Source organism: Paenarthrobacter sp. NEAU-H11 (assembly GCF_050573415.1).
Lineage (GTDB): Bacteria > Actinomycetota > Actinomycetes > Actinomycetales > Micrococcaceae > Arthrobacter.
On sequence record NZ_JBNZGA010000003.1, the window covers coordinates 225,655 to 281,031 of the forward strand.

A 55,377-nucleotide genomic window follows, 5' to 3' on the forward strand; every position below is an offset into this window, starting at 1 on the left:
CCGGCTTCCCCCCCCCGACGCGCCCGGCCCCCCCGGGGACCCGGGGGGGGCCCGTCCGTTTCGGGCGCGAAAGTCCGAAAGGTTAGCGGCTGCGGCGTTCGTTGGACGCCGGAGCCGACGCGCGGCGGGGACCGCTGCGGGCGGGACGGCCGGAGCCGCCGCCGTTGCTTGAGCCGTAGGACCCGCCGGAGGTGCCGCCGGTGTTGGAGGACCAGACGGCTTTGTTGCCGCCGGTGGCCGCACCTGCACCAGCGGAGCGTGAACCGCCACCGCGGGTACCTGCACCGGCACCTGCTGCGGCCCGCTGGCCGGTTGCCGGGCGACCACTGCGCTGGCCACCCGAGGTAGCCGGGCGCCCGGTGCCGCCGCGCGGGGCGTCGCTGCGGGTGACGCGTGATTCTGCACGGCCGTCCGAACCGCGGCCGGCCGATGCACGGCCACCTGCTGCGGGGACGTCGTTGCGGTGCGTGGAAGCGGTGACGCGGCCACGGTTGTTGCGCCGTGCCGCTGCCGCCGCAATGGCGCGGTCCTCGTTCTGCTCAGCCACCCGGTCGAATGCCGCGCGGGCTTCGGTGCGGCCCTCGAAGGCCACGGCCCGGCGCTCGGCGCGGGGAACATCGGTGCGGACGGGCTCGGCCGAAACCTTGCCGCGTCCGCCGCGTCCGCCACGGCCACCCGTGGTGGGTGCGGCCTGCCGGCGGGCGCGCTTGCGCTCGGCGTTGGCACCGGTGGAGGTGCCGCCGCCCTGCTGCGCGGCCTTTTTGGCCAGCAGTGCTGCGCGGGTGCGCGGATCAATCTTGTCGGCCATCTCGCCCACGAGTTCTGCAACCAGCGGTGAGTTGGCGGTGACGCGCTCGAAGTTGACCTCGACGCCGGCGGCCTTCATCAGCTTCTTGACGTCGGACTGCTGCTCCGGCAGGGTCAGCGTGACCACGGTGCCGTCGGAGCCGGCACGGGCGGTGCGGCCGGAACGGTGCAGGTATGCCTTGTGCTCGGTGGGCGGATCAACGTGGATGACCAGTTCGACGTCGTCCACGTGAACACCGCGGGCGGCGACGTCGGTGGCCACCAGGACGCGGACGTCACCGTTGGAGAACTCGGCGAGGTTGCGGTCACGGGCGTTCTGCGACAGGTTGCCGTGCAGGTCGACGGCGGGGATGCCGGCGTCGGTCAAGGTCTTGGCCAGCTTGCGGGCGTGGTGCTTGGTCCGCATGAAGAGGACACGGCGGCCGGCGCCGGAGGCCAGCTCCACGATCAGCTGCTTCTTGACGGTCTGGTCGTTGACCACCAGGACGTGGTGCTCCATGGTGGTGACCGCGGCCTGCGGGTCATCCACGGAATGGGTCAGCGGGTTGGACAGGTAGCGCTGGACGATCTTGTCCACGCCGTTGTCCAGCGTGGCTGAGAACAGCAGGCGCTGGCCCTGGCTGGGGGTCATGTCCATGAGCTTCTTCACCACGGGCAGGAAGCCGAGGTCAGCCATGTGGTCAGCCTCGTCCAGCACGGTGATTTCCACGGCCTCAAGGGTGAGGATGCGCTGGCGGATCAGGTCCTCCAGGCGGCCGGGGCAGGCGATGACAATGTCGACGCCGGCACGCAGGGCCTTTTCCTGCCTGGCCTGGGAGATGCCGCCGTAGATCACGGTGGTGTTCAGGCCGGCGGCCTTGGCCAGCGGCTCGATGGTGGCGTTGATCTGGGTGGCCAGTTCGCGGGTGGGTGCAAGGACCAGGCCCATGGGGCGGCCTGGCTTGCGGAAGTACGGGGCTTCGCGCTCGGCGAGCCGGGCCACCAGCGGAATGGCGAAGGCAATGGTCTTGCCGGAGCCGGTACGGCCGCGGCCCAGGACGTCGCGTCCTGCAAGGGTGTCAGGGAGGGTCTTCACCTGGATGGGGAACGGGGTTTCGATTCCCTGGGCGGTGAGGGTGTCAGCAAGGGCTTTGGGCGTGCCGAGGGCAGCAAATGTAGTCAAAGTCAAAGGTCTTTCAGGCGGTATCCGTACGGATATCGGCCCCCGATGCCGGTTGGCTCAAGGGTTCGCCGAAGAAAATTCAGGTGATCAACCAGCCTGCTGCCGCTTATGCAAAGCGGCGGCCGGGACCAAATGGAACGCGTTCATCGACGCAGGATGTGCCTCTCACATGAAAAAAGCCCAGTCCCTGGATGAAGGAGGACCTTCACACCGGAAAACCTGGGCATCACTGCACATCAAGTTCCACCAGTCTAGCATCCCGGGACCGCTCCCCGTTTCCGCCCCTCCCAACTAGGTAGCGCCAAGTGTCGTTTTGACCCCTGAAAACGACACTTAGCGCTACCTAGTTGGGCGTTGCCTTGGGCCCGGGGCCGGGGCAGGCTTGAGGCATGAGTGAACACGCGCCCCACCGGAATGAAGCGCAGCATCCTGCACCGCAGCAGAAGATGCACGACGCCGGCCCCTCCGGCGGCACGTTCGCCGAGGGCGTGGCAGTACACACCGGAGCCGATGCCGCGGCCATCTGGGACGACCGCTACCGCAGCAAACCCCGGCTGTGGAGCGGCAAGCCCAACCCCCAGCTGGTGCGGGAAGCCGGCGGCCTCCGTCCCGGGAAAGCGCTGGACCTCGGCTGCGGCGAAGGAGCTGATGCCATCTGGCTTGCCCGGCAGGGGTGGACAGTCACCGCCGTCGACGTTTCCGCGGTGGCCCTGGACCGGGCACGTTCCCATGAAAAGGCCGAGCTGGCCCGCGAAAGCGTCCATGCCGCGGAGGGCGCCATCGGAAGCCGGATCACCTGGCAGCAGGCTGACCTTGACCAGTGGGATCCCGGGGACTCCTTCGACCTGGTGACATCGCAGTTCCTGCACTCGCAGGAGCTCACCTGGCAGGGCCCGCTCCGCACCGCCGCGGCGGCAGTCAAGCGCGGCGGCACGCTGCTGGTGGTGGGCCACCACCCGGACAGGCTGCCGCCGTGGGGCGGCGGGCACGACCACAGGGGGATGTTCTACACCGGTGACGAGCTCGTCCGGGAGCTGGGACTGGACAGCCCCGAATGGCAGCTGGAGGTCCAGACCAGCCGGGAGCGGCCGGTAACGGGGCCTGACGGCCAGCACGCAACGATCGCCGACGTCGTCCTGCGGGCCACCCGGTTGCCCTGACCCCGCGCCAGGAATCAGGCCAGCCACAGGAATCAGACCTGCCCGGGAGCTCCGTCGGGCGCTAGGTGCGCGGGCGGCCGGTGACCCGGGGCGCGACGGCGGCCGCGGCTACGGCGAGCACGGCGGCAAGGCCAAAGACCCCGGCGAAGGATTCCGTCGTCGTCGTAAACGCTGCGAAGACGATGCCCGTCGCAGCGAGGGCCAGCGCCCCGCCCAGCGAGTCCGCGATGGACATGGCGGAGCTGTTGAAGCCCTCGTTCTCCTTGCTGGACAGGGCCAGGGTCATGACACTGAGCCGCGGATACAGCAGCCCCATGCCTCCGCCGGCGAAAATCCAGCCGGCAATCGCGACGGCGGCAGGCCAGTGGAGCGCGGTGGTGGCCAGGGCGAGGATCACCGCGCCGAGGACCATCAGCGCGCCGATGACCGCCGCACGGCGATGGGACAGCCTGGTGCCCAGGCGGCCCTGCACTGCCGCCGCTCCTGCCCAGGCCAGCGCCCCGCCGGTAAGCGTAAGGCCGGCGAAGGTGGGCGAAAAGGCGTACTGCTCGATCAGCAGGTACGGCAGGTAAACCTCGGCCCCGAAGAACGCGGCCGAGGCGAGCCCGCGCACCAGGATCACGCTGGGCAAGCCGCGGCGGGCGGTGAGGGTGCCCCGCGGCACCAGCGGGCGGACGGCCAGCAGGGCAATCACGACGGCGGCGGCCGCCAGGAGTGCCGGAGCGGCGGGAACGCCGGGGATCCGGATCTCCCGTGACAGGTTGAGCCCCAGCACGGCGAGCGCCGCCAGGGTTGCCCAGGCCAACCGGCCCAGCGCCCAGGGTGGCGGCGGATGCGGCTCCCCGGCCGGTCCGGGAGGGGGTTCCAGTCCCCGGAGCACAGGCGCGATCATCAGCAGCGCGGGGATGACCAGCCCCACCACGCCCAGGAACACCCAGTGCCAGCTGAAGACCTGCGCAACGATCCCGGCCGCAAAGGGCCCCACCAGGGACGGGACCACCCACGCCGCGGAGAACGCGGCAAAGATCTTGGGGTGCAGGGCGCCGGGATAGATGCGCGCCACCAGCACATACAGCGCCACTGTCAGGGCTCCCCCGCCCAGGCCCTGCACCAGGCGGCCTGCAACCAGCACGGGCATGGACACCGCGGTTCCGGCAATCAGCAGGCCCAGCACAAACAAGGCCGCGGAGGCATAGAGCGGGGCTGTGGGGCCGCGCCGGTCGGACCAGTTTCCGGCGGCAACCATGCCGATCACCCCTGTTGCCAGCGGGCCGGCAAACGCGAGCGCGTAGAGTCCTGCGCCGTCGAGTTCGCGGCTGACCAGGGGCATGATGGTGGTGACGGCCAGGGATTCGAACGCCGCCAGGAACACCAGGGCGCACGTGCCCACGGTCACCCAGAGGTACGGCCCCCGGAGGATGCCCGCGGCGGGACGGGTGGCTGGAACAACGGAATCCTGCACGGCAGCCCGGCCCCTAACTGACGAACCGGTTGCGGCCGGCGCGGTATCCGAAGATCCCCGCCAGCAGGCCCACCACCAGGAACAGGACACCCGCGGCGGTGAAGGACCCTGTGGCCTGATGCAGCTGGCCCACCATCAGCGTGCCGGTGGAGCCCAGCCCGTAGCCCACGCCCTGCATCATTCCGGACAGGTGTGCGGCGGTGTGCCCGTCACGGGTCCGCAGCATGATCATGGTCAGCGCCACGGCGGTCAGGCTCCCCTGGCCCAGCCCCAGCAGGCCCGCCCACACCCAGACCAGGTCCAGGGGGCCGAAGATGCTGAGCGTGAAGCCTGCCCCGGTGATGAGGGCCACGGCGGTGTTGATGGCACGCTGGTCCTTCAACCTGGCGGCAAGTGCGGGCGCGAACAACGAGCCAAGCATCTGCAGCACGATGGACATCGAGACGATCAGCCCCGCCGTTGCCCCGTCCACACCCCGTTCCCGGAGGATCGGCGCCAGCCAGGCGAAGACGCTGAAGGACATCATGGCCTGCAGCACCATAAAGATGGTCACCTGCCAGGCCACCGGGGAGCGCCACACGTTCACGCCGTCCCGGACGGCCTGGTGCCGGATGCGCGGCTGGCGGAGGGCCACCGGGAGGAACAACAGAAGGACGACGGCGGCAGGCACCGCCCATGACCACAGCGCCAGGGTCCAGTCGCCAGTTGCCGTGTAGACCGGGTAGGTGAATCCGGCCCCCAACGCCGCCGAGGCGCAGATGGCCGTGGTGTAGAGCCCGCCCATCAGGCCCAGCCGGTGCGGGAAGTCGCGCTTGACCAGCCCGGGCAGCAGCACGTTGCACAGGGCGATGGCCGCCCCGCAGGCCGCTGTCCCGGCCAGGAGCGCGGGCAGGTGGCCGGCGGCCTGCCCGGTTCCCGGCAGGTCGAGTTCAGCGGGACGCAGCAACAGCCCTGCCGTAAGCACCGCCATGGCGCCGAGGAGCACGCGCTCGGCACCAAACCGCCTGGCCAGTACGGGGGCCAGGGGTGCGAACACGCCCAGCAGCGTGACGGGCACGGTGGTCAGCACCACCACGGCCCAGCCGGGCAGGGCTGCCTGGGCCGTTACCTCGGGGAAGACTGCGGAGAAGCTGGAAAAGACTGTCCGCAGGTTCAGTCCGATCAGGACCAGGCACAGCCCCAGGTATACGAGCTGCCGGCGGCTGCCAACCTGGGTCGGCCCGGGCGCGGGCGTCTCGTCAACCTCTGCGTCCACCAGCGTCCCTGACTGCCCCTTCACCGCAGGGTCAATTGCCCGGCGGTTCCTTGCCTCGGCGTTGGTCGCTTCCCTCATCCGCCCATTCTTGCAGGATGGGTCGGCTGCCTGGTTATCCACATATGGACCGCGGCACCTCCCGGCGGTTCCGCCCCTGCGCCTACGTTGGAACCCGCAGCAGCAGTCCGCGGCAGCCGCAGGTTGCACAGTGATCACGCAAACGACAGGAGAGTGATGGGCATTCAGCCACCGAATGAGCCACGTGGGCACGGGCTGTCGCAGGCTGGGGAAACCCCGGCTGAGAGTAGGGCACCCCAAGTCCACGGCAACGTCCGCAAAGCAAACGCCAGCCTGATATTGGCCGGCCTTGCCCTTGCCAGCATGACGATTACTGCGCCGCTGGCCATGTTTGCCATGCTTGCCACGTATCCGTCCAACGGCCCCTCAGAGACGCCCTGGCTGGTGCCTTTGGTGTTCTTCAGCCTGCCGCTCCTCTTTTCGCTGCCGTCCCTGGCACTGTCCGTCCCCATCGTGTACGGCCAACCGCAGTCATCGCCCGGGCGGCGGCGGGCTGCTGGTGCACTGTGCATCGGCGGCTTAGTGGTTGCCCTGGCCGCGGGGCCTGCGCTGGACCAGTTGGGGAAACTGTGAGCAGCGCATTGGCCGTGCGCCGCTATTCTGGAAGTGATGAGCGAATCCCCAGAAAACCCCCAGCAGCCGCATGTCCCGAGGCCCGTCACGCCGGGGACGCAGGCTTCCTTCGGCACGTACGGCGGCCGGCCGGTCAGCTTCGTCCGCCGCGGCACGCGCCTGCAGGGCCGCCGGCAGGCAGCCTGGGAGGAGCATGCGGAACGGTGGGCAGTGGACGTCCCCCGCCACATTGCAAACACCTCGGTCCACCCCGACTACACCTTCGACGCCGAAGCCGAGTTCGGCCGCAAGGCTCCCCTCATAGTGGAGATCGGCTCGGGCCTGGGCGACGCCGTGTGCCACGCCGCCGAGCAGAACCCGGACACCGACTTCCTGGCAGTCGAGGTCTACACCCCGGGCCTGGCCAACACCATCATCAAGATCAACAGCCGCGGCCTCAGCAATGTCCGGGTGGTGGAGGCCAACGCCCCCGAGGTCCTGGCCACGATGCTCCCGGCGGGCTCCGTCAGCGAACTCTGGGTCTTTTTTCCCGATCCGTGGCACAAGTCCCGGCACCACAAGCGCCGCCTCATCCAGCCGGAGTTTGCGGACCTCGCGGCCCGTGCCCTGAAGCCGGGCGGCCTGTGGCGGATCGCCACCGACTGGTCCAACTACGCCGTCCACGTCCGGGATGTCCTGGCAGGTTCCAAGGACTTTGAAAACCTGCACACCGGCGAGCGCCGCGGGCCCGAAAGCCCCCTCACGCAGGTGTGGCAGTCGGGCGTCGAGTCCGTCGTTGGCGGAGCACCGGTCCGGGAGGGCCGCGCCCCCGTCAGCACCGAGCACACCGGACCCAACGAAGGAATCGACGAAACCGGAGGCTGGGCGCCCCGGTTCGAAGGAAGGATCCGGACCAGCTTCGAGGCCAAGGCCCACGAGGCCGGGCGTCTGATCTTCGATCTCTGCTACCGCCGGCTGTAGGACCTTCCTGCAGCCGCCGCAGCCGGCGTCAGGCCACGCTGCTGCCGCCACTCCCGCCGGCCGCCAGGACCCGGCCACTGTTCCGCACCGCCTTCGCGTGGCACGATTGCCCTGTGTGCAGGGGGCGCACGCCAGCTCAGCGGATGCACAAAGGAACAGCCATCAAAAAGGAAATGAAGCAGGCCGTCGACGCGGCGGAGAACGTGACCAACTCCCGGACGCTGGAACTGCTGGCGAGGGCAGGGTTCGCGGCGAGCGGCATCCTGCACCTGCTGGTCGGCGCAATCGCCATCCGGTTGGCGTTTGGAGGTACGGGGAACGCTGATTTCAGCGGCGCGGTGGCCGAGCTCGCCACCCAGCCCGCGGGGCCATTCCTCCTGTGGGCAAGCTTCGCGGCCTGCGCGGGGCTGGCACTGTGGCAAACCAGCGATGCGATCTTTGACTACAACCGCCTGCCCACCAAGGAAAAAGCCGGAAAGAAGGCCAAGGCGGGCGCCCAGGCGCTCGTCTTCACTGGACTCGCGTTGACGCTCATGTCCTTCGCCCTGGGAACAGGGTCCGGCGCGGACAACCAAAAGTCCGCCACCGACCTCACCCTCACCCTGATGAAGGCTCCCGGCGGTGTGGCCCTGCTGGTCCTGCTGGGCGCCGCCATCGCCGTCACCGGAGTCATCTACGGCATCCGCGGCCTCAGGAAATCCTTCGAAAAGCACCTGGTCATGCCGGCTGCCCCGCCAGCCCGGACTGCCGTTACGGTGCTTGGCGTCGCGGGGTACGTGGCCAAGGGCACGGTGCTGCTGCTGACGGGACTGCTGATCGCAGTCGCCACCATCCAGGCCCATCCGGAGGACTCCACAGGACTCGACGGCGGGCTCCGCGCCCTCCGTGACCAGCCCTTCGGCATCTACCTCCTGGCCGCGGTGGGGGCAGGCCTGATCTGTTACGGCGTGTTCATGATGGTGCGCGCCAAGCTGGGCAAATTGAACCACTAGCCTGTTTTGGCGGTTCCACGGGGCTGGCGCTACCCCAAGGGTGGCGCTTCCCCACGGGGCGGCACCTCAGGGCACGGTGATCACAGCCACGGCGCGTTCGGTGGCATCGCGCAGTTCAACGCTTGAGATGCTCCCCAGCTGAAGCGGCGTGGCCCCGGTGACCTTGACCCTGCCGCTGGGAGTCGCCGTCCAGGCGCACGCCCGGTCCTCACCGCCATCACGGTCCCGTACCCACAGCGACAGCGTCCCCTCGGCCGGGAGGCTGCTGCCGTTCACGGCAAGCTCCGTTCCCCAGGTCTTCCGGGCGAGGTCGACCCTGAACTGGAGGCCGCCGCCGGACTGTACCGAGTAGGTGGCGTCCGGCTGCGGGGGCCGGGCCAGGAGGGGACCGCCCGCCAGGCCCAGGGCAAGGCAGGCGGCGGCTGCGGCGGCTGCCAGCGCCGTCCACCGCCGTCGTAATGTCCGACGGCGGTGCGCCAGTTTGCGCAGCAGCGGCGCCGGATCGGGGGACGGCACCGGATCCGGCAGCCTCCCGGGCACAGCCGTGAGCGCCACTGCGTCCGGCACGGGGAGGGCGTCGAGCAGCACGGGAATCTTCTCCAGGCCGGCAAGTTCGTCGCGGCACTTCCCGCACTCCTGCAGGTGGGCCTCGAACGTTTCGAGGTCCTTGGCGTCGAGGCCGCCCAGGAGGTAAGCGCCCAGCAGCTGGTGCGGTTCCGCGGTGTTCACCGTTCCACGCCCATCTCGTCCAGGATGGTGCGCAGCGCCCGCACGGCGTAATAGGCGCGGGACTTGACCGTTCCGCTGGGGATGTTGAGCTGGACGGCGGCCTCGTTCACGGTGAAGCGCCGGTAGTGCAGGGCCACCAGGACGTCCCGGTGTTCCTTGCTCAGCCGGACCAGGGCCTCCTCGACCAGCACGCGGTTGAGGAGCTCGTCCACTCTTTCCATGACGACGGCGGGCTCGGTAACGTCGCCTTCCAGCATCTCGGCGGGGCGGCGCTGCGCCCTGCGGTAGTTGTCGATAATGATGTTCCGGGCCGTCCGGTACAGGTAGCTGCGGAGGCTCCCGGTGATTTCAGGCGTTTGCTGCCAGACGCGCAACACGGTTTCCTGGACCACGTCCTCCGCGAGCTGCGGGTCGCGGGAAATGCCCAGCACAAAGCGGCGCAGGGCAGCGCCGTGGTCGCGGTAGATGGACTTCACCACGTCCTCGTCAAGCGGCATGCCGTCCCTCCTGCCGGGTTCTTCGCACAGTTCTTTATACGCCCGTAAAGACGCCATGGGACGGCGGAAGGTTCAATGCGCAGGCGGGGTGAACCAAAGCCCGTCCCGGTGCGTCGTAGGGGTTAGCGTCCGGTGATCCGACGCCGGGCCCAGCCAAGGAGCAAACCATGAAACACACCTTAGCCGCAGGCCTCGCCGCGCTGGCCCTTTCCGCGGCGCTGGCTGCCTGCGGCGGCAGCACCGGCACAGCACCGGCCACCACCAGTCCGGCGGCCAGTCCCGCGGCCACTGCGGGATCACCCGCAGCCACTGCAACCGCCAGCACCGCCGCCGACCTCAAGACGGCCTCTTCAACCGCCGGGACCATCGTTGTGGACGCCAAGGGCATGAGCGTCTACTTCTTCACGAAGGATTCAAAGGATTCCGGCACCAGCGCCTGCACGGACGCCTGCCTTGCAGCGTGGCCGCCGGTCACCACTACCTCGGAACGGCCGTCCGCGGACGGCGTCAGCGGGACGCTGGGCACCATCGCGACGCCGGACGGGAAGAAGCAGGTAACCCTGGAGGGACTGCCGCTGTACTACTTCGCCAAGGACGCCAAGCCCGGCGACATCCTGGGCCAGGGCGTCAACAATGTCTGGTATCTGGCCAGCCCGTCAGGCGCCATGATCAAGGCAGGTGGTGCAGCGTATTGAGAGCCGTGCTTTAGGGCACCGGGACGGTGGGCAGTGTCCGGGGCAGCGGGATGTCCGACGGCCCGGGGACGGGGACCGGCGGGCGGCTGAGGCCGTCCGCGAGGTCCTCCGGAACGGCGGTGGGCAGCGTGCCGGCTGCCGGTACGTCGGCGGGCTTGCCCGGCACGGCCTGGCCGGGAGCGGTTGCCGGGGCTGTGGGCTCTTCGGAAGGCACAGCCGGGACTCCGCCGGCCGGCACGGAATCCGGGGCGGGGGCTGGTACGGCCGGGGCTGTTGCCGGGCCGGCTGGAGTCGCCGGGAGGGGCGCAGCGGGTTCCTCGGCCCGGTTGCCGGCAGGTGCTCCCCCGGAACCGGTCACGAATGACGTGATGCTGTGGCCCAAGTGGGTAAAAGACTCGCGGATCCCCTGGTCCGACGCCGCGGCAACAGCGCCGCCGGCACTCAGCGAAACTGCCACGGACAGCGCGGTGAGCGCGAGGCGCCGCTTGGCCCTGCGGCGCGCCGCCAGCTCATCCGCACGAGGGACATCCTCCACGGTTGCGGTCTGGTGAAGGGCCGCTGCCCCGGCCGGCGCCATCAGCGCAGCGACCGCGGCGGAGGGCTCGGGCGCGGCGTCAGCGAGCTCACGGAGCTCCAGCAGCGCGGGGCGGAGCCGGGCGTCGTCGTCCATGCCTGCCTCCAGGAGCAGCTGGTTTACGAACGCGTCGCTGCGGGATGCTGCGGTGTCACTCATGATTCGCCTGGTTTCTTTGAAGCGTCTGTGCCTTGAGGTTGTGCAGGGCCCTGCGCTGGAGCTGTTTGACGGCTCCGGTGCTTTTGCCCATGATGTCCGCTACCTGTTCTATGGACAGGTCGGCCACTACGCGGAGGGCCAGTACTTCCTGGTGTTCCTCGCTGAGTCCGTCCAGCATTGCAGCGGCGCCGCCTTGAAGTTCAACGGCGTGTTCTTCCGCCGACGGCGTGGTCCTGGCGTCCTGCGCGGGATCGTAGGGGCTCAGCTGGGGCCTGCGCTCCAGCCGGCGGTAATAATCAACCATCCGCGCGTGTGCAATGGAAAAGAGCAGAGACTTGGCGCCTTGGAGCCCGCCGGTGAGAGCGCCGATTTTCGGGTAGAAGGCAAGGAACACGTCCTGCGTCACCGCCTCCGGATCATCCACCCCGCGCGCCCGGAGGTACCCCTGGACGGGGCCGGCGAAGGACCGGTAGGCAGCACCGAACAGCACCGCCGGATCTGTTCCGGCCGTACTCTCGAGTATGTCGGTCTCTTCTTGGGCCAAAGTGCTTAGCACCAGCGGCTCCTCCATCCCGGGGCGCGGCTCACGCCTGTCCCGGTCTCCGGTTCGGACTGCCAGTCTCCATGGTGTGTTGCGTGCCGTCATTCGGCATCTGGTCCGGGGCACGTTGCGGCACGTGCGGCTGGCGTTCGTGCAGTCCCGGACTGCCGTACTGCGGGAACGGAGCCACTGCCGTTCCCGCAGTACAGACTACCGACTGGCGGCTAGCGGACCGAAACGGAGGGGGTGTCCACTACGCTGCCGGCCTCGGCGGGGACAGCCGGAACGGCGGGAACGGCAGGTTCGCCGTCGACACCGGGAACGGCGGGAACGGCCGGAACAGCAGGCGCCTCGGGAAGTTCAACATCAACAGCTGCAGACCCTGTGGCGGCGGCGCCGGCTTCGGCGGCGGCGTCAGCCTCGGCAACGACGTCGGCGCAGAAGCTTTCGATGTTTGCCTCGCCTTCAGCGGCGATCACCAGCGAGGAGAAGCCCTCGGAGGAAGCGTTCAGGCCGCCGTTGGTGAAGGCGGTGCACAGGCCGAAGGCTGCGGCACCGGCTGCATCAACGGCCGTGTTGGCACCAGCGGAGGCAGAGGCCTTGGCGGAGACGTTTTCGTCGGTGACGGTGGCGCCGCCTTCGGCCGCAGCGTCGGCGTCTGCATCTGCATCTGCGGAAGCGTCGGCGTCAGCAGCAGCGTCAGCGGCCGCCTCGGCAGTTGCCTGCGCGTCGCCTGCTGCTTCTGCTGCCAGCTTCGGGGCCGGGGCGCCGAAAAGGTCGTGGGCGGTCTGCTGCGCCTCGGCGGGGAGGACACCGGAAACGGCGGCGGCGCCGGTTCCGCCGACGGCAATGGTGCCTGCTGCCAGGACTCCGGCGGCTACTTTGCTGGTGGCAAGAACGGTGAACAACGACATAAGAGACTCCAGAAACTAGACAACACGTTTGGTTCGGGCCCGGCGGGCGGACCCATCACCTCCTACATCGCAGGGGAAGGCGGAAAGGTTACGGAGGGCCAAAAGTTTTTTTCACGCCCTGCTGCAGGAGGCCGCACCGGCTGCCGGACGGCCGGGACCGGCGGCGCTACGATCGACCCATGCCTACGGATCCGGAACCCACAAAGAAGGCCAGCACCTGGCAAACAATGGTGGACAACAATAAGGCGCTGCTTCTGCGGAAGACAGGCAAAGACACCGCGCACTGGGCAGGTCAGGCCCGCGCGGCCGGCATCAAGGACGACGACGGGCTCCGCACCTGGATGCGGGACGGCTTCGGGGTGACGGGTTACGCCCGGTATGCGGTGTCATGGGAAATGTTCGGCTACCCGGAGTTCATGCTCCGGGACGCCGATGAGCTGCTCGACGGCCAGTACGCCGGCCACCCCCGGCTGCGGCCCATCGCGGACGCCATCCTGGGCTGGGCGTCCGCCACCGAAGGCGTGCAGATCCAGATGCGGAAGGGCTACGTTTCACTGCACAGCCCGCGGCGCAAGTTTGCCCAGGTTACCCGCACCACCAATACGGCAGTGGATGTGACCCTCCGGCTCGACGGCCCTGCTGAAGGCAGGATCGAGGCAGCCAGGACCCGGGCGGACGATCCCTTCACCCGGAAGGTGCGCCTGACATCCGTGGACCAGGTGGATGAGGATCTGCTGGACATCCTCGTGACCGCCCTGCAGCAGAACCGCTGACAGGCCAAGGGCACGGGACCCGGGCGCGCCTGGAGTACGGCGGCCCGGGCCGTCAATGCCCGGCCGCTAACGCTCCTAGGCGTTGGCCATCTCGGTGTCGGCCTCTTCGAACTCCACCGCGGCCACGATCTCCCGGGTTTCCGGGTTGATCATGTAGGCCTCGTCCTCTTCCTCGACCATGAGGAAGTCGCCGTGATCGGTGGAGAAGTGCCACGCCAGGACGCGCTCGCCGTCGTGGACGTAGTTGGGGTCGCCCATGGTGATCTTGAGGAGCTCATACCCCGCAACGCTGCAGAGCTCGCGGATGATGAGCTCAAAGTCGGGAGCCTCCTCCAGCGCTTCGGCTTCGGCCTGGGCCTTGCGCTCGGGCAGGTCGGTGATCATTGACGCCAGGCGCTCAATGTACGCGCCGACCTCTTCGTCGTCGAGCACCAGCAGTTCCGCCTGGCCGCGCAGCCAGGCAGCGTTAAGCGCGGTGATGTTTTCGCTCTCCAGCAGCTCCTCGAACTCGCCGTCGAGCTCCTCCATCCGGAGGACGCCCTCGGGAGTGTCCTGCGTGTCATCCAGGCCGCCGTCGAGGTAGTTCTCCTCGTCTTCTTCGGAAAGGTCGTCGAACGCCTCAACTGCCCTGTTGAAGAGGTCAAGGTGGGCGGCGGCGCCCATGCCCGCCATGCCTTCGCGGATCAGCGTGTCAGTTTCGGACCGGTCGACGGCGGTGAACACGTACTGCGCGAAACCGCCCTCCAGCGCCTGGGTGAGGTAAAAGTCCACGTAGTAGCTGCGGACGGCCACGGGTGACATCTCTTCGGTCCGGAGCAGGGCGGTGTGCATGGCATCCACGATGCTCACGTTGGCCTCTACGACGTCCTCGTCGCTTGAGTCGATGCTGCTGCTGGTCAGGACGACGGGCTGCTGGCTGGTGATCATGGAAATCCTCACTGCTGTTGACGGGTGGTGCAGGGTACGTTTTCACGCTACGTCGGGCGGGCCGACGTGTTGCTGAGGAAGAAATGAACGTCGGGCGAAGTTTCCGGGTCCGCGAAGTTTCCGGCGCCGGGGCAGCCGGCGAAGGGCGGGAGCCGCGGGAACGGCGGCACGCCACGCCCGGCCGGCGAACTAAGATGGATCAGATAACCACCCACCGGCCGCGGCCCGCCGCGGCCTGCTGAAAGTAGCGCGCACCATTCCATCCCAACCGGACGAAAGTACGGCACTGGCAATACAAACCCCCGCCATCAACGACCGTTCCCTGGCGGCCGGGCTGGCGTATGCCATGGGCAGCCGCGTCTCGGGCATTTCGTTCGACGCCGCCACCGGGCTCATGCTGGGCAAGGTCCGCGGCGGGGCGGATGTGCCCTACTCCACCACTGCCAAGCTGGTCCGCAAGGCAGGCGGCTGGAGCTGCACCGTGGGCGTGTGCAGCTGCCCGGTCCGCAAGGACTGCAAGCACGTGGCCGCGCTGCTCTTCGCCGCCGAGGACAACCCCGCCATCCGCGTGCAGCTGCTGGCGCCGTCAACGTCCACACAGCTGTCCCGCAGCCCGTCCGCTCCCGCCCTGTCCGACTGGGAGCAGGCGCTCAGCCCGCTGATCTCGCAGGGAACCGCACCTCCCAGCACGGGTGTTCCGCTGGCGCTGCAATTCGAGATCGAAGAACCCGCCCCGCACTTCTCCTACACAGGCCGGCGGGACCCGCTCCGCAGCGTGCGCCAGCTCAAGGCCCGGCCGGTGATCATGGGCGCCAAGGGCAAGTGGATCCGCGGTGACGTCTCCTGGACCACCCTGAACTACCTGAACTTCCGGCGCGAGTGCAACCCGGCGCATGTGGAGTGGATGCAGGAGTTCCTGGCCAGCCATTCCGCCGCGGCCGGCCGGACGTACAACCCCTCCGGCTTCTGGCTCGGCCTGAACTCCTACGCCGGCAAGAACCTGTGGAGCCTGCTGGCAGACGCCCGCAAGATCGGCCTCACCCTGGTGCACTCGCGCGGCACTGAGCCTGTGCGGCTCGCCGAAGCCCCTGCCGCCGTCGGCCTTAACCTCGGCCGCTACGGCTCCCCCGGCACCGGACCCTCCGCCGCCGGGGCGGGTTCCCAAGGCACAACAGCTGCCGACGGCGGGCTGGAACTGGCGCCCGCCATCACCGTGGAGGGGGCCGAGGTTGATCCGGCGTCCGTGGGCACCATCGGCCGGCCCGCCCACGGGATCTTCTTCACCGCCGGAGAAGCGTCGTTGCCCGGCGTGCCCGACCCCGACGGGATCATCACCCTTGCACCGCTGGAAAGCGGCCTGAGCGAGGAGCTGCTCGCGTTCGTGACGGCCGGCAGCACCCTGCACATTCCGGCCAAGGACGAATCGCGCTTCCTGACCGGCTTCTATCCGAAGCTGAAGCAGACTGCCCGGGTCACTGCCAGGGACGAATCCGTCGAGCTGCCGGCGCTCGCAGTCCCCACCCTGTCCCTGCTGGCAAACTACGGCGCGGACCACCGCGTGCGGCTGCACTGGGAGTGGCACTACAAGAGCGGAAACCTCGTCACGGCCCAGCCCCTCTGGCGCCACCCCGGCGACCACGGCTACCGCGACGACACCGCCGAGGCCCGCATCCTGGAAGGCATCGGCCAGCCGTGGGACATGGTGCCGGCGCTGGGCGAGTCCGCCACCGGCGGCTGGGGCACCCCCCGGCTCGCGGCCTCCGCCGAACTGACGGGCCTGGACACCCTGGCCTTCACCGAGGAGGTCCTGCCGCGCCTGCGCGAAGCCCCGGACGTCGAGGTGGACACCGTGGGCGACATCGCCGACTACCGCGAGGCCGAGGAAGCTCCGGTGGTGTCCATCTCCACCAAGGCCACCGAGCAGCGCGACTGGTTCGACCTTGGCATCCAGATCTCGCTGGAAGGCCAGCCGGTGTCCTTCGCCGCGGTGTTCTCCGCCCTGGCCGCCGGGCAGACCAAGATGCTGCTGCCCAGCGGCGCCTACTTCTCCCTGGACCTGCCCGAGCTGCACCAGCTTCGCGCGCTCATTGAGGAAGCCCGCTCGCTGCAGGACAACAAGGATGCGCCGCTGCAGATCAGCCGCTTCCAGGCCGGCCTGTGGGATGAACTGGCCCAGCTGGGTGTCGTGGACGAGCAGGCGGCCGCGTGGCGGTCCGCGGTGGGGGGCCTGCTCGAAGGCGGCATGGACGGCCTCCCGCTCCCCGCCACCCTCAACGCGGAGCTGCGCCCGTACCAGCTGGAAGGCTTCAACTGGCTCACCTTCCTGTACCGGCACAGCCTGGGCGGCATCCTCGCGGATGACATGGGCCTCGGCAAGACCGTGCAGGCGCTGGCCCTGATGTGCGCCGCCAAGGAGCTGGCGCTGGCGGCGGCAGAGAGTCCAGTGTCCGACGCCGGCGCTCGTCCCAGCGGTGACAGCCTCACCGGCGCCATCGCTTCAGCCGGCCAGCCCGACGCCGGCGCTCCCTTTTTGGTGGTTGCCCCCACCAGCGTGGTGGGCAACTGGGCCGCGGAGGCGGCGCGCTTTGCGCCCGGCCTGAAGGTGCACGCCGTCAGCGAGACGTTCGGAAAGAGCGGGCAGGACGCCGCGGAGGTCCTGGCCGGGGCGGACATCGTGATCACGTCCTACGCCCTGTTCCGGATCGATTACGAGTCCTATGCCTCCCGCACGTGGTCCGGCCTGGTGCTGGACGAGGCTCAGTTCGTGAAGAACCACCAGTCCAAGGCGTACCAGTGCGCCCGCAAACTGCCGGCGGCGTTCAAGCTGGCCATCACGGGCACGCCCCTGGAAAACAATCTCATGGAGTTCTGGGCCCTGACATCGATTGTTGCGCCGGGGCTCTTTTCCAGCCCCAAGCGCTTCGCGGAGTACTACCAGAAGCCGGTGGAAAAGAACGGTGACAAGGCGCAGCTGGACAAGCTCCGCCGCCGGGTCCGCCCGCTCATGATGCGCCGCACCAAGGACCAGGTGATCAAGGACCTGCCGCCCAAGCAGGAGCAGATCCTGGAAGTGGTGCTGAACCCGCGCCACCAGAAGGTGTACCAGACCCACCTGCAGCGCGAGCGGCAGAAGATCCTGGGGCTGATCGAGGACGTGAACAAGAACCGGTTCACCATCTTCCAGTCGCTGACCCTGCTGCGCCAGCTCAGCCTGGACGCCTCGCTGATCGACCCGTCGCTCTCGGGCGTGCGCTCCAGCAAGCTGGACGTGCTGTTCGAGCAGCTGGAGGACCTGGTAGCGGAAGGCCACCGCGCCCTCATTTTCAGCCAGTTCACCGGTTTCCTGGGCAAGGTGCGGGAGCGGCTGGACGAGGAAAAGATCGAGTATTGCTACCTCGACGGCAGCACCCGCAACCGCGCGGACGTGGTCAACGAGTTCAAGAACGGCAGCGCTCCGGTGTTCCTGATTTCGCTGAAGGCCGGCGGGTTCGGGCTGAACCTTACCGAGGCCGACTATGTGTTCCTGCTGGACCCCTGGTGGAACCCGGCCTCGGAGGCGCAGGCCGTTGACCGGACCCACCGGATCGGGCAGGCCCGGAACGTGATGGTCTACCGGCTCGTGGCGAAGGACACCATCGAAGAAAAGGTCATGGCCCTGAAGGCCCGCAAGTCGCAGCTGTTTTCCGATGTCATGGAAGGCGACGCCCTTGCCGGCGGAGCCATCACTGCGGAAGACCTGGCCGGGCTGTTCAAGGAGTAGCGGCGAAGGCGGGGCTTTGTGCCCTACGTCCGCTTCGGGGAGGCACCGTAACCTGAAACCGGCAGAGCGGCCGGGGCGCCTGCCGGCTTCCTGGAGGCGAATAGTGAAATCGGCAAACGCAAGCATCATTACCGGCGTCATCCTGATAGCGGTCGGTGTGCTGTTGCTGCTGGACCTCCTCGACGTGATCGAGAGCGCGGCCTATGTGCCGATAGTGATCTTCGCCGCTGTAGGGGCTGTATTCGTATCGCTCTTTGTTCGCGGCCGGGAGTTCTGGTGGGCGGCGATCCCCGGATCGGTGTTCCTGGGCCTGGCCGCGGTTGTCGCCGCCACCCAGCTCACCGGCGGCGGCGCCGGAGCGGTCTTCCTGTTCCTGTCCATGGCAGCCGGATTTGCTGCGGTCTACCTTCGCCAGCCGGACAACTGGTGGGCCGTTATCCCGGGCGGAGTGATGTTCACGCTGGCACTCGTCGTGGCACTCCCGCCTCAGGTGCAGGGTATGCCCACCGCCGCCGTCCTGTTCCTGGGCCTGGCTGCCACCTTTGGCGTGCTGTCCCTCGTTCCGGTCCCGGCGGCCGGTCAGGCCGGGCGGATGAAGTGGCCCTTGATTCCCGCCGCTGTCCTTGCAGTGCTTGGGGTGATCTTCGCGCTGCAGTCCACGGTGCTGCTCCTCGCCGCGGACTTCGTGGTGGTTGCCGTCATGATCCTGGCGGGCACTGCCTTGCTGGTCTACGCCTTCCGGGCACGCCATGGCGGACAGGACAAGGCACACGGTTAACACCGGCCCGGGCATGACAAAGGGCCAGTCCTCGGAACTATAAGCCAGCTGCTGCTGGCACCGGTCCGGAGGTTGGCCCCCTGCCTGACTCGTGATCCGGATGGCATGCACCCGGACTTCCTGGGAATCCCTACACGCGCTGCGGAGAGCCCAGCTCCACCGGATCCTCATCCGTAAGGTATGCGAGCTCGGAGTGTGCTGCGAGGTCGATGCCGCGCATCTCATCCTCGGGATTGATCCGCAGGCCAATCGTCTTGTCCAGGATCTTTGCGAGGATCCAGGTGATGCCGAACGAGTAAACGAGCACCGTGACAGTGGCGAGGGCCTGGACGCCGAGCAGTTCCACGCCGCCGCCGTAGAAGAGTCCGCTGACCCCGTTCGGGGCAGCATCGGTGGCGAAGAGGCCGATCAGGAGCGTGCCCAGGATGCCGCCCACAAGGTGGACGCCCACAACGTCGAGCGAGTCGTCGTAGCCGAGGCGGTACTTCAGTTCAATGGCCAGCGAGCATACGGCCCCGGCGATCGCCCCGATGGCCAGCGCGCCCAGCGGGCTTACCGCGCCACAGGCGGGGGTGATGGCCACGAGCGCCGAGATCAGGCCGGACGCTGCGCCCATGCTGGTGGCTGCCCCGCGGCGGAGCCGTTCCACCAGGGACCAGGCCAGGAGGCCGGCCGAGGCAGCTACGGCGGTGTTGAGGAGAACCACCGACGCCGACTGGCCGGCGGACAGCGCGGAGCCGGCGTTGAAGCCGAACCAGCCCACCCAGAGGAGGCCGGCGCCAACCAGTACCAGCGGGCGGCTGTGCGGCTTGGCGTGCTCCACTTTCGGCCAGCCGGAGCTCTTGCCGAGCACCAGGGCCAGGGCCAGTGCTGCCGCGCCGGCGTTCATGTGCACGGCGGTGCCGCCGGCGAAGTCGATGGCCTTGATCCCGCTGGCGATCCAGCCGCCGGTCACGCTGCCATCCGCCGAAGTGAAGGCGAAGACCCAGTGCGCGATAGGGAAATAGACGATCGTGGCCCAGATGCCGGCAAACAGCATCCAGGCGCCGAACTTCATGCGGCCCGCTGCGGCGCCTGCCACCAGCGCCGTGGTGACGCAGGCGAAGAACAGCTGGAAGGCAGCAAACAGGATGACCGGGATGGACGCCTCCTCATCCGCGGCCAGCAGCTGCCCCATGCCGGGGAATTCGGTGACGTCACCGATCAGCCCCAGCCCCCCAACCGAGTTGCCGAAAGCCATCGAGTACCCGAACAGTGCCCAGAGGACAGCCACCAGGCTGGCGCCGCCGAAACACATCATCATCATGTTGAGAATGCGGCGCGACCCCACCATGCCCCCGTAGAACAGGGCGAGGGCGGGGATCATCATGCAGACCAGCGCCGAGCTGGCCAGTATCCAAGCGACATTTCCCGAATCCATGGGAAACCCCTTTCAAGATGCGAAGAGAGAACGGTAAGTTGCCGTCAGAGCCGCTCCGTGGAGGCACTCCGGGGGAGGGACGCGGATGGAGAGACCACGTTCAGCGGAGGGGCGGCTGTTGCCGTCTGGTTCCAACTGTATGGCGGCTATTTCGGGGTGGGTTTCCGGCGTGTTAAATGATCGTTTCGGTCATCCGCCAGCGAGTTTCAGGCGTCCCTCTGAGCGCAGGGTCCTCCCCCAGGGCCGCCGTGACGGTTTGCTGCGGCACGGGAGACGTGCGGTAGCGCCGCAACCGGGTCGCGATCACTCGTGCGAGTGTTCCGAGGACCTCATCGCGGGCCTGGCCGCCCATGTCGGCCATCATAGGTGGCAGGCCGCGAGGGCTCTGCGGCTAAGCTGGGAAAACCGCCACTGCACTGCATGCACGGGCACGGCAGCGAGGACCCAGGTGCAATGGTCGCGGAAGGAAGAGGGAATGGCGCGAGCGACAGTCCAGGACGTCGCCAAAACGGCAGGAGTGTCGGTCGGGACAGTTTCACGGGTCCTTAACGGCAGCCCGGCAGTCAGCGCTGCGAGCAAGGAAAAGGTCAAGGGTGCCATCCGCGAACTCAACTACCGGCCGCTGGCTTCTGCCCGCGACCTGCGCCGCGACCGCACCATGCGCCTGCTGGCCCTCGCCAAGAGCCTCGACTCCCCTGTCATCAGCGAAGCCTTCCGTGGCTTCGGGGACGCCGCGGCACTGTCCGGCTATGTCAGCCTCATCGCACCCACCTCGGGGGACCTCGAGCGGGAACAGCAGCTGGTGGACATGCTGCGCAACGGCTCGGTGGACGGCCTGATCCTCTTTTCGCCCACCATGCCGGACGCCGATGTTGAGGCACTGGCAGGGCAACTGAGCGTTGTCCAGGTCTGCGAGATCGTCGATTCCGAGGCGGCATTCGGTGTTTCCATCGACGACCGGCGGGCCGCCGTGGACATCACCCGGCACCTCCTGGCAACGGGCAGCCGGCGCCTGGCGATGATCGGCAACAGGGCGGCACGCTCCGGCCGGCTGCGGGAGGAAGGATTCCTTGCTGCCGTCCGGGAGGCGGGTCTGCAGCCGGAGCACCTGTTGTTCGCTGAGGGCGAGTTCGGTTTCCATGCCGGGCGCCGCCTCACCAGGGAACTCCTGCTGCTGGACCCGCTGCCCGATGCCGTCTTCTGCGGCAGCGATACTGTGGCCGCCGGATGCGTCCGCGAGATTACCGACGCCGGCCTGCGGGTTCCGGACGACATCGCCGTGGCAGGTTTCGACGATTCCGTCCAGGCGGAAATGTGCGTCCCTGAACTGACCACCATCAGGCAGCCCGCCTACGAGATGGGCCGGGTGGCCTTTGAAGCGCTGTTCGCACGCATGACTGAGCCAGGCGAACACCGCCGAGGCCGCACCTTCCTCCCCCACGAGCTCGTGGTCCGCGACTCCACGAAGGGCTAGCACCAGGGGTTGACAGTCCTCGACGGCGGCTGCAAGACTTTTGGAATCGATTCCAAACCTGCGGCAGCCTTCAGCGGCGCGACGGGTTGGAATCGATTCCAACCGGCTTCACAGAGCCCCCTCCGCCACCAACCAGTTAAGGAAGCACCCCTTTGATCAACGAGCAGCAGCCGTCAGTGCAGCCCGCCGCCCTTCCCGAAGAAGCACCGGCAGAAGCGTTGCGGGTGGGCGTGGTAGGCATCGGATGGGCCGGCCAGCAGCACCTGAAGGCCTACCACGCCCTTGACGGCGTCAGCATCGTTTCGCTTGCCGGCATGGAGCAGGAACTCCGCGACTCCCTGCAGGCCGAATACGCCATTCCGAACGCCTTCGCGGACTGGAAGGACATGCTGGACCACGGCGGACTGGACGCCGTCAGCGTGGCAGTGCCAACCTTCCTGCACGCCCCCATCACCATCGCCGCCCTGGAACGGGGAATCCACGTCCTGAGCGAGAAGCCCATCGCCCGCAACGCCGTCGAAGGCCAAGCCATGGTTGACGCTGCCCGCAAGGCCGGGCGCGTCCTGGACGTCGCCTTCAACCACCGCCGCCGCGGCGACATCCAGGCGCTGAAGGGCGTCATCGATGCGGGCGGGCTCGGCCGGCCGTACTACGCCAAGGCATCCTGGCTGCGCCGCTCCGGCATCCCCACCCTGGGCAGCTGGTTCACCAACCCGGAGCTTGCCGGCGGCGGACCGCTGGCGGACATCGGCGTCCACGCCCTGGATTACGCCCTGCACCTGCTGGGCGAACCGAAAGTGGTGGCCGTCTCGGCGGCCACCCATTCGGAACTGGGACCACAGGGGCGGGGAGGCGGCAGCGCCTACTCCGCCCTGGCATCCAGCCACGCCTTCGACGTGGAGGACTTCGCCTCGGCGTTCCTCCGGCTCGAGGGCGGCGGAACCCTGGTGATCGAGGCGAGCTGGGCCACGTACCGGGAGACGGACGACCTCCTGGACTTCACGATTTACGGAACGGACGGCGGCGCGGAGCTCAAGGTGCAGGGCGCGCCTTTCCCGCCCGTGGGCCAGCTGCGGGTGTTCACGGACAAGGACGGCGAAAGCGCCGATTACGTCCCGCCGGTACTGCCGGGCCGCGCCCATGATGCAGTGGTGGAGGACTTCGTCACGGCAGTCCGGGGCGGCGAGGCAGTCTGGGGCGGGCATGACGGCTCCCTGGCGCTCTACCGGGCACAGATCATCGACGCGTGCTACCAGTCAGCGCTGGAGCAGAGGGAGGTTCGGCTCTAATGAACGGCAAACTGAAGATCCGGGTATGGAACGAGGGCGTCCACGAGGCCATCAACGAGCCGCCCCACATCGGGGAGATCTACCCTGACGGCATCCACGGTGCCATCGCCGCCGGGCTCCGTTCCTTCTACCCGGAGGCGGAGATTACGACGGCGGTCCTCGCCACGAACGATGAGCACGGCCTCGACGAGGAGGTGCTCGCGGAGACGGACGTCCTGCTGTGGTGGGGACACATGGCCCATCATGAGGTGAGCGACGCCGTCGTCGAACGCGTCCACCGGCACGTCCTCGGCGGCATGGGCCTGATCGTGCTCCACTCGGGGCACTTCGCCAAGGTGTTCACCAGGCTGCTGGGCACCAGCTGCTCGCTCGCCTGGCGGAACGACGGCGAGCGCGAGCTCGTGTGGACCGTGAAGCCCTCGCACCCCATCGCTGAGGGCGTGGACAGCCCCATCGTCATCCCCGAACAGGAGATGTACGGCGAGCTGTTCGATATCCCGGAGCCGGACGACCTCATCTTCATCAGCTCCTTCGCGGGCGGCGAGGTGTTCCGTTCCGGCGTCACCTTCACCCGGGGCAAGGGCCGCATCTTCTACTTCAGCCCCGGCGACCAGGAATACCCGGTGTACCACCACCCGCAGGTCCAGCGGGTCCTGGCCAACGGCGTGAAGTGGGCGGCCCAGCCCGGCCTGCACCGCTCGGCCCCAGGGGTCACCAACCCCGCCCGGGACTGGTTCAGCTAAGGATGGCTGCAGCCGGCCTCCGGCATGGCAACCCTGACGACAGCAGCTGCGGGTTTCCCATAGCCGGGGCCGGTTCCAGCGGGTACAACTGAGGGATGACTACCCCGGCACTGGTGTTAGGCCCCATGATGCGGTACGTGGACCAGACCTCGGCGAGCATCTGGGTGGAAACCCGGGACAACGCCAGCGTGACGGTCAGCGCCGGTGCCGGGGAGTGGAAAGCCCGGACCTTCGCCGTCCACGGCCACCACTACGCGCTGGTGGAAGTGGACGGCCTGGAGCCCGGATCCGTGACACCGTACACGGTGTCCGTCAACGGAGTGCCGGTGTGGCCCGACCCCGGGACGGGGTTCCTGCCGCCGGTGATCGCCACCCTCAAACCCGGCAAGCCGCTGCGCCTGGCCTTCGGTTCCTGCCGCACCAGCGTCCCGCACGACGAGTCCGGCAACCGGAGCCACGGCGTGGACGCTTTGCGGGCCTACGCAGTGGCGATGAGTTCCGGCGGCGGCGGGGAGCCGTGGCCGGACCTGGTGGCATTCCTCGGGGACCAGGTCTACGCGGATTTAACCAGCGAACAGATGCAGGAATTCATCAAGGCCCGGCGTGATATTGAGGCGCCTCCCGGCGAAGAGCTCAAGGACTACGAGGAGTACGCGCACCTCTACCACCTGGCATGGTCCGACCCCGCGAACAGATGGCTGCTGTCCACCCTGCCCAGTGCCATGATTTTCGACGACCATGACATCCGGGACGACTGGAACTCGTCGAGGAGCTGGCGGGAGGCGATGCAGGCCACCGCCTGGTGGCAGGGGCGCATTGTGGCCGGACTGGCCTCGTACTGGGTCTACCAGCATTTGGGAAACCTGTCCCCGCAGGAGCGCGCCGCGGATGTGATCTGGCAAAAGATCACATCCCGCCGCGGGGACGGCGAACCGGACATCAGCGCTGAGCTGGACAGTTTCGCCGAACGGGCCGACCAGGATCCGGAAACCTACCGGTGGAGTTACTGCCGCGACTTCGGCGACACCCGGCTGCTTGTGGTTGATTCCCGTGCCGCCCGGAACCTGGACCCTGACCGCCGGGCCCTGCTGGACGACGCCGAAATGGACTGGCTGGACGCCCGGATGCGCGGCGGGTTCCGGCACCTGCTCGTGGCAACGTCCTTGCCGTTCCTCCTGCCGATGGGCCTGCACCACCTTGAAGCCTGGGACGAGGCAGTCTCCGAGGGCGCATGGGGCAGGCTCCCGGCACGGGTCGGCGAGAAACTGCGCCAGGCGGTAGACCTGGAGCACTGGGGTGCCTTCCAGAACAGCTTCCGGCGGATGGCCGCCATGGCCGCGGAGGTGGCAGAGGGGACGCGCGGTCCGGCGCCGGAGACTGTCACCTTCCTGTCGGGCGACGTGCATTTTTCCTACGTCTCCGAAGTGGAGCGGTCTTCGGGAAGCCGCATCATCCAGGCGGTCTGCTCTCCCATCCGCAACCCGCTCCCGCGGCTGATGCGCTCCTTCGGCGCCGTGATGTCCTACGGCCTGGCCGCGCCGATCGGGGCGTTGGCGGCACGCTCCGCCAGGGTTCCGGATCCGCCCCTCCGCTGGTCCGGCATCAAAGGCCCATGGTTCGACAACAACCTGGCCTGCCTCGAAGTGGTGCCGGAGGGCTTGAAGCTGTGGTGGCAGCGGGGCGTGGTGGACGGCGGCGACAACCTCAACCCCCGCCTGGAACGCGTGGCCGAGATAACCGTCGCTCCACGCAGGACGGCGGGGAATGCTGCCGTCCTGCCCTCCTAGATCAGGCCCTGGGCCAGCATGGCGTCCGCTACCTTCACGAACCCGCCGATGTTGGCGCCGAGCACGTAGTTGCCCGGATCGCCGTACTCGTCAGCCGTGGAGGCGCAGCGGTCGTGGATGCCCACCATGATGTCGGTGAGCCGCTCCTCGGTATGTTCGAAGGACCAGGAATCCCGGCTGGCGTTCTGCTGCATCTCCAGCGCCGACGTGGCAACGCCGCCGGCATTGGCGGCCTTGCCCGGACCGAACAGCACGCCGGCCTGCTGGAACACTGCCGCCGCGTCGCGGGTTGAGGGCATGTTGGCGCCTTCGCCGACGGCAAGGAGCCCGTTGCGGACCAGCCGGGCGGCAGCACCGCCGTCGAGCTCGTTCTGGGTGGCACAGGGCAGCGCCACGGTGGCATCGACCTCCCAGACGGAGCCGCCGTCCACGTAGGACACGCCGCCACGGCGTTCGGCATAATCTTTCAGGCGGCCCCGCTGCACTTCCTTCACTTCGCGAAGAAGGGCGACGTCGATGCCCGCCTCATCCACCACGTAACCCGAGGAGTCGGAGCAGGCCACCACAGTGGCACCCAGCGCCTGCGCTTTGGCAATCGCATTGATGGCCACGTTTCCGGAGCCTGAGACCACCACGCGCTGGCCGTCGAAGGACGTGCCGCGGGTCTTCAGCATTTCCTGGGTGAAGATCACGGTTCCGAAGCCGGTGGCTTCCGGCCGGACCAGGGATCCGCCCCAGGAAATGCCTTTTCCGGTAAGGACGCCGGATTCGTAGCGGTTGGTGATGCGCTTGTACTGCCCGAACAGGTAGCCGATTTCGCGGCCGCCCACACCAATGTCGCCGGCCGGGACGTCGGTGTATTCACCAATGTGCCGGTACAGCTCGGTCATGAAGGACTGGCAGAACCGCATCACCTCGCCATCGCTGCGGCCGCGGGGGTCGAAGTCCGAGCCGCCCTTGCCGCCGCCGATGGGCATGCCGGTGAGGGCGTTTTTGAAGATTTGTTCAAAGCCCAGGAATTTGACGATGCCCAGGTAGACCGAGGGGTGGAACCGCAGGCCGCCTTTGTACGGGCCCAGCGCCGAGTTGAATTCCACCCGGAAGCCGCGGTTGATCTGCACCCGGCCCTGGTCATCAGTCCACGGCACGCGGAAGATGATCTGCCGCTCCGGTTCGCAGAGCCGTTCCAGGATTGCGGCTTCAAGGAGTTCGGGATGCCTGTCATGGACGGGCCCCAGGCTTTCAAAGACCTCAACTACTGCCTGATGGAACTCCGCTTCGCCGGGGTTCCTGGCCAGGACAGTGTCCCTGATGGCCTCCAGCCGTGCATCCATGAATCTTTCCTCACCGTGGGCGTAACACTGGGCAGCCACGCGGCGGGCGGCGTCGTCCCAAATAGTTTACGCTTCAACTTAACTGATTGCGACCGGCCACTGTTAGGCGGCCCCAATCACAATGCCCTAACCTCCGTATTGTGACAGAAAAATTCCACTTAGCGATAATTCCGTCGGCGCTTCCGGCGGGCGGCGGGGCGTCCTGATGCCGTACGTCTGCCTGCTCCTCTCCGGTGCAGCACTGCTGGTCAACGGTCTCGCCACCCTGGGGCACCTGCCCCGCCGCGACGCAGCCGTCCTGGGCCTGGTGGTGGGGATCGTGCAGCTGGTGCTCGGCGTCGTCGTGCTGTCCCTGGGCGGTGCGGCCGGCACAGCGCCGACGGCAGCAGGGATCCTCCTGTTCGGGCTGACCTACGCCTATGCGGGCCTGGACATCCTGCTGGGCCTTGGGGCGAAGGGCCTGGGCTGGTTCTGCGGGATGGTTGCGTTCGTTGCCGTGCTGCTTGCCTTCTTCTGGCTTCCTGCCGATCCCCTGCTCGCCGTGCTGTGGCTGGCGTGGGCGGTGCTCTGGGGCCTGATGTTCGCCTCCCTGGCCTGCGGCCGGAGCGGACTGGACCCCTACATGGGCTGGGCACTGGTCCTGGCCAGCCAGGTGACCGCCACGGTGCCGGCCTTCCTGGGAATGGCCGGGCTCTGGCCGCGCAGCGCCCACGTTGCCGCCGGCGCCGCCGGGCTGTTGGGACTTCTCTTCCTTGCCGCGGGGGTACTGGCGCGGCGGCAGCCTGCGGGCGAATGGCGCGCACCGGATAAGCCCGGCACCGTTGCCGCCCTGCCCCGGGAGCCGCGGCGCTAGCCGCCGTGGCATACTGCCGTAACCAGTTTCTGCCGGATCCGCCGGCTGGAGGTCGGAAGGGGTTCTTCAATGCAGGAGTTCGTCAGTGCGGACGAAACAGTGCGGCAGCACGTCGTCGATGCGCTCGCGCAGGCGGGAACCGCCCCGGATCGCGCCTTTCAGCAGCGGTTCGACGCACACTTCCCCGACCTGTGCCGCCTCTTCCGCACGCTGTACGGATCCCGGCCGGACTGGCAGGACCAGCTGGCCGCCCTGGTGGTCCAGGGTGCGCGCTCCTGGGATGGGCGCCCGGCCGAGCTGAAGGCCCTGGACGCTGAACGGGAGGCCAACAGCGGCTGGTTCCTGTCCAACAACATGCTCGGCGGCGTCTGCTACGTGGACAGGTACGCCGAAAGCCTGGAAGGGCTGCGCTCCCACATTCCTTACTTCAAGGAACTGGGCCTCACTTACCTGCACCTCATGCCGCTGTTCCTCGCGCCCGAGCCGCACTCCGACGGCGGCTACGCCGTCTCCAGCTACCGCCAGGTCAACCCCAAGCTGGGCACCATGGAACAGCTCCGTGAGCTTGCCTCCGAGTTCCGGACCCACGGCATCAGCCTGGTGGTGGACTTCATCTTCAACCACACGAGTGACGAACACGAGTGGGCCCGCAAGGCGGCGTCGGGGGATCCGGAGTACAGCGACTACTACTGGATCTTCCCCGACCGCACCATGCCGGACGCCTTTGAGCAGAACGTGCGTGAAATCTTCCCCGAAAACCACCCCGGGTCCTTCATCCAGATGGAGGACGGCCGCTGGGTGTGGGCAACCTTCCACACCTACCAATGGGACCTGAACTACTCCAACCCGGACGTCTTCCGGGCCATGGCCGGGGAGATGTTGTTCCTGGCCAACCAGGGCGTTGACATCCTGCGCATGGATGCCGTGGCGTTCATCTGGAAGCAGCTGGGCACCCCCTGCGAAAACCTCCCCGAGGCCCACATCCTCCTCCAGGCCTTCAATGCCGTCTGCCGGCTGGCCGCGCCGTCGCTGCTGTTCAAGTCCGAGGCAATCGTGCATCCGGACGAGGTGGCCCTCTACATCGATCCGGCCGAATGCCAGCTCTCCTACAATCCGCTGCAGATGGCGCTGATCTGGGAATCCCTGGCCACCCGGGACGTCTCGCTGCTGGCGCAGGCGCTCGAACGAAGGCACAACATCCCGGACGGCACGTCCTGGGTCAATTACGTGCGCAGCCATGACGACATCGGCTGGACCTTCGCCGACGAGGACGCGGCAGAGCTTGGCATCAACGGCTTCGACCACCGCCGTTTCCTGAACTCCTTCTACGTCAACCGGTTCCCGGGCAGCTTCGCCCGCGGCGTCCCGTTCCAGGACAATCCCAAGACCGGGGATTGCCGGATTTCAGGTACCACGGCGTCCCTGTGCGGCATGGAGGTGGACCCGGCCGAGGCGGTGGAGCGGATCCTCCTTGCCCACTCGGTGGCCTTCAGCACCGGCGGCATCCCGCTCCTGTACCTGGGCGACGAGGTGGGGCAGGTCAACGACTACGGGTATGCAGAAGAGGAAGGGCACGACGCCGACAGCCGCTGGGTGCACCGGCCCCACTACCCGGCGGGCCAATACGCGCTCCGCCACGACCCGTCCACCCCCGCGGGCGCGGTGTACGCCGGCCTGAAGCGGATGATTGAGGTCCGGGCGGCCACGCCTGAACTGGCCGGTACCAGGCTGGTGGATTTTTCCACCAACAACCGTTCCGTCCTTGCCTACCAGCGGCCCGGCGCCGCGGCTGAAACACGGGTCCTGGCGCTCGCCAACTTCAGCGACCAGCCCCAGGCCCTACCCGCCGAAACCTTCTCCGGATACTCCCCTGCCGCCGTCGACCTTCTCTCCGAAGCAGCGCTGCAGCTGGACGAGGGGGTCACGCTCCTCCCCCGCCAGTACCTCTGGCTGCGCGTCACTCCCGTTTAGGCCCGTCCCATCCCAACTAGGTAGCGCTAAGTGTCGTTTTGGCCGCCCAAAACGACACTTGGCGCTACCCAGTTGGGCGGGCGGGGGCGGGGCGTGAAACCATACGGATCATGGCCCAGAAGATTGCGTACCAGGGTGAGCCCGGCGCCAACTCCAATATCGCGTGCAAGCAGATGTTCCCCGACATGGAAAGCGTGCCCTGCGCGAGCTTCGAGGACGCGTTTGAACTCGTGTCCAGCGGCGAGGCCGAGCTGGCCATGATCCCGATCGAGAACTCCATCGCCGGCCGGGTGGCGGACATCCACATCCTGCTGCCGCAGTCCAACCTGCAGATCGTGGGGGAGTTCTTCCTGCCCATCCACTTCGACCTGCTTGGCATCCCGGGCAGCACCATCGAAGGTGCCACCGAGGTGCACAGCCACATCCACGCCCTGGGCCAGTGCCGCAAGCTCATCCGCGAGCACGGCCTCAAGCCCGTCATCGCCGGCGACACCGCGGGTTCCGCCCGGGAAGTCAGCGAGTGGAACGATCCCCGCAAGCTGTCCCTCGCTCCCCCGCTCGCGGCCCAGATCTATGGCCTGGAGGTGCTGGCCTCACGGGTTGAGGACGACCCCTCCAACACCACGCGCTTTGTGGTCCTGGCCCGGGAAAAGGAGCTGCCGGCGCGGGATGAGCTTCCCGGACCGGCAGTCACCAGCTTTGTGTTCCGCGTCCGCAACGTCCCCTCGGCCCTGTACAAGGCGCTGGGCGGCTTCGCCACCAACGGCGTGAACATGACCCGGCTGGAAAGCTACATGGTGGGCAACGAATTCGCCGCCACCATGTTCATGGCCGACGTCGAAGGCCACCCCGAGGACCTGCCGTTGAAGCTGGCCCTCGAGGAACTGGACTTCTTCACCACCGAGGTGCGGATCCTGGGCGTCTACTCCGCCGCGGACTACAGGACGGCTCAGACCGTCAGCGGCTGACCCGCTGCATGGCGCGGCTTCAGGAGACCGGCGAAGAACTCCGCCAGCTCCGCCGTCGCCGCGAGCGGCAGGACGTTGGCCACGTACTGGTCCGGACGGACCACCACCACCACGCCGCCGCGGTCCAGGCCCCGCAGCTCGAAGATGTCCGCGTTGGGATCGGTGGCGTACACCTTCTCGTAGTCGGTCAGCTTGAACGGGCCCACCTGCGGCCTGAACACCGCCGGTACCGCGTTGATGTCAACGGCGGTGTGGGGCTGCTGGTAGACCACTTTCACGTCGAACCAGGCGTCCGGGTCAGCGTCCGACGGCGTCGCGGCCAGCGGTGACTGTGGCGAGTTCGCCAGCCACTCGGCGAAGTCCGCCACACCTGAGTGCCCGCCGGCCGGTGCCGCGTCGGCGAAAACGTAGATCCGCCAGCGGCCGTCAGCCGTAGCGTGGTGGCCCAGGTGCATCGGGTTGGTATCGCCCACCCGCACCACGGGCGCCGATTTGAAGCGCTTGCCCACGGGAAAGCCGGTGGCCAGGTCCTGGTGGATGTCGCTGCCGGTCACCATGGACGGCGTGTACTGGGTCATGAAGCCGGCCGGGAATTCAGCGGTGCGCACGTAGAAGTCCTCAAGGTCCGAGGGGTGTTCGAACTCTTCGGGCTTCTTGGCCATCATGGTGGACCACTCCTTATCGAAATCGATAAGGTTCTTCGCCACCACCTGGCGCTCCTCGGAGTAGGTGGACAGCAGGCTCTCCGGGCTGCGGCCTTCCAGCACGTGCCCCAGCTTCCAGGCCAGGTTGAACCCGTCCTGCATGGAGACATTCATGCCCTGGCCGGCCTTGGCACTGTGGGTGTGGCAGGCGTCGCCGGTGATGAACACCCGCGGAGTACTGGTGCCGCGGTCCTCCGGCAGGACGTCGTCGAACCTGTCCGTCAGGCGGTGGCCCACCTCGTAGACGCTGTGCCATGCCACGTTTCGCACGTCCAGCGTGTAGGGGTGGAGGATCTCGTTGGCCTTGTGGATGATCTGCTCGATGGTGGTTTTGCGGATGGCGCCCTTGGTGTCCGGATCCACCTCGCCAAGGTCCACGTACATGCGGAAGAGGTAGCCGCCTTCCCGGGGGATCAGCAGGATGCTGCCTTTCTCACCCTGGATGGCGCACTTGGTGCGGATGTCCGGGAAGTCGGTAACGGCCAGGACATCCATAACGCCCCAGGCGTGGTTGGCGGCGTCGCCGGCGAGGTGGCAGCCAATGGCGTCCCGCACCTTGCTGCGGGCGCCGTCCGCACCAACAACGTACTTGGCGCGGACCACCCGCTCCTGGCCTTCGCTTGGGCCGGAGGTGCGGGCGAGGGTCACAGTGACGGGGTACTCCCCCTGGCCGGTGACTTCAAGGCCGCGGAATTCGTAGCCGTAGTCGGGCTTCATGCGGGTGGGCGAGTTGGCCATGACCTCGGCGAAGTAATCGAGGACGCGGGCCTGGTTCACGATGAGGTGCGGGAATTCACTGATCCCCATCTCGTCGTCCACGGCACGGGCGGCCCGGACGATGCGCGAGTGGTCCGCCGGGTCCGGCTTCCAGAACGCCATTTCGGTGATCCTGTATGCCTCGGCGATGATCCGCTCGGCAAAACCGAAGGCCTGGAACGTCTCCACGCTCCGGGCCTGGATGCCGTCGGCCTGGCCGATGGGAAGACGCCCTTCCCTACGTTCAACAATGCGCGTTGTGACATTCGGGAACTGGGAAAGCTGCGCGGCTGCAAGCATGCCGGCAGGTCCGGTGCCCACAATCAGCACGTCGACTTCGTCCGGAAGGTCAGCAGGCCGGTTGATGCCGACGCCTGCCGCAGGCTTGACCCGGGGGTCGCCCGACACGTAACCGTGGTGGTGAAACTGCACGGGATTCCTCACTTCGTTGTGTGGCGCTTCAGCTGCACGAGCTGTTCGATAATAGAATTTCAGGTTCCATATAAGAAACCCTGCGATTGAGCACCACAGTACGCCACCTGTGACGGGGACTACAAGGGACCGGGATTCCCTTGGGAAAAGGGGTTGACGAACGCCGACGCGAGCGCGATAGTGATCGTATACGATTTTGTACTCGATGAGGAGACGCTTTGGAGCAGGTCAACGGGGACACCCTTGCAGCGGCACGCAAGGTCATCGCGGTGCACATCAACTACCCCAGCCGGGCCGCGCAGCGGGGACGCACGCCGGCCCAGCCGTCGTACTTCCTCAAGCCGTCGTCGTCGCTCTCGCTAAGCGGCAGCGCGGTGGAACGGCCTGCTGGCTGCGAGCTCCTCGGCTATGAGGGGGAGATTGCCCTGGTCATCGGCAAGGCCGCCCGCCGGGTCGGGCTCGAGGACGCGTGGAGCCACGTCGCCGCCGTTACCGCGAGCAACGACCTGGGCGTGTATGACCTGCGCTGGGCGGACAAAGGCTCGAACCTGCGTTCCAAGGGCGGCGACGGCTTCACTCCCGTGGGCCCCGCACTGATCCCGGCAGACGCCGTCGACCCCGCCAAGCTGCGCATCCGCACCTGGCACAACGGCCAGCTCGTCCAGGACGACACCACGGAGGACCTGCTTTTCCCGTTCGCCCGCCTGGTCGCCGACCTCTCCCAGCTGCTCACCCTCGAGGAGGGGGACATCATCCTCACCGGCACCCCCGCCGGTGCCTCCGTGGCCAGGCCCGGGGACGTGCTGGAGGTGGAGGTGGGCACGCTTGATGGCAGCCCCACCACCGGACGCCTGGTCACCAGGGTGGAGGAAGGCACGACGCCGTTCGCTGACTTTGGTGCCGGCCCCAAGGTTGACGATGTGCAGCGGGAGGAAGCGTGGGGTTCGCGCGAAGCTGCCGGCCTTCCTGCCCCTGCCAGCGTCCTCACCCCGGAACTGAAAGCCAAACTCGAGAGCGTCGCCACGGCCACGCTGTCCTCACAGCTGCGCAAACGCGGCCTTAATAACGTCAGCATCGACGGGCTGCAGGCCACGCGCCCGGACCGCCGCGTCGTCGGGCTGGCCCGGACCCTGCGCTACGTCCCCAACCGGGAGGACCTGTTCAAGTCCCACGGCGGCGGCTTCAACGCCCAGAAGCGCGCCATCGATTCCGTGAACGAGGGCGAAATCCTGGTGATGGAGGCCCGCGGCGAGAAAGGCACCGGGACGGTGGGTGACATCCTGGCCCTGCGCGCCCAGGTCCGCGGCGCCGCGGCGATCATCACGGACGGCGGCGTCCGGGACTACGCCGCCGTGGCCGGACTGGAGATGCCCACCTACTTCGCCAACCCGCACCCCGCGGTGCTGGGACGCCGCCACGTTCCGTGGGACACGGACATCACCATCGCCTGCGGCGGTACGACGGTGCAGCCCGGCGACATCATCGTGGCCGACTCGGACGGCATCCTGGTGATCCCGCCGGCCATCGCCGGGGAACTCGTCGAGGACTGCATTCGGCAGGAACAGGAAGAAGCCTTCATCTTCGAGATGGTGAAGCAGGGCAACAGCGTTAACGGCCTCTACCCCATGAACGCCGAGTGGCAGGCACGGTACGAGGACTGGAAAGCGGGCAAGAGCAATGACTGAGGCAGTATTGGCCGCGGGCAGCAAGTCGCAACAGGCCTACGACGCAGTGAAGGCCCGGATTGTGGAAGGAACCTACACCCCCGGGTACCGGCTGGTGCTCGGCAGCATCGCCAAGGACCTCGGGTTCAGCGTGGTCCCGGTCCGGGAAGCCATCCGCCGGCTCGAGGCCGAAGGCCTGGTGAAGTTCGAACGCAACGTGGGCGCCACCGTGGCCGGGATCGACCCCACCGAGTACCTCTACACCATGCAGACCCTGAGCATCGTGGAAGGTGCCGCCACCGCGCTGTCTGCTCCGCTGGTCGATGCCGCGGCGATTGCCCGGGCCCGCGCCGTGAATGAGGAGATGCGCGAGTGCCTCCAGCATTTTGACCCCGTCCGCTTCACCCGGCTCAACCAGGACTTCCACAGCGTCCTGTTCGAGCGCTGCCCCAACCCGCACATCCTGGACCTGGTCCACCGCGGCTGGAACCGGCTGGCAGCTTTGCGGTCCTCCACGTTCCGCTTTGTCCCGGGCCGTGCCCGCGAATCGGTGGAGGAGCACGAAGGGCTGCTGCAGCTCATCGAATCCGGAGCAGACGCCGATTCCATCGAGAAGGCCGCCCGCCTGCACCGCTCCGCCACCCTGGACGCCTACCTCGCCCAGACCACCCCGCAACCAGCAACGCGGGGTCACTAAACGCCCAATAAACGGCCCCAATCGGCCCAGAAGTGACCCCGCGTTGAACTATCACGAAGGAAACAACAATGACGTTCACTGCAGAACAGTCCGCCACCCACTACGTGCCGCAGGACCTTCCCAACCACATCCAGCACTACATCAACGGCCAGTTCGTCGACTCCGTCTCCGGCAAGACCTTCGATGTCCTGGACCCGGTATCCAACCGGAACTACGCCACCGCCGCCGCAGGCCAGAAGGAGGACATCGACCTCGCCGTCGCCGCCGCCCGGGAAGCGTTCACCAACGGCCCGTGGCCGAAGATGAAGCCCCGAGAACGCGCCCGCGTCCTGAACAAAATCGCGGACGCCGTCGAGGCGCAGGAAGCCCGGCTCGCCGAGCTTGAGACGTTTGATACCGGCCTGCCCATCACCCAGGCCAAGGGCCAGGCCCTCCGCGCGGCGGAGAACTTCCGCTTCTTCGCCGACCTGATCGTGGCACAGTTCGACGACGCCATGAAGGTCCCCGGCTCACAGATCAACTACGTGAACCGCAAGCCGATCGGCGTCGCGGGCCTCATCACGCCGTGGAACACCCCGTTCATGCTGGAGTCCTGGAAGCTCGCCCCGGCCCTGGCCACCGGCAACACCGTGGTCCTCAAGCCGGCCGAGTTCACCCCGCTCTCCGCCTCGCTGTGGGCCACCATCTTCAAGGACGCCGGCCTCCCTGACGGGGTGTTCAACCTGGTCAACGGCCTCGGCGAGGAAGCCGGCGACGCCCTGGTCAAGCACCCGGACGTCCCGCTGATCTCCTTCACCGGCGAGACCACCACCGGCCAGACGATCTTCCGCAACGCCGCGGCCAACCTCAAGGGCCTGTCCATGGAGCTCGGCGGCAAATCCCCCTGCGTCGTGTTCGCCGACGCCGACCTGGACGCCGCCATCGACTCCGCCCTGTTCGGCGTCTTCTCCCTCAACGGCGAACGCTGCACCGCCGGCTCCCGGATCCTCGTGGAACGCGCCATCTACGACGAGTTCTGCGAAAAGTACGCCGCCCGCGCAAAGAACATCGTCGTCGGCGACCCGCATGACCCCAAGACCGAGGTGGGCGCCCTGGTCCACCCCGAACACTACGAAAAGGTGGCCTCCTACGTGGAGATCGGCAAATCCGAAGGCCGCCTTCTCGCCGGCGGCGGGCGGCCCGAAGGACTCCCCGACGGCAACTACATCGCACCCACGGTGTTTGCCGACGTCTCCCCCGACGCCCGGATCTTCCAGGAGGAAATCTTCGGACCCGTCGTCGCCATCACCCCGTTCGAGAACGACGACGAAGCCCTCGCCCTGGCCAACAACACCAAGTACGGCCTCGCCGCCTACATCTGGACGCAGAACCTCACCCGCGCCCACAACTTCTCGCAGAACGTCGAAGCCGGCATGGTCTGGCTGAACAGCCACAACGTCCGCGACCTGCGCACCCCGTTCGGCGGCGTCAAGGCCTCGGGGCTGGGCCACGAGGGCGGCTACCGCTCCATCGACTTCTACACCGACCAGCAGGCCGTCCACATCACCCTCGGCACCGTCCACACCCCCAAATTCGGCGCCTAGCCAACCCCTTTCAAAGAAGAGAGACCACCATGAGCAACCCGTTCACCGGCCCCATCCCCACCCCCACTGTCCCGGCTCCGGACATCGTCCGCTGCGCCTACATGGAAATCGTGGTCACCGACCTCGCCAAATCCCGCGCGTTCTACGTGGACATGCTCGGCCTGCACGTCACCGAAGAAGACGAGAACGCCATCTACCTGCGCACCCTGGAGGAGTTCATTCACCACAACCTGGTGCTGCGCAAGGGACCCGTCGCCGCCGTGGCGGCCTTCGCCTACCGGGTGAAGTCCCCCGCCGAAGTGGACGCCGCAGAGGCGTACTACCGCGAGTTGGGCTGCCGGGTTGAACGCCGCAAGGAAGGCTTCACCAAGGGCATCGGAGACTCCGTCCGCGTCGAAGACCCGCTGGGCTTCCCGTACGAGTTCTTCTACGACGTGGAGCACGTGGAGCGCCTTACCCAGCGCTACGACCTCTACTCCGCCGGTGAGCTGGTCCGCCTGGACCACTTCAACCAGGTCACCCCCGACGTCCCGCGCGGCCGCAAATACCTTGAGGATCTCGGCTTCCGCGTCTCGGAGGACATCCAGGATTCCGACGGCGTCACGTACGCCGCATGGATGCACCGCAAGCAGACCGTCCACGACACCGCGCTCACCGGCGGCAACGGGCCGCGGATGCACCACATTGCCTTTGCCACGCACGAGAAGCACAACATCATCCAGATCTGCGACAAGATGGGCGCCCTGCGCATCAGCGACCGGATCGAACGCGGCCCCGGCCGGCACGGCGTGTCCAACGCCTTCTACCTCTACATCCTGGACCCGGACGGCCACCGTGTGGAGATCTACACCCAGGACTACTACACCGGCGATCCGGACAACCCCACCATCACCTGGGACGTCCACGACAACCAGCGCCGCGACTGGTGGGGCAACCCCGTTGTCCCCTCCTGGTACACCGAAGCCTCCCTGGTCCTGGACCTGGACGGCAACCCGCAGCCGGTCATCGAGCGCGAGGAAAAGTCCGAGATGGCGGTCACGGTGGGCGCCGACGGTTTCTCCTACACGCGGAAAACAGAAGGAGAAGGCGCCGGTGCCACTGAACAGAAGACCGGCTTCAAGCTGGGGGCGCAGGTCTAGCCATGCTGGAGCCCAGGACGATCGAGGCCATCGCGGACGAACTGCTCGAAGCCGGCCGTAACCGGAAACCTGTGCCGCGCCTGACCGCACGCTACCCGGACATGACAGTGGAGGACTCCTACGCCGTGCAGCTGTTGTGGCGGCGCCGGAACGAGGAAGCCGGACGGACCCTGGTGGGGCGCAAGATCGGCCTCACGTCCAAGGCCATGCAGGCCGCCACCGGCATCACCGAACCGGACTACGGCGCCATCTTCGATGACATGGTGCTGGAAACCGGCTGCTCCGTGGACTGGGACCAGTACACCCACCCGCGGGTGGAAGTGGAGCTCGCCTTCGTCCTGAAAGACGGGCTGAAAGGCCCCGGCGTCACCATCTTCGACGTCCTGAAAGCCACCGACTACGTTGTCCCGGCCCTGGAGATCCTGGATTCCCGGATCGAGATGGAAGGCAGGACCATCGTGGACACCATCTCGGACAACGCGGCGATGGGCGCCATGGTGATCGGCGGCCGGCCCGTAAAGCCCGACGCCGTGGACCTCCGCTGGGTCTCCGCCATCCTCTACAAGAACCAGACCGTTGAAGAGACCGGAGTCGCCGCCGGGGTCCTGGACCACCCGGCCAACGGCGTCCACTGGCTGGCCAACAAGATCGCCGCCCACGGCGACTCACTGAAAGCCGGCGACATCATCCTCGCCGGCTCCTTCACCCGCCCGCTCTGGGTGTACAAGGGAGATACCGTCCACGCCGACTACGGACCCCTGGGGAGTGTCACATGCCGCTTCGAATAGAGGACACCTTCCGCGACGCCCTCGCCGGGGCGGACCGGCCGCTGGCCGGGATGTGGGTCTGTTCCGGAAGCCCCCTGATCGCCGAGCTGTGCGCCGGATCCGGGCTGGACTGGCTCCTGGTGGACGCAGAGCACAGCCCCAACGGCCTCGAATCCATCCTCGCCCAGCTCCAGGCCATCCACGGCTACCCCGCCCACACCATGGTCCGCCCGCCGGCCAACGACACCGTGCTGATCAAGCAGTACCTGGACCTGGGCGTCCAGAACCTGCTCATCCCCATGGTCAACTCAGCCGCTGAGGCGGAAGCCGCCGTGGCCGCAACCCGCTACCCGCCGCAGGGCGTCCGCGGGGTCGGCTCGGCCCTGGCCCGCGCGGCACGCTGGAACCGGGTCCCGGACTACCTCGCCCGGGCCAACGAAACCATCAGCGTCACCGTACAGATCGAATCCGCAGCCGCGGTAGCCGTCGTGGAAAACATCCTGGCGGTCGACGGCGTCGACGCCATCTTCGTGGGCCCGTCCGACCTCGCCGCCTCCATGGGCCTGCTGGGACAGCAGGAACACCCCGAGGTGCGCGCCGCCGTCGAACACTGCCTCGCTGCCGCCAAAGCCGCCGGGAAACCCGCGGGCGTTAACGCCTTCAACCCGGACACCGCCCGCCACTACCTCGACCAGGGTGCCAACTTCATCCTGGTGGGCGCCGACGTCGCCCTCCTGGCAAGGGGCTCCGAAGCCTTGGCAGCGCAGTACATCCAGGCGGCGGAGGCTGCCGATCGCGACAACACCGCCAGCTACTGACGTCGTCCCGCATTCACCTGCCTCGCGTGACGCCTCGCAGAGGTGAAGACAGCCAGCAGGCCATCTGTTCAGCATATTAGCCATAAGCCAGTATAGTGAACGAATGACCTCCACAATCACCCTTGCGATTGCTGTACCGCTCGAAGCAGAGCTGGTGGAGCAGATCCGCGCCGTCGATCCGTCAGTTACCGTCCTCTACGAGCCCGAGCTCCTGCCACCCGAGCGTTACCCGGCCGACCACTCCGGCGACCCGGCCTTCAAGCGCACTCCAGCCCAGGAAGAGCGCTACTGGGCCATGCTCAACAGCGCACAGGTGCTTTACGGCTTCCCCAACGAAAGCCCCGCCGGCCTCGCCCGCATAGCCCGCGAGAATCCGCGCCTGCAGTGGATCCACGCAATGGCCGCAGGGGCGGGCGGAGCCGCCAAGGCCTCCGGACTGGACCAGGACATCCTGCTAAAGTTCAAGATCACCACATCAGCCGGCGTCCACGCCCTGCCCCTCGCCGAGTTCGCGGCGCTCGGAATCCTCAACGGCTTCAAACGGAGCGCAGAACTGGCCCAGGACCAGGCCGCCAAAACATGGCCTGAACTGCGGATCCCCACCCGCCTGGTCAACGGCTCCACATTGGTGGTCACCGGGCTGGGCGAAATCGGGCTGGAGACCGCAAGGATCGCCAGGGCGTTGGGGATGAAGGTCAGCGGAACCAAACGGTCCGTGGAACACATCGACGGCATCGAGCAGGTGGTGGACAACACCGGCCTTCCGGCCCTGCTGGCCACGGCCGATGCAGTGGTGAACACGCTGCCCGGCACCGCCTTCACGGAGAAGCTTTACAACCATGAAACGTTCGCCGCCATGAAGCCCGGGACGGTCTTCATCAACGTGGGCCGGGGCACCGTCGTCGACGAAGAGGCCCTGCTGGAAGCCCTCAACAACGGCCAGGTCGGCTACGCCTGCCTGGACGTCTTCGCCGTCGAGCCCCTTCCGGAGGACAGCCCCCTCTGGGAGCACCCCAGGGTCATGGTCTCCCCGCACACATCCGCCCTCAGTGCCGCCGAGAACCGCCTCATCACCGAGCGCTTCTGCAGCAACCTGCGGACCTTCCTCGACGGCGGCGACCTCCCCCACCTCGTGGACACGGTCCACTTCTACTAAGCCCCCCGGCTCGAAGCACGGTCAGGAGAAATCCATGCGCATCGCAAGAATCAAGACGGCAGAGGGAGCCCGGCACGCCGTGGAGCGGAGCGGGATGTGGCACCACATTGTTGATCCGTTCGAGGAACCCTTCAGCTACACAGGGCACACCACCTCCGGCGCAGATGCCGTGTTCCTCGCCCCGGTCCGGCCGGCTGTGGTGCTCGGCATCGGACACAACCGGACGCTGAACGACCATCCGCTGCCCATCCAGGCCTGGCATAAGTCCGTGCACACCCTCGCCAATCCCGGCGATCCGGTGGTCGCCGTCCGGGACCGCGGCACGGTCAACGTGGAAGGCGAACTCGCAGTGGTCATCGGGAAACAAGCGAAGGAGCTGACGCCCGGCAATGCCTTGGAGCATGTCCTCGGCTATACGTGCGTCAATGACGTGACCAACGTGGACCAGGGCCTGGTGGATGAACGGAACTTCCAGGGCAAGGCCGGCGTGAACTACACGCCCCTTGGCCCGTGGATCGAAACCGACATCCCGGATCCGGACCTTGTGGGAATCGACGTCATCGTCAACGGAGTGGCCCAGGCCAACTCCGGGACGTCCAACCTGCCCTCCTCAGTGGTGGAGTGCCTCGTCTACGTAACTTCCTGGCTGACGCTGGAACCCGGCGACGTGCTTATGACAGGGGCTCCCGGGACCGCAGTGGCAGTCCTGCCGGGCGATCAAGTGGACATCGTGATCGAGGGAATCGGCACCCTTACAAACAAGGTCGCCTGAGTTCCCCCGCCTTCCGGAGCACGCATGGCATGGGACGCGATGACGCGCGCCCCTATGATGGATGGTGTTCAGTCAAATGAACACCAGTTCGTCCTGCCGCGGCAACCCGAAGGAGAATCATGGCCGATTCCCGCAACTCCGGCCCTCAACCAGACAACCAGGGCAACGCCTCACCCGCCCCCGCCGTCACGCGGGCGGCAGCCGTCCTGGATGCACTGGCCTCCTCCGCCACAGGCCGCCTCACCCTCAGCGACCTCTCGCGGGAAGTAGGCATCCCCAAATCATCCACGTCGAACCTGCTGCTGGCGCTGGAGGAAGCCAGGCTTATCAACCGCCAGGGCAGTGAGTTCACCCTTGGCCGCAAGCTGGTTGAACTCGGCGCGGCATACCTTGGCCGCCTGGATGAGGTGCAGGAGTTCTACCGCTACTGCGAGCAGGCCCCGGTACTCTCCGGCGAGACCGTTCGCATCGCGATGCTCGACGGCTTGAACGTCATCTACCTAGCGCGCTACGAGGGCCACCCCGCCGTACGACTGACGTCGAATATCGGCGACAAAATGCCAGTCTCGCTCTGCGCAGTGGGCAAGGCACTGATAGCGCGGCTGCATGACCATGACATCGAGGAACTCTTCCCCGATGACGCGGAACTGCCCGTGCTGACGCCGAAGTCGCTGCGCACGGGAGCCGAATTCAAGGCACAGCTGCAGACCATCCGCGAACAGGGCTACGCCTTTGAGGACGAGGAATCCACCACCGGCGTGGTCTGCCTGGCCGTTGCCGTGCCCACCCGCGGAGCCCACGGTCCCAGCCTCGGCCTGTCAGTGACAGCACTCAAGGCCACATACACGCCTGAGCAGGGTGCCCAGATGGTCAAGGAACTCCAGGAACTCGCCCATTCCCTGGGCAACCCCATGGGGTAACCGCCGCCGCTTCCTACACAAACGCATTCACCCTTGCCGTCTGTTCAACTTGCTGTATTGTGTTCAGCATAGTGATCGACGCAACAGGTGTCGTTGCTATCCCACCAGGCCAACGAGGGTCTGGAGTGCGTTTAAGGGAGTTACTGTGACAACTCGTACTAAATCACCGCAGACCGACAGGAACGGCCATGTGGTCGAACCGGGGCAGCTGCGAAGGGCAACGCTTGCCAGCTCTGTAGGGTCAGCCCTCGAGTACTACGACTTTTACATTTATGGCCTCGCGTCAGCACTGATCTTTGGTCCGCTGTTCTTTTCCCCCTTGGGTGAAAGCGGCGCAGTCATCGCCTCGTTTGCCACGTACGGCGTCGGCTTTGCCGCAAGGCCCTTCGGCGGGGTGGTCTTTGGCTACATCGGAGACCGCTTCGGCCGGAAGATGGTGCTGATCCTCACCATCGGCCTGATGGGAATGGCAAGCTTCGCCATCGGCCTCCTGCCCACCTTTGAACAGGCAGGAATGCTCGGTGCCGTCCTGCTGGTCGCCCTCCGCATCCTCCAGGGCCTTGGCGCCGGCGCCGAGCAGGCCGGGGCAACCACGCTGATTTCCGAGGTGGCTCCGCGAAGCCGCCGCGGGTTCTTTGCCTCCCTGCCCTTCGTGGGCATCCAGCTGGGCACCCTGCTCGGAGCGGGCACGTTCGCCCTGATGGCCCTCGCGGACCGGGATGTCCTGCTGGGCTGGCTGTGGCGGGTCCCCTTCCTGGCCAGCGTCATTCTTATTGTTATAGCTGTCTTTATCCGGCTCCGACTGAAGGAAACACCGGTCTTCCAGGAGCTGGAGAAGCACAAAGCGGTGGTCAAGAATCCGGTGGGCCAAATCTGGAAGCACTCCAAGAAGAATGTGCTCGTCGGAATCGGCCTGCGCATGGGTGAAAACGGCAACTCGTCGGTTTACTCCGCGCTTCTGGTCTCATTCATCAGCCTTCCAGCCGGCGTATTCCCGGGCGACAAGTTCATTGGTCCAACAGGATTGCTGATCGCCGCCGGCTGCGCAGCAGTCATGGTGGTCACCTTCGGCGCCCTGTCCGACCGGTTCGGCCGGGTTCCCGTGTACCGCTACGGGGCACTATTCCAGGCCCTCATTGCACTGCCCGCGTTCTACCTGGTCACGCTGGGCAACGTCACCCTGGTTTGGGCAGTGATGGCGGTAGGCATCGCCCTGGGCGTGCAGTCCATGCTGGGTCCGCAATGCGCCCTGCTGCCTGAACTCTTCGGCTCCCAGCACCGGTTCACCGGCGTGGCCCTCAGCCGTGAACTCTCGGCAGTCCTCGCCGGCGGGTTCGCACCCATGATCGGCGTTGCGCTGCTCGCTGCAACCAACCATTCCTGGCTGGTTCCCGCGCTGTACTCACTGGTCCTGGCCGCAATCTCCTTTGTCACCACGTTCTTTACTCCCGAAACCAACGGCCGCGACCTGGTGCTCGTTGAGGACGCCAGGTAGTAGTCCCTGATCCTTGGGGGCGGCCCCTTGCGGGGGCCGCCCCCCGGGTTCGTCAGCACCCCAAGCCCCTCCGGTCCCCAAAAGGTTGAACATGAACAACGCCACCACCTCCGCCGCTCCACCCTCCGGCGCCGAACAAACCCGTCCGCGGGCCGGGTTTGTCGGGCTGGGGCTGATGGGCGCACCCATGGCCGCCAACCTGCTGCGGGCGGGATGGTCCGTCACGGGATGGAACCGCTCCCCCGCCGCTGTTGAAGACCTGCTGCGGCTGGGCGGGAGCGGCGCCGCCACGGTGGCGGACCTGAGGGACGAGCCGGTCATCATTTTTATGCTCCCCGATCTTTCCTTCATTGAAGATGCCGCAGCAGGGCTCCTCGACGCATGGCGGACCTCGCCGCCTGAACCGGGAACGGTCGTTGTGGTCATGAGCAGCGTTTCACCCGTGGGCGTCAGAGACTTCGGCCGGGCGGTTATCGAGGCAAGCGGCGGGAACGCCACAGTGCTGGATGCGCCCGTCAGCGGCGGTACACACGGCGCAAAGCAAGGAGACCTCGCCATCATGGCAGGCGGCTCGGAAGGGGACTTCGCGCGGGTCCGGCCGGCACTGCAGGCCATGGGCGCAACAGTCCGGCGGCTCGGCGGGCTCGGGGCGGGCTCCTTGGCCAAAGCATGCAACCAGCTGGTTGTCGGCACCACGACGGCGGCCCTCGCCGAAGCAGCCGAGCTTGCGGAACGCTCCGGTCTGGAGGTCACGGCCCTCTTCGAGGTGCTCTCCGGCGGGCTCGCTGCAAGCCGGGTGCTGGAACTCGTAGGTCCCCGCCTGGCAGCAAAGGACTACACGCCCACAGGACCGGCCAAGTTCATGCACAAGGACCTGTCTTTTGTCGTGGAGAGTGCACGAAGCGTCGGTGCCGCTGCGCCGATGGCGTCCGCCGGGACCGAACTCTACGCGCAGTTGCTCGCGCAAGGCCTGGGGGACCTCGACCTGGCCGTGGTGCGTAAGGCCATTGCGAACCTCAGCACCACAGACGCTTCCCACAGCGGGACCGAAGCGGCCAAGGAGACTGCACGATGACTTCACTTTTCGACCTGACCGGGCGTGCGGCGCTAGTTACCGGCTCCAGCCGGGGAATAGGCAACGCCCTTGCCCGTGCCCTGGCGGATGCCGGTGCAACGGTGGTGTTGAACGGGATGGATGCGGACCGCCTCAAGGCTGCAGAAACCTCCATGTCCGCCGATTTCCCGCCAGGCCGTATCCACAGCTGCGCCTTCGACGTTACCAAGGACGCGGAAGTGGCCAGTGCCGTGGCCTGGGTGGAGGAGAACGTAGGTCCACTGGAGATCCTGGTCAACAATGCCGGAATCCAACACCGCGTCGCCATGGTTGACCTGGACGTCGAAGACTGGGAAAGGGTCATCACCACTGACCTCACCAGCGCTTTCCTCGTGGGCCGGGCGGCCGCCCGCTTCATGATCCCCCGCGGCCGCGGCAAGATCATCAACATCTGCTCCGTCCAGGCCGACCTTGCACGGCCCACCATCGCGCCCTACATCGCTGCCAAGGGCGGCCTGCGAAACCTCACCCGCGCCATGACGGCGGAATGGGCGGCTTCCGGCCTGCAGATCAACGCCATCGCCCCTGGTTACATCCACACCGAAATGACCCGGAACCTGGTGGACGATGAGCAGTTCAACACCTGGATCCTTGGGAGGACCCCCGCGCACCGCTGGGGCACCGTCCAGGACCTCGCCGGACCGGCAGTCTGGCTGGCCTCCAGCGGTTCAGATTTCGTGAATGGACAAACAATCTTCATCGACGGCGGAATGACGGTGGTGGTCTGATGCCCACCGTTGCCGAACTGCCGGCGGCGGGTCCCGCCGTCGTCGCCCATGCTGCAGGCGACCTGCGCATTGAAAGCATTCCGCTCCCGGCACCCCTGCCCGACCAGGCCGTGGTGGAGATTGCCTACGGCGGAATCTGCGGCTCCGACCTGCACTACTGGCTGCACGGTGCCGCCGGGGAATCGGTACTGAAGGCCCCCATGGTGCTTGGCCACGAGATCGTGGGGACTGTCATCCGCGCGGCAGCGGACGGGTCGGGACCGGCTGAGGGCGCACCGGTCGCCGTGCATCCGGCCACGCCCGGGCCGGGAGAGGGTCTGGACTATGCCAGGTATCCCGAAGACCGGCCCAACCTGTCCCCCGGCTGCACCTATCTTGGAAGTGCCGCACGGTTCCCGCATACGGACGGCGCCTTCAGCAGGTACGTCAACCTGCCGTCGCGGATGCTGCGGGTCCTGCCGCCCGGCCTGGACCTGAAGGCAGCGGCGCTGATCGAACCGGCCAGCGTGGCGTGGCATGCCGTGAGCCGCGCCGGTGATGTCAGGGGCAAGACGTTCCTGGTGGTGGGCTGCGGCCCTATCGGTACGCTGACCGTCGCCGTCCTCAAGCGTGCGGGTGCGGCCCGCATCGTGGCCACGGACCTGCACCGAAAACCGCTCGACATTGCACTGGCAGTTGGAGCGGACGAGGTGCTGGAGGCCAGCGAGGCCCAGGCCCTGGCAGCGGTCCAGGCAGACATTGTTATCGAGTCCTCCGGCTCCCACTATGGATTGGCGACGGCCATCAAAGGAGCGGTGCGTGGCGGCAAAGTGGTGATGGTCGGCTTGCTCCCGTCCGGACCGCAGCCTGTACTGATCTCACTGGCTATCACCCGGGAGCTGGAATTGCTGGGATCATTCAGGTTCAACGACGAGATCGATGAGGTCATCGCGGCGCTGGGCGACGGGTCCCTGTTCGTGGCCCCGGTGACCACGCACGTCTTCCCGCTGGAACGCGGTCTCGAAGCTTTTGAAACGGCCAAGGACTCGGCCGAGTCCGGCAAGGTCCTGCTGGACTTCGATCCTGATGCGTCGCTCTCCACCGGACCAGGAGCTGCAGAAGCAGCACGCCCGCGCTAAAGGGACCGCGCCGGGGGCAGTTTGGGGGACCTGCACCCGGCGCGGAGTCTCTGATACCGCCTGGTTAGGCGAGGGAAAGGAAGAGCTTCTCCAGCTCTTTCCTGTCCATGGTGGCGTCCTCGCGGACAATGCACTGCTCCAGGCCGCTGGCGATGATCGCGAAGCCGGCCCTGTCCAGCGCCTTCGATACGGCGGCGAGCTGCGTGACGATGTCCTTGCAGTCCCTGCCTTCCTCCAGCATCCGCGTCACGGCGGCGAGCTGGCCCTGGGCGCGCTTGAGGCGGTTGACCACTGGGGCCAGTTCAGTCGAGTCGAGTTCCATGAGGTCTCCGTAGGTGGGGTTCTTGCCTCCAACTATATACCCCTCGGGGTGTTTTTGACTACCCCCGGGGGTATCTGTAATACTCGGTGGGGTATTCAACTTCCCCCGACGAGAGGCCAGCAATGACTTCCCCTTCCACGGCACCGGCCGTCACCGCCCTTGCTCCCGAGACCCTGCGCACTTGGATCGAACAGCACCAGGACCTCGTCGTCATCGACGTGCGCTCCGCCGCAGAATTCGAGTCCATGCACATCCGCGGCTCCTACAACGTGCCCCTGCCGCTGCTGTCCGAGCACACCAATGAACTCGCCGCCCGCCTGGGCTCCCGCGTGGTCCTGGTCTGCCAGTCCGGAGCGCGGGCCGAGCAGGCACGGCAGCGGCTGGGCAAGTCCGGGATCGACGGCGCCTACGTCCTGACCGGCGGGGCGCCCGGCTTCGCCGCCGCCGGCGGGGACGTCGTCAAGGGCAAGGACCGCTGGGACCTGGAGCGCCAGGTCCGCCTCGCCGCAGGCTCCCTGGTGGTCCTGGGCCTGGCCGGCGGCAGGTTCGTCTCGCCGAAGATCCGCATGCTCGCCGGCGCCATCGGCACCGGCCTCACGTTTTCGGCGGCCACCAACACCTGCGCCATGGGCCAGGCCCTCTCGGCGATGCCGTGGAACAAGGCCGCCAAGGAACCCACCCGCGAAAGCGCCATTCTGACCCTCCCCGTCAACACCGAGCAGACGCCGGCAGCATGATTACGGCCCTGTCGCTGGGCCTCTTCGTCGGGATCGTCCTCGGTGTAGTAGGCGGCGGGGGCTCTATCATTGCTGTTCCCGCCCTGGTCTATGGCGTGGGGATGACCCCCGCCGAGGCCATCCCCACTTCCCTCCTGGTGGTTGGCGCTTCATCCTTGGCAGCGCTGATCCCACGCCTGCGCGAGGGCATCAACTGGCCCGTAGTGCTGATTGTCGGCGCAGCCGGCGTCCCCGCCGCGTGGGGCGGGACAGCGGTGGGTCGGCTGCTGGATCCGAACATACTGATGCTCGCCTTCGCGGTCATCATGGTGGCAGCGGGGATACGCATGCTAATGAAGGCCAAGGAATCCGGCGGCGGATCCTGCAGCACGGGACCAAGCCGCGCCTTCCGCTCCTGCGCACCCAAGGCGGTGGGGGTTGGCGTACTCATCGGATTCCTCACGGGGCTGCTCGGGGTGGGCGGCGGGTTCCTGATTACACCCGCCCTCACCCTGCTCCTGGGCCTGCGTATGAAGCAAGCCGTGGGTTCATCCCTTGCCATCATCGTGATCAATTCAGCCGCCGGTTTTGGTGCCCACGCTGCAGGATTCAGCATTGACTGGCCAGGCCTGCTGAGCTTTGCGGTGCCGGCGGTCCTTGGCTCCCTTGTCGCTGCCCGCCTCGCCCGCCGGCTGAAGGACAAACACGTCCGCATTTCTTTCGCGGTGCTCATCTTCGCAGTCGCGGCATGGGTCACCGCAAGTACCGTCACCGCCTAGCAAACCACCCCCCAAGGAGAACCCCATGGGCCTCATCAACTCCCTGAAAAAAGCCTTCACCAAACCCTACAAAACCGTCTCAGTAGCTGAGGCCAAGGACCTCCTGTCCTCGGGCGCCGCGCTGATCGACGTCCGCTCCGCCCAGGAATGGCGCTCCGGACGCGCACCCCAGGCGAAGCACATCCCGCTGGACCGGCTGCAGACCGGCACCCCCGGCATCAACAAGAACCGGGCAGTGATAGCCATGTGCCAGTCCGGGGTCCGCTCCGCTTCAGCGGCGCGGCTCCTCGCTTCGCAGGGCTACGAGGCCTACTCCCTGCGCGGCGGCATGGGCGCCTGGCGCTCGGCCGGCGAACCCGTCCGCTGACAACAGCCCACTATTTCGAAGGAGAATCCCATGGCTGAAATCACCATCACCGACGCTGAACAGCGTCTATCCACCGCCCGAATCCTCGATGTCCGCGAGGACTTCGAGGTCGGGGAAGGCATGATCCCCGGCGCCCTGCACATCCCCATGGGCCAGCTGCAGGCACGCCTGTCCGAACTGGACCCTGCCGTCCCCGTCATAGTGGTCTGCCGTAGCGGCAACCGTTCAGCCCGCGTCGCCGACGCCCTCAACGGCGCCGGCTTCACCGCCGACACCATGGCCGGCGGCATGGTCGCCTGGACCCGCGCCGGCCTGCCCACCACCTGACTCCTGCATCCCGCCAAGAACCGCCACAACAAAAAGCCCGAAAGGACACGAAATTCCATGGCTACCATCGACGTCACGGAACAGAGCTTCGCTGAGACCCTGGAGAACAACGACATTGTCTTCGTTGACTTCTGGGCGGCATGGTGCGGCCCCTGCCGCATGTTCGCCCCCACTTACGGCGCCGCAGCTGACCGGCACCCGGACATCACCTTCGCCAAAGTGGACACCGAAGCCGAACGGTCCCTCGCCGCCGCAGCGAACATCACCTCCATCCCCACCCTGATGGCTTTCAAGGACAGGACACTCGTCTTCTCCCAGCCTGGAGCCCTCAACGCCACCGGCCTCGAAGAAGTCATCCAGGAAGTAAGGAAGCTGGACATGGACAAGCTCCGCGCGGATGCAGCCCGGCAGCTGGCCTGAAACGGGGACGGCGGCGCAACCGTGGCGCACCATCACGGCCGACGGCCTGGCCGGCGTCTGGCCCCGCGCCGCGGTAGTGGACGTCCGGAGCCGGGAGGAGTATTCCATCGCCCGCATCCCGGGCAGCCTGAATATCCCGCTGGATGACCTGCCCGCCCGCCTCGCAGACTGCCCCCACGCCATTCCTGACAGGCAGCAGCAGGCTTGCTGTATACCCCCAGGGGTATTAGCATTGATACCAGAGCACGCCTTAGACCTTCCCCTCCACCGCTTTCACGAAGGAGAGCAACAGATGCTTATCGAGCGTATTTACGATGAAGACCTTGCCCAGGCCAGCTACCTGATCGGCTGCCAGGCAAAGGGCGAAGCCGTGGTTGTCGACGGCCGCCGCGACATCGCGGTGTACCAGGACCTCGCCAGGAAGAACGGCATGAAGATCGTGGCCGTCACCGAAACCCACATCCATGCGGACTACCTTTCCGGCACCCGTGAACTGGCCGCCGCCACCGGCGCAACCATTTATGTCTCCGGTGAGGGCGGCCCGGACTGGCAGTACGAATTCGACGGCGAGCGGCTGTTCGACGGCGACACGATCACCCTCGGGAACATCAGCATCAAGGCGCTGCACACCCCCGGCCACACTCCGGAGCACCTCTCCTTCCTGGTGACGGACGGCGCGTTCAGCGACCAGCCGGGCTACCTGCTCTCCGGGGATTTCGTCTTCTCCGGCGACCTGGGACGACCCGATCTGCTCGACGAGGCCGCGGGCGGCGTCGACACCCGCTTCATGGGGGCCAAGCAGCTCTTCACCAGCCTCCGGGACAAGTTCCTGACCCTGCCGGACTATGTCCAGGTCCACCCTGCCCACGGTGCCGGCAGCGCCTGCGGCAAGGCGCTGGGCGCCATCCCCTCCTCCACGGTGGGCTACGAACGCCTCTACGCCTGGTGGGGCCCCTACCTCGCCGCCAACGACGAGCAGGGCTTCATCGACGAGCTCCTCGACGGCCAGCCGGACGCCCACGCCTACTTCGGCCGCATGAAGCGCGAAAACCGTGAAGGCCCGGCCGTCATGGGAGAACGCGCACCGCTGCCCGAACTCGCACCCGGCATCGTCGCTGCAGGCCTGGCGGAGGACACCCTGACCTTCATTGACACCCGTCCCAACAGCGAAGTCCACGAAGGCACGGTGGCACGTTCCCTGAACGTCCCTGCCGGCAAATCAGTGGCCAGCTACGGCGCCTGGGTAGTCAACCCGGAAACCGACAAGAACCCGCTGGTGCTGCTGGCACCGGACCAGGACACCGCCCAGGACATGTGGGGCCACCTGGTGCGCGTCGGCATCGACAACGTCGCCGGCTACGTCACAAGCCTTGAAGGCCTCCCCGCCGCCGTCCCGAAGCTCATCCAGCCCGAGGAACTCGAGGACTTCGACGCCGCCATGGTCCTGGACGTCCGCAACAGGACCGAGCACACCGCGGGACACATCCCCGGATCGCACCAGCTCAGCGGAGGCCGCGCTATGTGGCACCTGGATGAACTTCCCGCCAACGGCACCATCGTGACCTACTGCCAGAGCGGGGTGCGCAACTCGGTCGCAGCCAGCGCGCTGCGCCGCGCCGGGTACGACGTCGTCGAGCTGGACGGCAGCTACGCCGGCTGGAGCGCCTGGAAGCAGGCACGGGAATCCGTGTCCAGCAACTAGGCAAAGCAGTAATGACAGCGATCGCTTTGGGACTGCGCCAGAACCTGGCGCAGTCCCTGCTGATGGTCTGCCCCACCCTGCTCGCGGCGATCGCCGCGAGCACCGCAGCGTCCGGCATCGCGGTGGCCGTGCGGATGCGCCGCGCAGACCACCGGCGGTATTAGGGCGGCGGTGACCTAGAGCGCCGCGAGCATTTCGGCGACGCCGTCCAAGGCCCCCGGGACCAGCGAGTAGTAGGCCCACGTCCCGCGCTTTTCCCGGTGCAGGATCCCGGCTTCCACCAGGATCTTCAAGTGGTGGGAGACGGTGGGCTGGCCAAGGTCCAGTGGCTCCGTGAGGTCGCAGACGCAGGACTCCCCCGACTCCTCCGCCTTGACGATCGACAGCAGGCGCAGGCGGTTGGGATCGGCCAGTGCCTTGAAAACCAGGGCTTTCTGCTGGGCATCTTCCGCGCCGAGCACCGGCCTCCCCGACGGGACGCAGCAGGAAGCGTCGACGGCGGGTTCACGAGTCTGCAACGGGTTCATGGCTTCCATTATGCAATAGATTGACATTCATCGATATAGCTGGGGATACTTCACATATCGATTTCCATCAATCTATCGCCGAGCAGCACAGGAGACCCGTGAGCACCCGGACCGAGACACCGCCCATCCAAGGGGAAGAGGCCGTCGCCGGCAAGCTCTCCACCCTGGACCGCTTCCTCCCCGTGTGGATCATCGCTGCCATGGTGCTGGGCCTCCTCCTTGGCAACCTGGTCCCCGGCCTGGACACCGCGCTGGAAGCCGTCAAAGTGGGCGAAGTGTCGCTGCCCATCGCCGTCGGCCTTCTGGTCATGATGTACCCGGTGCTTGCGAAGGTCCGCTACGACCAGACCCGCCGTGTGCTGGGCGACCGGAAACTCATGGTGTCGTCCCTGGTGATCAACTGGGTCCTGGCCCCCGCATTCATGTTCGTCCTGGCCTGGCTCTTCCTCGCAGACCTTCCCGAGTACCGGACCGGCCTGATCATCGTGGGCCTGGCCCGGTGCATTGCCATGGTGATGATCTGGAACGACCTCGCCTGCGGTGACCGGGAATCCGCTGCAGTCCTGGTTGCCATCAACTCCCTGTTCCAGGTGGTTGCGTTCGGCGCGCTGGGCTGGTTTTACCTGCAGCTCCTGCCGTCCTGGCTGGGCCTTCCCACCACCAGCGCCGATTTCTCCTTCTGGGCCATCACCCTTTCAGTGCTGATCTTCCTGGGCGTCCCGCTGCTGGCCGGCTTCCTCACCCGCACCCTCGGCGAAAAAGCCCGGGGCCGCGACTGGTACGAGGAAAAATTCCTCCCCAGGCTCGGCCCCTGGGCGCTCTACGGCCTGCTGTTCACCATCACCCTCCTCTTCGCCCTGCAGGGAGGCACCATCACCGCCCGCCCGCTGGATGTAGCCCGCATCGCGCTTCCGCTGCTGGTCTACTTCGTGGTTGTCTTCGGCGCGGGCATGCTGCTCGGCAAGTGGCTGGGCCTTGGCTACGCCAAGACCACCACACTGGCCTTCACGGCGGCGGGCAACAACTTCGAACTGGCCATCGCTGTGGCGATTGGCACCTTCGGCGTGACGTCCGGCCAGGCCCTTGCCGGCGTCGTCGGCCCCTTGATAGAAGTGCCCGCACTTGTTGCACTGGTGTATGCGGCCCTCTGGGCCCGCAAGCGCTTCTTCAGCCCCGCCACCGCTATCCTCTGACCACCGTTACCACCGGAGAACACCATGAGCACCGAAACCGCCAAGAAACCGTCCGTCCTGTTCGTCTGCGTCCACAACGCCGGCCGTTCCCAGATGGCCGCCGCCTTCCTCACCAGCCTTTCCAAGGGCGCCATCGAGGTGCGCTCCGCCGGCTCCCAGCCCGCGGACAAGATCAACCCGTCCGCCGTGGAAGCCATGGCCGAGGTGGGCATCGACATGTCCGCCGAGGTTCCCAAGGTCCTGACCACCGAGGCCGTGAAGGAATCCGACGTCGTCATCACCATGGGCTGCGGTGACGAATGCCCGTACTTCCCCGGCAAGCGCTACGAGGACTGGGTCCTCGAGGACCCCGCAGGCAAGGGCGTTGAATCCGTCCGCCCCATCCGCGACCAGATCAGGACCCGCATCGAGGGCCTGATCGAATCCCTCATCCCGGCCGCCAAGTAGATCCACAAGATTCCGACCCCCAGGAGATTCCCGTGAGCGAGACCGTGAACGCCGTGAACACAGAACAGTTGATCATCATCGGGTCCGGCCCTGCCGGCTACACCGCCGCCATCTACGCCGCCCGGGCAGGGCTCAAGCCCCTGGTCCTGGCCGGCTCGGTCACCGCCGGCGGCGCCCTGATGAACACCACTGAAGTGGAGAACTTCCCCGGTTTCCCGGGCGGCATCCAGGGTCCGGAACTCATGGACGGGCTGCAGGAACAGGCGGAGAAGTTCGGCGCGCAGGTGGTGTTCGACGACGTCACGGAAGTCTCGCTGGCGGGCCACCTCAAGCGGGTGGTCACCGGCGGCGGCGACGTGCACGAGGCTCCCGCCGTCATCCTTGCCACCGGCTCCGCCTACAAGGAACTCGGGCTGCCGGAGGAGAAGAAGTTCAGCGGCCACGGCGTTTCCTGGTGCGCCACCTGCGACGGGTTCTTCTTCCGCGAGCAGGACATCATCGTGGTAGGCGGCGGCGACTCGGCCATGGAGGAGGCGATGTTCCTGACCCGGTTCGGCAAGTCCGTCACCGTCGTCGTGCGCAAGGGCGAACTGCGGGCCTCCCGCATCATGGCGCAGCGTGCCAAGGACAACCCCAAGATCAGCTTCGCCTGGAACTCCGCCGTCACCGCCATCCACGGCGATACCAAGGTCACCGGCGTCACGCTGACGGACACCCGCACCGGGGAAACCCGCCAGCAGGCCGCCACCGGAATCTTCGTCGCCATCGGCCACCTCCCGCGCACCGAACTCGTGGCCGGGCAGGTGGACCTGGACGACGAGGGCTACATCAAGGTGGACGCCCCCACCACGGTCACCAACCTCTCCGGCGTCTTCGCCTGCGGCGACGCCGTGGACCACCGCTACCGCCAGGCCATCACCGCGGCCGGCACCGGCTGCGCCGCCGCCCTGGATGCCGAGCGCTACCTCGCGGCGCTCGAAGACGCGGACAGCATCGCCACCGCCCTGGTCGAGGAACCAACCCACGCCTGACCCGCCCCGCCCACCCAAGAACAAAAGAGGACACATGGATTCGACGACGAACCTGCCGGTTGCCGTAATCGGCGCCGGGCCCGTGGGCCTGGCCGCCGCGGCGCACCTGCTGGAGCGCGGGCTTGAGCCGCTGATCTTTGAGGCAGGCACGACGGCGGGCGCGGCCATTGGTGATTGGCGGCACATCCGCCTGTTCTCGCCGTGGCGGTTCAACCTCGACGCCGCCGCGGTGCGCCTCCTGGAGTCCGCCGGCTGGGAAGCCCCCCGCCCCACCGCGCTGCCCTACGGCGGGGAACTCATCGACAACTACCTCGCACCGCTGGCTGCGACCCCCGCCATCAGCTCCCGCCTCCAGACCGGCGCGCGGGTCACGGCGGTGACCCGCGCCGGCCTGGACAAGACGCACTCCCGGGACCGGGACACCACGCCGTTCACCGTGCGGGTGCAGCACGGGAACGGCGAGACCCGCGACCACACTGTGGCAGCAGTGATCGATGCGTCCGGCACCTGGGGCACCCGGAACCCGCTGGGCACCTCAGGGCTGCCGGCCGTCGGCGAAAACGCGGCAGCTGACAGGATCTCTTCGCCGCTCCCGGACGTTTCCGGCCGGGAGCGGAGCCGCTTCGCGGGACGGCGGGTGCTGGTGGTCGGTGCCGGGCACTCCGCCGCCAACACGCTGATCAGCCTCGCCGACCTCGCCAGGCAGGAGCCGGCAACCCGGATCCTGTGGGCGGTCCGTGGCGGGTCCGCAGAGAAGGTTTATGGCGGCGGGGACGCAGACGGCCTGCCGGCGCGCGGGCAACTGGGTTCACGGCTGCGGCGCCTGGTCCAGGCCGGCACCATCGAACTGCACACCCGCTTTGGCATCGCTTCGCTGAAAGCGCTGGACTCCGGCGTAACGGTGCAATCCGTCGACGGCCGAACCCTTGATGCCGATGTCGTCGTCCCCTGCACAGGTTTCCGCCCGGACCTGGCGATGCTGCGCGAGCTCCGGCTTGACCTCGACCCTGCCGTCGAGGCTCCCCGCCAGCTTGGGCCACTCATCGAC

At 67.2% G+C, this 55,377-nt stretch carries 53 protein-coding genes and 1 pseudogene (1 of these 54 only partly in view); 40 read left to right on the plus strand and 14 right to left on the minus strand.

Annotated elements, in window-relative coordinates:
* Positions 1-82: 82 nt before the first annotated feature.
* Positions 83-1,969, minus strand: a complete 1,887-nt coding sequence (locus ACQ3DC_RS05785; protein ID WP_323057511.1) for a DEAD/DEAH box helicase — start codon at positions 1,967-1,969, stop codon at positions 83-85.
* A 389-nt stretch (positions 1,970-2,358) separates the two neighbouring features.
* On the opposite strand from ACQ3DC_RS05785, the gene ACQ3DC_RS05790 reads away from it, so the two are divergent.
* Positions 2,359-3,129 carry a class I SAM-dependent methyltransferase gene (locus tag ACQ3DC_RS05790; protein ID WP_421093219.1) on the plus strand — a complete coding sequence of 257 codons (771 nt, stop codon included), beginning with the start codon at positions 2,359-2,361 and terminating at the stop codon, positions 3,127-3,129.
* Positions 3,130-3,190: 61 nt separating this feature from the next.
* Here the strand turns inward: ACQ3DC_RS05790 and ACQ3DC_RS05795 are convergent, their stop codons facing one another.
* Together ACQ3DC_RS05795 and ACQ3DC_RS05800 are read right to left on the minus strand one after the other, a co-directional pair.
* On the minus strand, positions 3,191-4,591 hold the full coding sequence (locus ACQ3DC_RS05795) for an MFS transporter (RefSeq protein ID WP_430751767.1): 1,401 nt from the start codon (positions 4,589-4,591) through the stop codon (positions 3,191-3,193).
* Positions 4,592-4,604: 13 nt separating this feature from the next.
* The gene (locus ACQ3DC_RS05800) at positions 4,605-5,924 is read right to left on the minus strand and encodes an MFS transporter (protein WP_430751768.1); all 1,320 of its coding nucleotides are present in this window, start codon (positions 5,922-5,924) and stop codon (positions 4,605-4,607) included.
* Positions 5,925-6,227: 303 nt separating this feature from the next.
* On the opposite strand from ACQ3DC_RS05800, the gene ACQ3DC_RS05805 reads away from it, so the two are divergent.
* The 3 genes from ACQ3DC_RS05805 (at position 6,228) to ACQ3DC_RS05815 (ending at position 8,449) form a co-directional block, all read left to right on the plus strand.
* A complete protein-coding gene (locus ACQ3DC_RS05805; RefSeq protein ID WP_321214624.1) occupies positions 6,228-6,497 on the plus strand; it encodes a hypothetical protein in 270 nt (89 codons plus the stop codon).
* Positions 6,498-6,533: 36 nt separating this feature from the next.
* Positions 6,534-7,457 carry a tRNA (guanosine(46)-N7)-methyltransferase TrmB gene (gene trmB / locus ACQ3DC_RS05810; protein WP_157240599.1) on the plus strand — a complete coding sequence of 308 codons (924 nt, stop codon included), beginning with the start codon at positions 6,534-6,536 and terminating at the stop codon, positions 7,455-7,457.
* Positions 7,458-7,600: 143 nt separating this feature from the next.
* Complete coding sequence (locus ACQ3DC_RS05815; protein WP_430751769.1) at positions 7,601-8,449, plus strand: DUF1206 domain-containing protein; 849 nt, start codon at positions 7,601-7,603, stop codon at positions 8,447-8,449.
* A gap of 66 nt (positions 8,450-8,515) precedes the next feature.
* On the opposite strand, the gene ACQ3DC_RS05820 is transcribed toward ACQ3DC_RS05815, so the two are convergent.
* Both ACQ3DC_RS05820 and ACQ3DC_RS05825 read right to left on the minus strand, forming a co-directional pair.
* The gene (locus ACQ3DC_RS05820) at positions 8,516-9,178 is read right to left on the minus strand and encodes a zf-HC2 domain-containing protein (protein ID WP_323057516.1); all 663 of its coding nucleotides are present in this window, start codon (positions 9,176-9,178) and stop codon (positions 8,516-8,518) included.
* Positions 9,175-9,675: a sigma-70 family RNA polymerase sigma factor gene (locus tag ACQ3DC_RS05825; RefSeq protein WP_157240595.1), complete on the minus strand. Its 501-nt coding sequence runs from the start codon at positions 9,673-9,675 to the stop codon at positions 9,175-9,177. Before ACQ3DC_RS05825 ends, ACQ3DC_RS05820 begins: the two co-directional genes overlap by 4 nt.
* Positions 9,676-9,842: 167 nt before the next feature.
* Between ACQ3DC_RS05825 and ACQ3DC_RS05830 the strand changes: the two genes are divergently transcribed.
* A complete protein-coding gene (locus ACQ3DC_RS05830; RefSeq protein ID WP_157240593.1) occupies positions 9,843-10,370 on the plus strand; it encodes a COG4315 family predicted lipoprotein in 528 nt (175 codons plus the stop codon).
* A 10-nt stretch (positions 10,371-10,380) separates the two neighbouring features.
* On the opposite strand, the gene ACQ3DC_RS05835 is transcribed toward ACQ3DC_RS05830, so the two are convergent.
* From ACQ3DC_RS05835 to ACQ3DC_RS05845, 3 genes are all read right to left on the minus strand, one after another.
* Positions 10,381-11,103 (minus strand): hypothetical protein, encoded by a 723-nt coding sequence (locus ACQ3DC_RS05835; RefSeq protein ID WP_157240591.1) that lies wholly within the window; start codon positions 11,101-11,103, stop codon positions 10,381-10,383.
* Entirely contained in the window at positions 11,096-11,674 is a 579-nt protein-coding gene (locus ACQ3DC_RS05840; protein WP_157240589.1) for an RNA polymerase sigma factor, read from the minus strand. The genes ACQ3DC_RS05835 and ACQ3DC_RS05840 overlap by 8 nt, the downstream gene beginning before the upstream one ends.
* A 194-nt stretch (positions 11,675-11,868) precedes the next feature.
* Positions 11,869-12,558 carry a protein tyrosine phosphatase gene (locus tag ACQ3DC_RS05845; protein WP_321214630.1) on the minus strand — a complete coding sequence of 230 codons (690 nt, stop codon included), beginning with the start codon at positions 12,556-12,558 and terminating at the stop codon, positions 11,869-11,871.
* 179 nt (positions 12,559-12,737) lie between these two features.
* Between ACQ3DC_RS05845 and ACQ3DC_RS05850 the strand changes: the two genes are divergently transcribed.
* Positions 12,738-13,331, plus strand: coding sequence for a DUF5655 domain-containing protein (locus ACQ3DC_RS05850; protein ID WP_321214631.1), 594 nt, complete (start codon positions 12,738-12,740; stop codon positions 13,329-13,331).
* A gap of 75 nt (positions 13,332-13,406) precedes the next feature.
* On the opposite strand, the gene ACQ3DC_RS05855 is transcribed toward ACQ3DC_RS05850, so the two are convergent.
* On the minus strand, positions 13,407-14,258 hold the full coding sequence (locus tag ACQ3DC_RS05855) for a DMP19 family protein (RefSeq protein WP_157240583.1): 852 nt from the start codon (positions 14,256-14,258) through the stop codon (positions 13,407-13,409).
* Between the two features lie 256 nt (positions 14,259-14,514).
* Between ACQ3DC_RS05855 and ACQ3DC_RS05860 the strand changes: the two genes are divergently transcribed.
* Both ACQ3DC_RS05860 and ACQ3DC_RS05865 read left to right on the plus strand, forming a co-directional pair.
* Positions 14,515-18,018 (plus strand): SNF2-related protein, encoded by a 3,504-nt coding sequence (locus tag ACQ3DC_RS05860; protein WP_430751823.1) that lies wholly within the window; start codon positions 14,515-14,517, stop codon positions 18,016-18,018.
* A 103-nt stretch (positions 18,019-18,121) separates the two neighbouring features.
* Positions 18,122-18,796 carry a hypothetical protein gene (locus ACQ3DC_RS05865; RefSeq protein WP_430751770.1) on the plus strand — a complete coding sequence of 225 codons (675 nt, stop codon included), beginning with the start codon at positions 18,122-18,124 and terminating at the stop codon, positions 18,794-18,796.
* A 130-nt stretch (positions 18,797-18,926) separates the two neighbouring features.
* Here ACQ3DC_RS05865 and ACQ3DC_RS05870 read toward each other — a convergent pair whose 3' ends face one another.
* Positions 18,927-20,216 carry an ammonium transporter gene (locus ACQ3DC_RS05870; protein ID WP_157240579.1) on the minus strand — a complete coding sequence of 430 codons (1,290 nt, stop codon included), beginning with the start codon at positions 20,214-20,216 and terminating at the stop codon, positions 18,927-18,929.
* 475 nt (positions 20,217-20,691) lie between these two features.
* On the opposite strand from ACQ3DC_RS05870, the gene ACQ3DC_RS05875 reads away from it, so the two are divergent.
* The 4 genes from ACQ3DC_RS05875 to ACQ3DC_RS05890 all read left to right on the plus strand — a co-directional run bounded on the left by ACQ3DC_RS05875 (position 20,692) and on the right by ACQ3DC_RS05890 (position 25,509).
* Positions 20,692-21,690 carry a LacI family DNA-binding transcriptional regulator gene (locus tag ACQ3DC_RS05875; RefSeq protein WP_157240577.1) on the plus strand — a complete coding sequence of 333 codons (999 nt, stop codon included), beginning with the start codon at positions 20,692-20,694 and terminating at the stop codon, positions 21,688-21,690.
* A 152-nt stretch (positions 21,691-21,842) separates the two neighbouring features.
* Positions 21,843-22,979 carry a Gfo/Idh/MocA family protein gene (locus ACQ3DC_RS05880; protein WP_323057520.1) on the plus strand — a complete coding sequence of 379 codons (1,137 nt, stop codon included), beginning with the start codon at positions 21,843-21,845 and terminating at the stop codon, positions 22,977-22,979.
* Positions 22,979-23,722 (plus strand): ThuA domain-containing protein, encoded by a 744-nt coding sequence (locus ACQ3DC_RS05885; RefSeq protein WP_430751771.1) that lies wholly within the window; start codon positions 22,979-22,981, stop codon positions 23,720-23,722. Before ACQ3DC_RS05880 ends, ACQ3DC_RS05885 begins: the two co-directional genes overlap by 1 nt.
* Before the next feature lie 95 nt (positions 23,723-23,817).
* Positions 23,818-25,509, plus strand: a complete 1,692-nt coding sequence (locus ACQ3DC_RS05890) for an alkaline phosphatase D family protein (protein ID WP_430751772.1) — start codon at positions 23,818-23,820, stop codon at positions 25,507-25,509.
* Here ACQ3DC_RS05890 and gdhA read toward each other — a convergent pair.
* Positions 25,506-26,843, minus strand: a complete 1,338-nt coding sequence (gene gdhA / locus ACQ3DC_RS05895) for an NADP-specific glutamate dehydrogenase (protein ID WP_321214634.1) — start codon at positions 26,841-26,843, stop codon at positions 25,506-25,508. The genes ACQ3DC_RS05890 and gdhA overlap by 4 nt on opposite strands.
* A gap of 205 nt (positions 26,844-27,048) precedes the next feature.
* Between gdhA and ACQ3DC_RS05900 the strand changes: the two genes are divergently transcribed.
* The 3 genes from ACQ3DC_RS05900 (at position 27,049) to ACQ3DC_RS05910 (ending at position 30,635) form a co-directional block, all read left to right on the plus strand.
* Positions 27,049-27,696, plus strand: coding sequence for an AmiS/UreI family transporter (locus ACQ3DC_RS05900; protein ID WP_430751773.1), 648 nt, complete (start codon positions 27,049-27,051; stop codon positions 27,694-27,696).
* A 69-nt stretch (positions 27,697-27,765) separates the two neighbouring features.
* A complete protein-coding gene (locus tag ACQ3DC_RS05905) occupies positions 27,766-29,667 on the plus strand; it encodes an alpha-amylase family glycosyl hydrolase (protein ID WP_430751774.1) in 1,902 nt (633 codons plus the stop codon).
* A gap of 110 nt (positions 29,668-29,777) precedes the next feature.
* Entirely contained in the window at positions 29,778-30,635 is an 858-nt protein-coding gene (locus tag ACQ3DC_RS05910; RefSeq protein ID WP_157240564.1) for a prephenate dehydratase, read from the plus strand.
* Here ACQ3DC_RS05910 and ACQ3DC_RS05915 read toward each other — a convergent pair.
* A complete protein-coding gene (locus ACQ3DC_RS05915) occupies positions 30,617-32,527 on the minus strand; it encodes an FAD-binding monooxygenase (protein WP_321214638.1) in 1,911 nt (636 codons plus the stop codon). The genes ACQ3DC_RS05910 and ACQ3DC_RS05915 overlap by 19 nt on opposite strands.
* 218 nt (positions 32,528-32,745) lie before the next feature.
* On the opposite strand from ACQ3DC_RS05915, the gene ACQ3DC_RS05920 reads away from it, so the two are divergent.
* The 13 genes from ACQ3DC_RS05920 to ACQ3DC_RS05980 all read left to right on the plus strand — a co-directional run bounded on the left by ACQ3DC_RS05920 (position 32,746) and on the right by ACQ3DC_RS05980 (position 46,498).
* Positions 32,746-34,212 carry a fumarylacetoacetate hydrolase family protein gene (locus tag ACQ3DC_RS05920; protein WP_430751775.1) on the plus strand — a complete coding sequence of 489 codons (1,467 nt, stop codon included), beginning with the start codon at positions 32,746-32,748 and terminating at the stop codon, positions 34,210-34,212.
* Positions 34,205-34,888, plus strand: a complete 684-nt coding sequence (locus tag ACQ3DC_RS05925; RefSeq protein WP_323057526.1) for a GntR family transcriptional regulator — start codon at positions 34,205-34,207, stop codon at positions 34,886-34,888. Before ACQ3DC_RS05920 ends, ACQ3DC_RS05925 begins: the two co-directional genes overlap by 8 nt.
* Positions 34,889-34,956: 68 nt before the next feature.
* Positions 34,957-36,471 carry a 5-carboxymethyl-2-hydroxymuconate semialdehyde dehydrogenase gene (gene hpaE / locus ACQ3DC_RS05930; protein ID WP_430751776.1) on the plus strand — a complete coding sequence of 505 codons (1,515 nt, stop codon included), beginning with the start codon at positions 34,957-34,959 and terminating at the stop codon, positions 36,469-36,471.
* 29 nt (positions 36,472-36,500) lie between these two features.
* Positions 36,501-37,610 (plus strand): 3,4-dihydroxyphenylacetate 2,3-dioxygenase, encoded by a 1,110-nt coding sequence (hpaD, locus tag ACQ3DC_RS05935; RefSeq protein WP_157240556.1) that lies wholly within the window; start codon positions 36,501-36,503, stop codon positions 37,608-37,610.
* 2 nt (positions 37,611-37,612) lie between these two features.
* Complete coding sequence (gene hpaH / locus ACQ3DC_RS05940) at positions 37,613-38,398, plus strand: 2-oxo-hept-4-ene-1,7-dioate hydratase (RefSeq protein WP_430751777.1); 786 nt, start codon at positions 37,613-37,615, stop codon at positions 38,396-38,398.
* Complete coding sequence (locus tag ACQ3DC_RS05945; RefSeq protein ID WP_430751778.1) at positions 38,383-39,195, plus strand: HpcH/HpaI aldolase family protein; 813 nt, start codon at positions 38,383-38,385, stop codon at positions 39,193-39,195. Before hpaH ends, ACQ3DC_RS05945 begins: the two co-directional genes overlap by 16 nt.
* A gap of 103 nt (positions 39,196-39,298) precedes the next feature.
* Entirely contained in the window at positions 39,299-40,351 is a 1,053-nt protein-coding gene (locus ACQ3DC_RS05950; protein WP_430751779.1) for a D-2-hydroxyacid dehydrogenase, read from the plus strand.
* Positions 40,352-40,385: 34 nt separating this feature from the next.
* The gene (locus ACQ3DC_RS05955; protein ID WP_157240550.1) at positions 40,386-41,123 is read left to right on the plus strand and encodes a fumarylacetoacetate hydrolase family protein; all 738 of its coding nucleotides are present in this window, start codon (positions 40,386-40,388) and stop codon (positions 41,121-41,123) included.
* A gap of 119 nt (positions 41,124-41,242) precedes the next feature.
* The gene (locus tag ACQ3DC_RS05960) at positions 41,243-42,043 is read left to right on the plus strand and encodes an IclR family transcriptional regulator (protein WP_066279747.1); all 801 of its coding nucleotides are present in this window, start codon (positions 41,243-41,245) and stop codon (positions 42,041-42,043) included.
* 145 nt (positions 42,044-42,188) lie between these two features.
* Positions 42,189-43,538, plus strand: a complete 1,350-nt coding sequence (locus tag ACQ3DC_RS05965) for an MFS transporter (RefSeq protein ID WP_321214645.1) — start codon at positions 42,189-42,191, stop codon at positions 43,536-43,538.
* A gap of 91 nt (positions 43,539-43,629) precedes the next feature.
* Entirely contained in the window at positions 43,630-44,613 is a 984-nt protein-coding gene (locus ACQ3DC_RS05970) for an NAD(P)-dependent oxidoreductase (protein ID WP_157240548.1), read from the plus strand.
* A complete protein-coding gene (locus ACQ3DC_RS05975; RefSeq protein ID WP_157240547.1) occupies positions 44,610-45,380 on the plus strand; it encodes an SDR family oxidoreductase in 771 nt (256 codons plus the stop codon). The genes ACQ3DC_RS05970 and ACQ3DC_RS05975 overlap by 4 nt, the downstream gene beginning before the upstream one ends.
* Complete coding sequence (locus tag ACQ3DC_RS05980; RefSeq protein ID WP_430751780.1) at positions 45,380-46,498, plus strand: L-idonate 5-dehydrogenase; 1,119 nt, start codon at positions 45,380-45,382, stop codon at positions 46,496-46,498. The genes ACQ3DC_RS05975 and ACQ3DC_RS05980 overlap by 1 nt, the downstream gene beginning before the upstream one ends.
* A gap of 64 nt (positions 46,499-46,562) precedes the next feature.
* Here the strand turns inward: ACQ3DC_RS05980 and ACQ3DC_RS05985 are convergent, their stop codons facing one another.
* Positions 46,563-46,820: a metal-sensitive transcriptional regulator gene (locus ACQ3DC_RS05985; protein WP_104999301.1), complete on the minus strand. Its 258-nt coding sequence runs from the start codon at positions 46,818-46,820 to the stop codon at positions 46,563-46,565.
* A gap of 122 nt (positions 46,821-46,942) precedes the next feature.
* Between ACQ3DC_RS05985 and ACQ3DC_RS05990 the strand changes: the two genes are divergently transcribed.
* The 8 genes and pseudogenes from ACQ3DC_RS05990 to ACQ3DC_RS06025 all read left to right on the plus strand — a co-directional run bounded on the left by ACQ3DC_RS05990 (position 46,943) and on the right by ACQ3DC_RS06025 (position 51,295).
* On the plus strand, positions 46,943-47,557 hold the full coding sequence (locus ACQ3DC_RS05990; protein WP_430751781.1) for a rhodanese-like domain-containing protein: 615 nt from the start codon (positions 46,943-46,945) through the stop codon (positions 47,555-47,557).
* Positions 47,554-48,315 (plus strand): sulfite exporter TauE/SafE family protein, encoded by a 762-nt coding sequence (locus tag ACQ3DC_RS05995; RefSeq protein WP_430751782.1) that lies wholly within the window; start codon positions 47,554-47,556, stop codon positions 48,313-48,315. The genes ACQ3DC_RS05990 and ACQ3DC_RS05995 overlap by 4 nt, the downstream gene beginning before the upstream one ends.
* Before the next feature lie 25 nt (positions 48,316-48,340).
* Positions 48,341-48,682, plus strand: coding sequence for a rhodanese-like domain-containing protein (locus ACQ3DC_RS06000; protein WP_430751783.1), 342 nt, complete (start codon positions 48,341-48,343; stop codon positions 48,680-48,682).
* A gap of 30 nt (positions 48,683-48,712) precedes the next feature.
* The gene (locus tag ACQ3DC_RS06005; protein WP_430751784.1) at positions 48,713-49,009 is read left to right on the plus strand and encodes a rhodanese-like domain-containing protein; all 297 of its coding nucleotides are present in this window, start codon (positions 48,713-48,715) and stop codon (positions 49,007-49,009) included.
* A gap of 57 nt (positions 49,010-49,066) precedes the next feature.
* Entirely contained in the window at positions 49,067-49,429 is a 363-nt protein-coding gene (gene trxA, locus ACQ3DC_RS06010; RefSeq protein ID WP_323057539.1) for a thioredoxin, read from the plus strand.
* Positions 49,407-49,607, plus strand: a pseudogene (locus ACQ3DC_RS06015) (rhodanese-like domain-containing protein); the annotation flags it as partial. The gene trxA and the pseudogene ACQ3DC_RS06015, both read left to right, overlap by 23 nt.
* A gap of 114 nt (positions 49,608-49,721) precedes the next feature.
* Positions 49,722-51,131, plus strand: a complete 1,410-nt coding sequence (locus tag ACQ3DC_RS06020) for an MBL fold metallo-hydrolase (RefSeq protein ID WP_430751824.1) — start codon at positions 49,722-49,724, stop codon at positions 51,129-51,131.
* 11 nt (positions 51,132-51,142) lie between these two features.
* Complete coding sequence (locus ACQ3DC_RS06025; RefSeq protein ID WP_157240535.1) at positions 51,143-51,295, plus strand: hypothetical protein; 153 nt, start codon at positions 51,143-51,145, stop codon at positions 51,293-51,295.
* A gap of 12 nt (positions 51,296-51,307) precedes the next feature.
* On the opposite strand, the gene ACQ3DC_RS06030 is transcribed toward ACQ3DC_RS06025, so the two are convergent.
* A complete protein-coding gene (locus ACQ3DC_RS06030; protein WP_157240533.1) occupies positions 51,308-51,658 on the minus strand; it encodes an ArsR/SmtB family transcription factor in 351 nt (116 codons plus the stop codon).
* Between the two features lie 98 nt (positions 51,659-51,756).
* Here ACQ3DC_RS06030 and arsB point away from each other — a divergent pair, with 98 nt between their 5' ends.
* The 4 genes in view from arsB to ACQ3DC_RS06050 are tightly spaced (at most 53 nt apart) and all read left to right on the plus strand, a layout consistent with a single transcriptional unit that may run on beyond the window.
* Positions 51,757-52,851 (plus strand): ACR3 family arsenite efflux transporter, encoded by a 1,095-nt coding sequence (gene arsB / locus ACQ3DC_RS06035; RefSeq protein WP_323057542.1) that lies wholly within the window; start codon positions 51,757-51,759, stop codon positions 52,849-52,851.
* A 24-nt stretch (positions 52,852-52,875) separates the two neighbouring features.
* The gene (locus ACQ3DC_RS06040; RefSeq protein WP_157240529.1) at positions 52,876-53,298 is read left to right on the plus strand and encodes an arsenate reductase ArsC; all 423 of its coding nucleotides are present in this window, start codon (positions 52,876-52,878) and stop codon (positions 53,296-53,298) included.
* A 53-nt stretch (positions 53,299-53,351) separates the two neighbouring features.
* Positions 53,352-54,329 carry a thioredoxin-disulfide reductase gene (gene trxB, locus ACQ3DC_RS06045; RefSeq protein ID WP_321216309.1) on the plus strand — a complete coding sequence of 326 codons (978 nt, stop codon included), beginning with the start codon at positions 53,352-53,354 and terminating at the stop codon, positions 54,327-54,329.
* Between the two features lie 34 nt (positions 54,330-54,363).
* On the plus strand, positions 54,364-55,377 hold the 5' portion of the coding sequence (locus tag ACQ3DC_RS06050) for an FAD-dependent oxidoreductase (RefSeq protein ID WP_430751785.1). 351 nt of this gene lie beyond the right edge of the window; only the first 1,014 of its 1,365 coding nucleotides appear in the window; its start codon is at positions 54,364-54,366; its stop codon lies beyond the right edge, outside the window.

What these genes read in the sequence shown, in the direction of transcription:
- ACQ3DC_RS06025 (WP_157240535.1), top strand. Translation starts at nt 51,143, where the DNA reads ATGACAGCGATCGCTTTGGGACTGCGCCAGAACCTGGCGCAGTCCCTG.
- ACQ3DC_RS05910 (WP_157240564.1), top strand. Translation starts at nt 29,778, where the DNA reads ATGGCCCAGAAGATTGCGTACCAGGGTGAGCCCGGCGCCAACTCCAAT.
- ACQ3DC_RS05835 (WP_157240591.1), bottom strand. Translation starts at nt 11,103, where the DNA reads ATGAGTGACACCGCAGCATCCCGCAGCGACGCGTTCGTAAACCAGCTG.
- ACQ3DC_RS05805 (WP_321214624.1), top strand. Translation starts at nt 6,228, where the DNA reads ATGACGATTACTGCGCCGCTGGCCATGTTTGCCATGCTTGCCACGTAT.
- ACQ3DC_RS05905 (WP_430751774.1), top strand. Translation starts at nt 27,766, where the DNA reads ATGCAGGAGTTCGTCAGTGCGGACGAAACAGTGCGGCAGCACGTCGTC.
- ACQ3DC_RS05995 (WP_430751782.1), top strand. Translation starts at nt 47,554, where the DNA reads ATGATTACGGCCCTGTCGCTGGGCCTCTTCGTCGGGATCGTCCTCGGT.
- ACQ3DC_RS05870 (WP_157240579.1), bottom strand. Translation starts at nt 20,216, where the DNA reads ATGGATTCGGGAAATGTCGCTTGGATACTGGCCAGCTCGGCGCTGGTC.
- hpaD (WP_157240556.1), top strand. Translation starts at nt 36,501, where the DNA reads ATGAGCAACCCGTTCACCGGCCCCATCCCCACCCCCACTGTCCCGGCT.
- ACQ3DC_RS05975 (WP_157240547.1), top strand. Translation starts at nt 44,610, where the DNA reads ATGACTTCACTTTTCGACCTGACCGGGCGTGCGGCGCTAGTTACCGGC.
- ACQ3DC_RS06030 (WP_157240533.1), bottom strand. Translation starts at nt 51,658, where the DNA reads ATGAACCCGTTGCAGACTCGTGAACCCGCCGTCGACGCTTCCTGCTGC.
- ACQ3DC_RS05990 (WP_430751781.1), top strand. Translation starts at nt 46,943, where the DNA reads ATGACTTCCCCTTCCACGGCACCGGCCGTCACCGCCCTTGCTCCCGAG.
- ACQ3DC_RS05970 (WP_157240548.1), top strand. Translation starts at nt 43,630, where the DNA reads ATGAACAACGCCACCACCTCCGCCGCTCCACCCTCCGGCGCCGAACAA.
- ACQ3DC_RS05800 (WP_430751768.1), bottom strand. Translation starts at nt 5,924, where the DNA reads ATGAGGGAAGCGACCAACGCCGAGGCAAGGAACCGCCGGGCAATTGAC.
- ACQ3DC_RS06000 (WP_430751783.1), top strand. Translation starts at nt 48,341, where the DNA reads ATGGGCCTCATCAACTCCCTGAAAAAAGCCTTCACCAAACCCTACAAA.
- ACQ3DC_RS05850 (WP_321214631.1), top strand. Translation starts at nt 12,738, where the DNA reads ATGCCTACGGATCCGGAACCCACAAAGAAGGCCAGCACCTGGCAAACA.
- ACQ3DC_RS05945 (WP_430751778.1), top strand. Translation starts at nt 38,383, where the DNA reads ATGCCGCTTCGAATAGAGGACACCTTCCGCGACGCCCTCGCCGGGGCG.
- trmB (WP_157240599.1), top strand. Translation starts at nt 6,534, where the DNA reads ATGAGCGAATCCCCAGAAAACCCCCAGCAGCCGCATGTCCCGAGGCCC.
- ACQ3DC_RS05790 (WP_421093219.1), top strand. Translation starts at nt 2,359, where the DNA reads ATGAGTGAACACGCGCCCCACCGGAATGAAGCGCAGCATCCTGCACCG.
- ACQ3DC_RS05925 (WP_323057526.1), top strand. Translation starts at nt 34,205, where the DNA reads ATGACTGAGGCAGTATTGGCCGCGGGCAGCAAGTCGCAACAGGCCTAC.
- hpaE (WP_430751776.1), top strand. Translation starts at nt 34,957, where the DNA reads ATGACGTTCACTGCAGAACAGTCCGCCACCCACTACGTGCCGCAGGAC.
- gdhA (WP_321214634.1), bottom strand. Translation starts at nt 26,843, where the DNA reads ATGGATGCACGGCTGGAGGCCATCAGGGACACTGTCCTGGCCAGGAAC.
- ACQ3DC_RS05840 (WP_157240589.1), bottom strand. Translation starts at nt 11,674, where the DNA reads ATGGAGGAGCCGCTGGTGCTAAGCACTTTGGCCCAAGAAGAGACCGAC.
- ACQ3DC_RS05960 (WP_066279747.1), top strand. Translation starts at nt 41,243, where the DNA reads ATGGCCGATTCCCGCAACTCCGGCCCTCAACCAGACAACCAGGGCAAC.
- ACQ3DC_RS05950 (WP_430751779.1), top strand. Translation starts at nt 39,299, where the DNA reads ATGACCTCCACAATCACCCTTGCGATTGCTGTACCGCTCGAAGCAGAG.
- ACQ3DC_RS06040 (WP_157240529.1), top strand. Translation starts at nt 52,876, where the DNA reads ATGAGCACCGAAACCGCCAAGAAACCGTCCGTCCTGTTCGTCTGCGTC.
- ACQ3DC_RS06020 (WP_430751824.1), top strand. Translation starts at nt 49,722, where the DNA reads ATGCTTATCGAGCGTATTTACGATGAAGACCTTGCCCAGGCCAGCTAC.
- ACQ3DC_RS05955 (WP_157240550.1), top strand. Translation starts at nt 40,386, where the DNA reads ATGCGCATCGCAAGAATCAAGACGGCAGAGGGAGCCCGGCACGCCGTG.
- trxA (WP_323057539.1), top strand. Translation starts at nt 49,067, where the DNA reads ATGGCTACCATCGACGTCACGGAACAGAGCTTCGCTGAGACCCTGGAG.
- ACQ3DC_RS06005 (WP_430751784.1), top strand. Translation starts at nt 48,713, where the DNA reads ATGGCTGAAATCACCATCACCGACGCTGAACAGCGTCTATCCACCGCC.
- ACQ3DC_RS05885 (WP_430751771.1), top strand. Translation starts at nt 22,979, where the DNA reads ATGAACGGCAAACTGAAGATCCGGGTATGGAACGAGGGCGTCCACGAG.
- ACQ3DC_RS05855 (WP_157240583.1), bottom strand. Translation starts at nt 14,258, where the DNA reads ATGATCACCAGCCAGCAGCCCGTCGTCCTGACCAGCAGCAGCATCGAC.
- hpaH (WP_430751777.1), top strand. Translation starts at nt 37,613, where the DNA reads ATGCTGGAGCCCAGGACGATCGAGGCCATCGCGGACGAACTGCTCGAA.
- ACQ3DC_RS05875 (WP_157240577.1), top strand. Translation starts at nt 20,692, where the DNA reads ATGGCGCGAGCGACAGTCCAGGACGTCGCCAAAACGGCAGGAGTGTCG.
- ACQ3DC_RS05845 (WP_321214630.1), bottom strand. Translation starts at nt 12,558, where the DNA reads ATGTCGTTGTTCACCGTTCTTGCCACCAGCAAAGTAGCCGCCGGAGTC.
- ACQ3DC_RS05890 (WP_430751772.1), top strand. Translation starts at nt 23,818, where the DNA reads ATGACTACCCCGGCACTGGTGTTAGGCCCCATGATGCGGTACGTGGAC.
- ACQ3DC_RS05830 (WP_157240593.1), top strand. Translation starts at nt 9,843, where the DNA reads ATGAAACACACCTTAGCCGCAGGCCTCGCCGCGCTGGCCCTTTCCGCG.
- ACQ3DC_RS05985 (WP_104999301.1), bottom strand. Translation starts at nt 46,820, where the DNA reads ATGGAACTCGACTCGACTGAACTGGCCCCAGTGGTCAACCGCCTCAAG.
- ACQ3DC_RS05980 (WP_430751780.1), top strand. Translation starts at nt 45,380, where the DNA reads ATGCCCACCGTTGCCGAACTGCCGGCGGCGGGTCCCGCCGTCGTCGCC.
- ACQ3DC_RS05815 (WP_430751769.1), top strand. Translation starts at nt 7,601, where the DNA reads ATGCACAAAGGAACAGCCATCAAAAAGGAAATGAAGCAGGCCGTCGAC.
- ACQ3DC_RS05900 (WP_430751773.1), top strand. Translation starts at nt 27,049, where the DNA reads ATGCCGTACGTCTGCCTGCTCCTCTCCGGTGCAGCACTGCTGGTCAAC.
- ACQ3DC_RS05825 (WP_157240595.1), bottom strand. Translation starts at nt 9,675, where the DNA reads ATGCCGCTTGACGAGGACGTGGTGAAGTCCATCTACCGCGACCACGGC.